This is a genomic window from Porphyromonas canoris, assembly GCF_000765975.1.
GTDB classification, from domain to species: Bacteria; Bacteroidota; Bacteroidia; order Bacteroidales; family Porphyromonadaceae; genus Porphyromonas_A; species Porphyromonas_A canoris.
Genome location: NZ_JQZX01000015.1, coordinates 115,344 through 162,589, shown reverse-complemented (window position 1 = coordinate 162,589; position 47,246 = coordinate 115,344). Strand labels below are relative to the sequence as shown.

Sequence of the window (47,246 nt, the reverse complement as noted above, 5' to 3'; positions counted from 1 at the left end):
AGGCCACAGGTGCAAGTGCAGTAATGTATTCAGCCGAGTGGTACTAATCTCCCGAACGCTTATATTGAGAAGATCTCTCAATTAAAGGGTGTTGTAGTTTTAGGACTATGTTCTTTTCTCCGTATATGTTAGACATACAGCGTGGAAGAAGTGTGGGAAGATATACTTCTGACACGAGAAAGAGATAGTGAAGAAGTCGGAAAAGGAAACGAACGAGACAAGGGAAACAAAGACGCCGACGGACTTGCGAAGCCAATAAAGGTGGCTATAGCATCGGGGATCCACCTCTAACCATTCCGAACAGAGCAGTTAAGCCCGATCACGCCCGCCACTTATATAGAGAAGGAGAGAGACATGAACGGTAACAGGACATGGCTCTCTCCTTTGTTTTTATAGGTTGGCCGGTTTGTTCTTCTCTTCTCTTCTCTTCTCTTTACCCCCTTTTTGTCTTTTCGCCATTCCGCATGAAAATACAGACGGAAACTTTTCACTGCTTTCTCTTTGATTTTTATTTTGTTCTTCCTTCGGATGAAAATAGATATGGCTTTACTGTTGTCTTCTTTTCAATCCTTTTTCTCTTTCCATGCTTCTAAGGAATATGCAAATAGAAGGGTAGGTAGCCGCCACTTGAAGAGAAGGAGAGAGACATGAACCGTAACAGGAACGTGGCTCTCTCCTTTGTTTTTGGAGGTTTACAGATTTTGCTTCTTCTTTCTTTTCTCCTCTTCAATCGTTTTTTTCTTTTTCTCCACTCCGTATGAAAATACCAATGGAACTCTTTGCTATCTTCTCTTTAATTCTTTTCACTCCGTTCCTCCTCTGTATTAAGACACATACGAGCTTCCTTCTTTCTCCTCTTTAATCCTCTTTCTTCTTATCCTTCCCTGTATGAAAATAGAGATGGAATAGCTACTTTTCCTCTNTTAATCCTCTTTCTTCTTATCCTTCCCTGTATGAAAATAGAGATGGAATAGCTACTTTTCCTCTTCCTCAATCCTTTTTCTCTTTCCATATAGGTTGTTCTTGAGTATGGGGCGTATATTCTCCATTCTCTTTAATCCCTTTTTCTTTTTCCATACTTCTGGAATACACAAATAGGAGAAGTAGGTAGTCGCCACTTAGCTAGAAGGAGAGAGGTATGAACCGTATGACGGGGATTGTTTCTCTCCTTTGTTTTTATAGGTTTGCTGTTTCAGTTTCTATCTTCTTCGGTGTGCTTCAACTGTAAGAAAGAATCTTTTTGGCTTAGCTCTATCAGTATTGAATAAATTTGTTTCCTTCCTAATTGAAATAATTACTTCACTTAACATGTCGTCCTTATGATACGAGAAAGAGGGATTTATCATTAAAGAAAAAATTGTTTTTGCGATAATAAACCCTTTGTTGTACTTTTAGAGGATTGATTGTGACGATTATGGTGACGAGTCGAGGAGCTAATAGTAGAAAAATTGATACTATTTTGAATAGAATAGTAGAGATAGAACACGGCTTCAAACATGTGAATGAAGGAGCAGAAGAAATCATATTGCTGTATGGAGATGAGCATTGTTTCGATATAGCTCTTGATCTATTTAAGAAAGATAGCTATCAAGTTCGAATGTTGGCTACTGTTATCTTAGGGCATTTAGCTGTGAGTAATCAGGCAGCTCTTTTGTATCTGAAAGACATAGTCAGTATGGATACGAACTGGCGAGTCCAAGAGATGCTTGCAAAAGCTTTTGATGAGATATGTAGAAAAAGAGGTTATGAAGCATCTCTACCCCTTATTGAAGAGTGGATGAATGCAGAAAATCCTAACATTATCCGAGCTGTAACAGAGGGATTGAGAATATGGACAAGCCGCCCTTTCTTCAAGGATAGACCATTATTAGCTATCGAACTTATCAGCAAACATAAGGCTCATCCAAGCAAATACCTGAGAAAATCTGTAGGAAATGCTTTGAGAGATATAGGAAAAAAGCATCAAGATTTACTACTTGAAGAATTAAAGAGTTGGGACTTATCCGATCCATTGGTTTTATTTACCTATAAGCTTGTGACAAAGAAAAGGTGATAATGCCTTTAGTATGAAAGTTTTGGACAGAGACCCTTGATAGTTAATTTGAATACTAAGAATATATCTCTATCTGAGATAAAGAAGAAAAATCCACAACTGATACTTATTATCGTAAGCAATACAGAGGCAGTAGAACGATTAAGTGCAAATCAAATACCTCTGAACAAAGCTCCATTCTTTAACGAACGAGTGAGATATGAGAGGTCTGGTTTTAAGATCCAGATGGGTATGGAATAGTGTTGTTGGGGTTATCGGAACATCCAATTGTGGAGTTGAGCCAAAGATAATACCTAACTAAATAAGTTAAATGAGGAAGTAAAAGCAAATAGCCGATACTTCCCTGTTCAATGTCCTTGAAAAGGTAGATTTTGTAGCCTTTACTGCATCTCCGTCAGATACTTCCAGTATCGTTTCGGCATATTTTGGCGTTGAAGTTTGAGATTGATGCGCTCTTTTACCGTGATGCTTTGGAAGTATTCTTTCCACATTTTTTGGAATAAAATCTCCTCGTCAGACAGCTTCTCCTCTTCTATTATGCCGCTTTTGAGAGCAGTAAAATCTTTCTCGGAGAATGAGATATAGCGTGTTGTTGCTTTGTCGTAGTAGATGCCGGAGTTTCTGTTCGTGTCATATATGATCCACTGCTGGTCTGCATATCTTGCCTCAAAGTGAGAAACGATAAGAGAGAGTATATTGAAACGGGGAGCTATGGGGGCAAAATAGATGTTGTCTGCCGTTCGTTGAAATCGGACGAACTGGATGAATTTTCTCGATTCTCCTGCAACCTTTCTTGTAATCTCTTTTACCCGTATTACGTCTTCGTCTCCGAAGTTCATTTCATAGCCTTTAGGGGCATCTATCACCTTACAGATGTATCTGAATAGAAGCATTTCCACTTCAGGCAGCTCCGACAGCCACACCAAGAGAAGCATGTTTTGAGCAATCTTAGAGATCTTCTTTTCCAAGCCGGACCATACACGTCCGGCTTTTTTTGTGTCTGCGCTTATGGTGTATACCTCGTCCATGAGAAAAGACCTTTGTGCGTCTTGCGAAAGGATGGCTTCCGGTACAATCTTCTGCTCATAGGAGAAAAAGATGCAGGAGAGCAACCCGTCGAGTGTTTTGTCGTAAAGAAATATCGCCATCCTTCTTCTGTCTGTTTTCAGGCTGTTATCACTCTCCGAAGTTTATAGGAATCTGCATTGCTGCAGCCAATGCCTGCTTCTCTTTTTTCTCTGCGACCTGCTTGCGAACGTATTCGGGAGAAAGTTCGTTGATGGTGCGCATCGGGAGATCTCGGCAAATGATAAAGTATTGTGCTCTTTTCATCACCACTCCCATTCGTTTCAGCTGAAAAGAGTAGAGTGTCCCGAATCTTCTTGAAGCGATAATCAGCTTTGCGGACTTCACTCCTATTCCCGGTATCCTCAGTATCAATTCATAAGGAGCCGTACTCAAATCCACCGGAAAATACTCCGGATGCCGAAGTGCCCAGCTCATCTTCGGATCTATATCCAAGTCCAAGTCCGGATGCCGGTCGTTCACAATCTCATCCGCACTGAAGTTATAGAACCTCATCAACCAGTCTGCCTGATAGAGTCTGTTCTCTCGTACCAGTGGCGGAGAGAGCAGAGCCGGAAGACGGCTGTCATTCGTATTGACCGGGATATAGCCGGAGTAATAAACCCGTTTGAATGAAGGACGTTTGTAGAGGGCGGATGCGAGGGTCAGTATCTGCTTGTCGCTGTCCGGAGTGGCACCTATAATCATCTGTGTACTCTGCCCGGCAGGAACAAACTTCGGTGCAGAGCGAAACTTCTTTCTCTCTTCGACGCTTTCCAACATCCCTTGTTGGATAAAACGCATAGGTCCGAACACCCCGGCATAATCCTTTTCCGGGGCGAGGATTTTCAGGTTCTCTTCGGACGGAATCTCCAGATTTACACTCATCCGATCCACATACGTTCCTGCTTTGGCTACCAATTCCCGGCTCGCTCCCGGTATGCTCTTCATGTGAATGTAGCCGTTGAATCCGTACACCTCTCTTAGTAGCTTCACTGTTCGCAGCATCTGCTCCATCGTATAGTCCGGATTGCGTATCACTCCGGAGCTTAGGAAGAGCCCTTCGATATAGTTTCTGCGGTAAAACTCAATAGTCAGCTCTGCCAGCTCTTCGGGCGTGAACATGGCTCGCTGCACGTCATTGCTTCTTCTGTTGGAGCAGTAGGCACAGTCGTATATGCAGTGATTGGTCAGCAATACTTTGAATAGAGAGATGCAACGTCCGTCCGGAGTGAAGCTGTGACAAATACCCCACCCCGAAGCGTTACCTATTCCGCCCTTTGTATTCTTGCGAGAAGAACCGCTGGATGCACAGGATACATCATACTTTGCAGCTTCTGCAAGCGTTTTCAGCTTCTCTATCGTGCTTTCATTCATTAGGAAAAGTGTCTTTGCTCGGTATTGTGAGAGGAAGTTTTACCTCTTTCTACGACACCTAAAGATAGTCTAATTTACGATATGAACTCTTATAAACGAAGCCGAATTGCACCTGTTTTTTCCGAATATAAACTCTTAAAAGTGGTTGTAAACAGGATAAAGAGTTGTACTAAAGCGGTATAAATCTACAAACCGAATCTCGATTTGCAGCCGTCAAGCCACGATTGGTGCAAATCATGCTTTGATTTGCAGAAGTCAAGCCTTGATTTTCGGCTCTGAACGTGTTAAGTCTTGGTTGTAAACAGGTTTGGAGTAAGTTGTGAGTATATCTAAAAGAAGAAAGAAGGGGGACTCTGTTTTCTCCCTTTCAGACTCATTCTCTTCCTTTTGTGTGCAGAAAATTTTTCGTTCCGGTATCGGATGTATTACCATTAGGGCGATTAAGGTTATCTTTGTGGTACAAGTTTAATGTTTTTCAAAGGATCCATAGATGAAGAGTGTCTATAAAGTGGTGTTGCTGCCCCTTTCGGGTGTTGCGATGGTGGCTCCGGCAAAGCTGTTTGCCGAGGGAAAGAGAGAATCGAATAAGCCTCTGAACATTGTGTATATCATGACCGATGATCATACCAGACAGATGATGAGCTGTTATGACGGGCGTCATATCAGTACGCCCAATCTGGATCGGATAGCGGAGCAGGGGGTCTTATTTTCCAATGCTTACGTGGCAAACTCTATTTCCGGACCGAGTCGAGCATGTCTTCTTACCGGGAAGCACAGCCATAAGAATGGTAAGAAGGATAACCATACCACTTTTGACGGCAATCAGCAGACGGTTCAGGAACTTTTGCAAAAGGCAGGATACCAGACGGCGATGATCGGTAAGTGGCACTTGGATAGCCAGCCTCGTCACTTCGACCACTGGGAGATATTGCCGGGACAAGGAGACTATTACAATCCGGACTTCATCACTGCTGCCGGAAAGACGAAGTATGAAGGATATGTAACCACCGTTACCACAGACTTGGGGCTGGAGTGGCTGGACAGCAAACGAGACAAAGACAAACCGTTCTGCCTCTTCCTGCATCACAAAGCCGTGCATCGAAACTGGATGGCAGATACTGCGGATCTTGCGCTGTACGAGGATAAGGTGTTTGAATTGCCTGCCAACTTCTACGATAACTACGAGGGTCGCCCCGCCGCAGCCAAGCAGGAGATGAGCATAGCCAGCGACAGGGATATGGACTTGGCTTATGACCTTAAAATATACCGGGAAGGGAAACGATCCAGACTCAGCGGATGGTATCCGGGAATGATGGAAAGAATGACTCCGAAGCAGAGAGCAGCATGGGATAAGCATTACAATCCGATCATTGAGCAGTTTGTCTCCGTCGGACTTCAAGGGCAAGAGCTTGCCGAGTGGAAGTACCAACGCTACATGAGAGACTATGCCAAGACGGTGAAGTCCCTGGACGACAACGTGGGTAGAGTGCTGGACTATCTGGAGCAGAGCGGACTGCTTGAAAATACGGTCGTGATCTACACATCGGATCAAGGGTTCTACATGGGTGAGCATGGCTGGTTCGATAAACGATTCATGTACGAAGAGTCTTTCTCTACCCCTCTATTGGTAAGACTTCCGAAGGGATATGGTAAGAGAGGAGAGATATCTGAGTTGGTACAGAACATAGACTTTGCCCCAACGATGCTGGATATTGCCGGAGTGGAGATACCTGAAGATATACAGGGAGTATCGCTGATGCCGTTGCTTTCAAGCAAGAAAGCCCCCAAAGATTGGCGAAAGTCGCTCTACTATCACTTCTATGAATTTCCGGGAGAGCACGCCGTGCGTCGCCACTTCGGCGTTCGTACCGAGCGGTACAAGCTGATCCGATTCTACAAGGATATAGATGCCTGGGAGCTGTATGACCTAAAGACCGATCCTTCCGAAATGAACAACCTCTATGGTGATCCCGGCTACGAAGCGGTAACACAAGAGCTTAAGCAGGAGCTTAAACGCCTGCAAGAGTTGTACGATGATCCTATTCGGACAAGTGTAAGTATAGAATAATGACTACCTTTAGAGGTAAATAATAGAGTCTTAGTCCATGAAAACAAGAACTAAAGCAGCCATAACTCTTGCCGTCGGAGCATTGGGCTATATGGCATACAGGGAGTGGGGTAGAGTAAAACCGGCAAGAGCATATCCGATAGACTCTTTTGAGCCGGAAAAGTTTGTCGGCTCATGGCTTGTGGTGGCAGGTACACCCCAGTGGGTTTCTTCTTGTAGAGAGAATTTGAGCTACGACTTTTCCATTCTTCCGGATGGCTCCATGCAAGTCTTGAAGAGCTACTGCGAGGCGAGCAAGGAGCGTTGGCATCGCTCGGTAGGGCATGTGCTGTTTCGCGGTTCTTCCTCTCGCGGTGCACTCAGAGTATCTTTTTGTGGACCGTTTTATCGTGGATACAATGTTGTTGCGGTAGATGAAGCTTACAGCGTGGCTCTTATAATAGGACGCACCGCAGCGGAAGCGATGATCCTTTCGCGTACTCCGGATGTGCCGGCAGAGATAATGGAGAAGTACATATCCCTCGCCAAATATATCGGCGTCAAGATGGGGGCTTTTGTTTGTCTGGCTTAGAGGAGGATTTCTGTGATTTTATACAACTGTTGTCAAACTATCGGAACGATAGCCTGCTTAATAGAAATAGATAGATGGAGATAGAAGAAAGAGAACAATTCAGGATGATGGCGAAGACCTTGCACGGTCTGGAAGAAGTACTCTGCAAAGAGTTGCAGGAACTTGGAGCCGAAGAGATAGAAAAAGGTAGACGCGTGGTCTATTTTAAGGGAGATAAAAGGCTGCTGTACAAAGCCAATATTCATCTTCGTACAGCATTGAGAGTCCTTGTCCCGATTGCCACATTCGAGGCGACAAATGCAGATGAGGTTTATGACTATCTCAATGAGCATATCGCTTGGGACAACTATCTGGATCCCAAATCTACCTTCGCGGTGGACAGCGTGGTCTATTCGGATCACTTTACACACAGTAAGTTTGTTGCTTACAGAACGAAAGATGCCATTGCCGACTACTTCTCGGATCTGCAGGGACGCAGACCCAATGTTTCGGTGAGTAACCCTGATATTTTATTCCATCTCCATATCTCGCATACAACCGTAACACTCGCTCTCGATTCCAGCGGTGAAAGCCTTCATATCCGAGGGTATAGGAAAGTTCAGACAGATGCTCCCATATCGGAGGTTTTGGCTGCCGGGATGCTGCTTCTTGCCGGTTGGGAAGGCAAGAGTGCCTTTGTGGATCCGATGTGCGGTAGCGGTACCATCCTTATAGAAGCACTTCTTATGGCGAAGGGGATACCTCCCGGTATCTTCCGTCCCTGTTTTGCTTTCGAGAGATGGAAAGATTTCGACCAAGAGTTGCTGAGCTCCATTCTGGATGAATGGGAGGAGAAACCATTCAATCATCCCGTTGTGGGGATGGATATATCCCCAAAGGCGATAGTTGCAGCCAAGAAAAATGCCGAATATGCAGGTGTTTTGAAGGATATTTCTTTTGTTGTGTCCGATATATCGGACGTCTTGCCGGAACAAGTCCCGGCTTTATCTTCGGGAGAAGAGCCGCCGATGCTTATGACAAACCCTCCGTATGGAGAGCGGCTTCGTCCGGAAGATTTGGAAAAGACATATAGTGTGCTTGGATCTAAACTCAAGCATACCTTTACGGGGTATCGTGCGTGGGTTATCTCTTCATCCAAGGAGGGGTTGTGGAAGATCGGTCTTAAGCCATTTTTCAAAGAGGTGCTTTTCAACGGTTCTTTGGAGTGCGAGCTGAGAGGCTATGAGACATTTTCGGGAAAGAGAAGCGAGTTTTTGGAAAAGTCTCCCGAAAAACCATCTCGAAAATCTTCTAAGGAGTCGGAGTTCAAAACCAGAGGTTACTCCGTTTCAAAAGGACAATCTTCCGGAGATGGTGAGAAAAGCGGAAGAAGAAAAGGCGATTTCAAGAAGCAGGAAGAGGGAGAGAAGAGAGCATTTAAGCCCCGCACTTTTGGAGCCAAAACAGATAAGAAGCGGGAGGAACCCGAACTGTCTCGCTCCGAAAGAGAGATAGAAGAGTTTCGCAGAGAGTTCAGACCTCGTAGGATAGCTCATTTCGATGACGAGAGACGCAGAGCACCCAAGAGAGAGAACGAAGTGCGCTTCCGTCCTCGCCGAAAACATATACAGGAAGAGAAAGAATAACAGACAAGTCATATATCCAAACATTTTAAGAGAAGATGAAAAAGACCCTGAGCGTATCTCTACTTTTGATACTGCTTTTAGGCGGAAAAGCCACAGCACAGATGAAAACGTTTACGTTGGATCAACTTATTCCGGGAGGAAAAGAGTCTCACACGATAGTGCCGGAAAGCACAGCACGTCCTCTGCTTACCAATACTCATTTTATCTATAAGAGAGATAATATCTGGGTAGCTGCTCCACTTTCCGATGTGAGCAAACATCGACCATTCCTGACCCCCGACAGCTGGAAATCTTTGACTGGGGAAGAGGAGATGCCGTATGCCATCTCCCCAGGGGCAAAAGGCTCTTATCTCATAGCATATCACCCCTCTTTCGTTTATCATATCTCCAATGACGGGAAACAGATACTGGCAAAGTACAAGAGTGTGCCGGGAGGGGATAAGCTCTATCACTCGACGGAGAAGGGCGCAATATCTCAGAGTGCCAACCATAAAGTATATATCATCTATCCCGATGCCGAACCACAAGAGATCACTCCGGATGGATCGCGAGAAGTGGTCTATGGTGAGGTGCCTCATCGTAACGAGTTCGGAATAAATGATGGTATGTTCTGGTCTCACGACGGACGTCTTCTTGCTTTTTACAGAATGGATCAGAGTATGGTTACAGACTATCCGTTGGTAAATACGGCAGCAAGAATATCGGAACATACTCCCATAAAGTATCCCATGGCAGGGATGGCGAGCCATCATGTTACGGTAGGAATATATGATCTTGAAAGCCAAAAGACCATCTACTTAAAGACCGGTGCACCGGAGGACAGATATTTTACCAATCTTGCCTGGAGCCCGGACGACAGATACCTTTATATAGATGAAGTGAACAGGGAGCAAAATCGCTGTTCTTTGGTGGTGTATGATGTCCGTACGGGAGAAAAGGTAAGAGAAATCCTTCAGGAGACTCACCCAAAGTATATAGAGCCCTCGGACCCTATTATCCCTCTGAACAGCAAGAAGCAGGACAGCTTTCTTAGACTTTCCCGAAACAACGGATTTAAGCATCTTATCCTGTTTACCAAGAATGGAGCTAAGAGCAAACAACTTACTAAAGGAGAGTGGGAGATTACCGATTTTCACGGATTGTCCGCAGATCATAAGTATGCCTACTTTACCTGCAATATCAATAATCCGACGGAAAGACAAGTTGCTCGTGTAGCCATCCCGAGTGGAAAGATGGAGCTGATCACTTCCGTTCCTGCATATCATACTGCTCTATTCAATCCGGGACTTACGGCAATCTTTGACCGATTCTCGTCTCAAACTATTCCCGGTCAGGAAGATATTTATACACTCAAAGGTAACAAGTGGAAAAAAGAGACATTCTTCAAGAGTGAGAACCCTATCGCAGATTTTCGCTTGCCCAATGTAGAAAGAGGTATCATAAAAGATGCTTCGGGGAAGTATGACCTTCACTATAAGATCACTTATCCTAAAGACATCAAACCGGGAGAGAAACTGCCTACAATTGTTTATGTATATGGAGGTCCTCATGCCCAGCTTGTGACAAATTCATGGAATAGCCTGAATCGTGGATGGGATATATTCATGGCACAAAATGGATATGTTGTATTTACGGTGGATAGTAGAGGTTCAGCCAATAGAGGATTGGAGTTTGAAAACGTTACGTTCAGACGACTTGGAGAAGTAGAGATGGCAGATCAGATGAAAGGTGTGGAGTATCTTCTTTCTCTTCCTTTCGTCGATCCGGATAGGATTGGAGTACACGGCTGGAGTTATGGAGGGTTTATGACTACAAACCTTATGCTGACACACTCGGATATCTTTAAGGTGGGTGTTGCCGGTGGACCGGTCATGGATTGGTCTATGTACGAAGTGATGTATGGGGAGCGTTATATGGATACACCTCAAAGCAATCCGGAAGGATACAATACCAACAATCTTCTTAAAAGAGCAGGCGATCTTAAAGGCAGGCTACTCCTTATACATGGAGACCTTGATCCTACCGTGGTTTGGCAACACAGCATACAATTTGTACGAGCAGCAGTAGATGCCGGAACATATCCGGACTACATGGTCTATCCGGGACATGAACACAATGTTCGAGGTTCTCAAAGAGTACACTTGTACTTTACGATCTCCAGATATTTTGACGATCATCTTAAAAATATACGGAAATGAGTCAGGCAAAAACAAAGCATAACATACTTGTTCTCGGTAGTGGAGGAAGAGAAGATGCTCTTGCATGGAAGCTAAGGCAAAGCTCTTTGGCAGATCATCTCTACCTTGCTCCCGGAAATGGAACGGAAAGAAACGGTATAGAGAAGTTGGGCATAAAGCTTTCCGACTTTAATGCCATCTGCTCTGCTATACAAGAGAAGGATATTGATGTTGTGGTCATAGGTCCGGAGCAACCTCTTGTGGATGGTCTGGTTGACTTTCTCAAGGAGAAAAAAGAGCTTGAAAGGCTTCATATCGTGGGACCATCCGCTAAAGGTGCAATGCTTGAAGGGAGTAAAGATTTTGCAAAAGAGTTCATGCAGAAATATGGAATCCCAACGGCAAAGTATCTTACCGTAACTTCTGAAAACATAGCGCAGGGAGAAGCATTTTTAGCCTCTCTTTCCGCTCCTTATGTACTAAAAGCAGATGGACTGGCTGCCGGTAAAGGTGTGTTGATTTTGTCTTCTTTGGAAGAAGCTCTTAAAGAACTTCGGGAGATGCTTACCGGAAAGTTTGGCAATGCCGGCAATAAGGTTGTGATAGAGCAGTATCTTTCCGGTATAGAGTGTTCTTGCTTTGTCTTGACCGATGGCAAAGGCTATATGTTGCTGCCTTATGCCAAAGATTACAAGCGTATCGGCGATGGAGATAAAGGCCTCAATACCGGAGGGATGGGTGCTGTGTCTCCCGTTCCATTCCTCTCTTCGGAACTCAAAAAGCGTATAGAGGAACAGGTGGTATGCCCTACCATAGAGGGACTCAACCGAGAGGGGTTGGACTATAAGGGCTTTGTTTTTATCGGCTTGATGATCTGTGAGGGGAAAGACCCTTATGTGATAGAGTACAACTGCAGAATGGGAGATCCCGAAACGGAAGTGGTAATGCCGAGAATTGGAGAAGATCTTCTGCCACATCTTATCAAACTGAAAGACCAAACGTTGTCTTCCGGATCATTGGAAGAGATTGCGGAGTATGCCACCACTGTTGTCATGACCAGCGGGGGGTATCCGGAAGAATATAAAACAGGATACGAGATTGCCGGAATAGAGTCGGCAGAAAATGGAGACGGAGTGGTTGTCTTCCATGCCGGTACTAAAGGAGCAGACGGTAAACTTCTATCTTCAGGAGGACGAGTGTTGGCATGTACCGGCATAGCCCCTACGCTTCAGAAGGCATTGGATAAGAGCTATCGAGCCACATCGTTAATCTCTTTTACAGACAAGTATAATAGATCCGATATAGGAAAAGATTTGATACCTTGGACATAACAAACATCGCTTTACCGGCACAAAAAGCTTTAGAACAGATTCGTTTTTGCTTTTCTACTTACGAGTTTCTTACTCCGTGGGTGCTTGGTATTGTGTTTGTTTTGACCCTGTTTTTTGTGCGCCGGCACGGACTGATATACTACGGAGGACGCTCTCAGGCATTTGTCGTTCCTCTGTTGTTTACACTCCTTGCCGGTGCTGTTTTTAGGGATATTTCGGTCTGGACTCTCTCTTTATTGAGTACATATCTTCTACTCTTCTTTGTAGAGATAGGTCTGAATAGTTATGGCCGCAAGCAGAGAGTAGTTGCGATGTTTGACACGGGAATCTTCATTGCCCTGCTTGCTCATATCCATCCGGTCTTCTTTATCCTGCTTCCTATTATTTTTAGGGTACTTAGGCGATTGGAACTTCTGCATAAAAAACAGATAGGGGCACTTATTTTGGGGATCTTCTCCATATTTTGGTGTTCTGCTCTGATTATATATATCTTCTCCGGTATAGAGGTTCTAAAGGATAGTGTAGTTCATTACCTTCTTTTACCGGGCGATTTAGTGAAGAATCTCCAATCCTACCGGATATTTTCTCAACAGTTTCTCTTGAGGGAGCTTCCTCTGATTGCGCTTATCATTATGATAGTGGTGCAAACAACCGGAATGCTGCCAAGATCTTTGGAGAGACAGCGGTTTACCATTGATATACACATTCGTTTGGTTATCCTTCTCTATATCGCTCATCTCCTTTATGAGCCTGAGGGGGCATCTCTATACCTTTGCTGTGCCTTCTATATCTCTATACTTTCGGGATATTGTCTGACCCAAGCGAAGGGTGTGATCTTACGCAGTTTGATACTGCTGCCATATCTCTTTTTGCTTTATTCGAGCGTACAAAATTTATTGAATACAACATGGACTTTCTCATAGAATACGGATACTTGGGAGTATTCATTGCCGCATTTCTTGCAGCTACCATCCTACCCTTTTCGAGCGAAGTGGTACTCTCCGGAGTATTGCTTGCCGGTTCGGACTATTGGATGTGCATTGTTGCTGCAACCCTGGGTAATTGGCTTGGAGGTATGAGTTGCTATTGGCTTGGAGCGCAAGGGAAGAAGGAGTGGATTATTAAGTATCTCCGAGTAAATCCGCAACGTCTGGAGAAGATAACTACATGGCTTCAAGGTCGAGGCAGTTGGATGGGCTTTTGGGCATTTCTACCCGGAGTGGGAGACTTTTTTGCAATAGCTCTTGGTCTTCTTCGTGCCAATGTTTGGAGCGTTGCGCTGTTTATGCTTGCCGGAAAACTTGTGCGTTATCTGGTTTGGCAGCAGATTGTAGACTTTTTTGTTGCCCTGTTCTAAACAAGGCATTAACACATACTTATACTTTAACAATAACACTCTTATGAAAAGAAAGATTGCATTATCTCTACTCGCCGGTTTAGGCTTGAGTGCTTTTGCTTCTGCTCAAGAGGCTCCGATGTGGGTGCGTCAAACGGCACTTTCGCCCGATGGTCGGACCATTGCATTTACTTACAAGGGGGATATTTTCACTGTCCCTGTTTCCGGAGGACGCGCCACACAGATTACCTCCAATCCCTCTTACGATACAGCTCCGGTATGGTCTCCGGACAGCAAGAACCTTGCATTTGCTTCGGATCGTGAGGGTGCGATGAATGTCTATCTTACTACTTCGCAAGGAGGACAGGCCAAACGCCTTACGTTTAACTCTTCTTCGGAAATTCCTGTTGCTTTTGACGGCAATCATAACGTTATTTATCGTGCCAATATCCGTCCTGCAAAAGAGGTCGGACTGTTCCCAACGGGAGTCTTCTCTCAGCTTTATACTATTCCTATTACAGGAGGTAGAGCCAAGATGTTCAGTGCCATTACCATGGAAGAACCATCTATCAGAGATGGGAAAATCCTCTATACAGATAGAAAAGGGTATGAAGATCCATTCCGCAAGCATCACACCTCATCTGTAACGAGAGATATTTGGCTTTACAGCAAAGACGGAGGGTATAAGAAGATCACTTCTTTTGTCGGCGAAGACCGTAATGCACAGTGGGTGGCAAATGAAGATGCTTTCTACTATACATCCGAGCAGGATGGAACACTCAATATCTACAAGCGTGCACTCGCCGGAGGAAAGGATGTTCAGCTTACCACGTTTAAGCATCATCCTGTGCGCTATATGTCTGCAGACCGCTTGGGCAATCTCTCTTTCTCCTGGAATGGCGAACTCTATTATATGCCTGTGGGTGGGCAGCCTCGAAAGGTTGATATTGAGATTGTAGCGGACTATACAACTCCGGAAGTGCAGCATTTTAATCTCTCATCCGGTCTCAGCAGTATGGCACTTTCTCCGGATAATAAAGAGATTGCAATGGTTGTTCGTGGAGAGGTTTACGTAACATCTGTAGACTACAAAACCACAAAGCGTATCACCAATACTCCTCAACAAGAAAGAAACATTACATTCAGTCCCGATGGCAGAAAGATTGTTTATGCTTCGGAGCGCAACGGCAAGTGGGATCTTTTCATGACAGAACTGGTCCGTAAAGATGACAAGAGCTTTACTTATGCCAGGGAGTTGAAAGAGACTCAGTTGACAGATAGTCCGTATCCCTCTTTTGATCCAAAGTTCAGTCCGGATGGAAAAGAGATTGCGTTTTTGAGAGATCGTTCTGCTATTGTGGTGCTTAATCTTGCCACAAATAAAGAGCGATTGATAAAGGACAAAGTGTTCGACTATTCCTATTCGGACGGTGATCAGTGGTTTGAGTGGAGTCCGGATTCCAAGTGGATTATAACGAACTATATCGGCGTTGGAGGATGGAACAATAAAGACGTTGCTATTTTCAAAGCAGATGGTAGTGGAACGGTACACAACCTTACTGAGAGTGGTTACTCTGATATCAGAGGACGATTTGTACTTGGAGGTAAAGCGGTTCTTTTCTCTTCGGACAGATCCGGTTATAGAAGCCATGGTAGCTGGGGAGCAGAGCGAGACATCTATTTGATGTTCTTGGATAGAGAAGCGTACGATCAGTTTATCCGTTCTAAAGAAGAGCGCGAATTGGCAAAGACAGAGATTTCTGATGTCGATAAGAAGAAAGAAGACGAAAAGAGTGCGGATAAGAACAAAAAGTCCAAAGCCAAGAAAGACGATAAAGAGAAGAAGACCGAAAAGCCTTTGGTATTCCAGCTTGAAGACAGAGATTATCTCACTGTTCGTCTTACCAGAACGTCCGGAATGCAGACAGATTATGTTATAGAGCCAAAGGGAGAAATCCTTTACTATATTGGTCTTGTAGACAATGCGTTCAATCTGTACGAAATCAATCTTGTCGAAGGTTCTACCAAAGTACTTATCCCCAACATCGGATCCGGTTCTCTGTTCATGGGTAAGAATGGTACCACTCTCTTTGTAGCTACTTCTTCCGGTATCAAGAAGATTGACGGAACCAAGCAGACTCCTGTAACATTCTCTGCGCCATACGAACTTCGTAAGACACAGGAGCGTGAGTATATTTACCGCCACATGGTACAGCAGGTACAGGATAAGTTCTACGACGTCAATCTTCATGGCGTGGATTGGGCAATGTACTCTGCGAACTATGGAAAGTTCTTGCCTTACATCAACAACAACTACGACTTTGCCGAGCTGATGTCCGAAATTCTTGGCGAGCTCAATGCTTCTCACACCGGTGCAAGATACGGAGCTCCCGTCTCTGCACAGATTACGGCAAGTCTTGGTCTGTTCTATGACGAATCTTATACAGGCGACGGGCTCAAGATTGCAGAGGTAATGCCGGGCAGTCCTCTCAAGAATGCAGCGAGCAATGCCAAGCCCGGAGCTATCATCGAAAGCATAGATGGCGAAAAGATCTTACGCAATATGCCCATAGAGCAATACTTCAACGGCAAGGTTGGAAAGCGAGTGCTTCTTACCATCAAGGATGCAAAGAGCGGAAAGGTAACGGAAGAGTACGTCCGCCTCATCTCACAATCGGCAGAGAACGGACTTCTATACAGACGCTGGGTAGAGAAGCGTACCGAAATGGTCAATAAATGGTCGAACGGACGCATCGCTTACATCCATATTCAGGGGATGAACAGCCCGTCGTTCCGCAAGATGTACAAGGAGCTTTTGGGTAAATATCGTCATTGCGATGCCGTTATCGTGGACACCCGCTTCAATGGTGGCGGCTGGCTGCATGAAGATTTGGCTATCCTTTTGAGCGGAAAGGTTTATTCCCGATTCACGCCTCGTGGCACATATATCGGCTCCGATCCTTTCGCTCAGTGGACCAAGCCGTCTGCCGTACTCATGAGCGAGGGCAACTACTCCAACGCTCACGGCTTCCCTTATGTCTATAAGACGCTCGGATTGGGTAAGCTGATCGGTGCGCCCGTACCGGGAACCATGACTGCCGTATGGTGGGAAAGCCAGATAGATCCTACTTTGGTCTTCGGTATTCCGCAGGTAACATGCTCCGATTTGGATGGCAAACCGCTGGAAAACGTACAGCTCGAACCGGATGTTTTGGTTTATAATACACCGGAACAATACCTTGTCGATGACGATCAACAGCTGCGTGCAGCAGTGAAGACTCTCCAAGAGCAATTGAATAAGAAGTAATACTTTCGGTCATTACTTATCTGAAAAAGCACCTAAGCTTTCAAACGAAAGCTTAGGTGCTTTTTATCGTTCTTCGGAATGGTAATTACCGTTCTCCAATTTAGTAATTACCATTTCTCGGTTTAGTAATTACCGTTCTCCAATTTAGTAATTACCATTTCTCGGTTTAGTAATTACCGTTCTCGGTTTAGTAATTATCGTTTTTCAGGTTGATAATTATCTCCAAAATAAATGCTACATTGCTTCCGTTTATAAACATTATATCGTTACCCCAATTTTTCATCATGAAATCTCGTATTACTCTCCTTGTTCCCGCAGTTTTGCTATGGCTCTTCTTGGCAAAATGGCACACCGTATCCGCACAAGTATTGCATCAAAGCTCCCCGAATGCCTACGAATGGCGGGGCTGCATGATAGACGTTTCGCGTCATTTCTTCGGTGTGGATGTGCTGAAAAAGCAGATAGACATCCTCTCCTCCTACGGCATCAATCGCCTGCATCTGCATCTGACCGATGCCGGAGGCTGGCGTTTTGTATTGTCCGGATATCCTCGTCTGACCGAGCTGTCGGCATGGCGTACCGAGAGCGACTGGGACAAGTGGTGGGGAGAAGGGGATCGCCGATACCTCCCGGAAGGAACACCCGGCGCCTATGGCGGATATTACACCGAGACCGAACTGAAAGCCCTCATCGCTTATGCCAATGAACGAGGCATCATGATCGTTCCCGAAGTGGAGATACCGGGGCATAGCGAAGAGGTGATGGCGGCTTATCCGGAGCTGAAGTGCGTTGGGAACGATGGGGCGCAGGCAGACTTCTGTGCCTCCAATCCTGCCTGTTACAAGTTCATAGACCATCTCATAGACGAGGTCGTGAGGATCTTTCCTTCGGATTATATCCACATCGGAGGCGATGAAGCGGGCAAGACACACTGGCGCACTTGCTCCCGTTGCCGGGAGATGGCTTCACGGCTGGGGCTGAAAAGCACCGACGAACTCCAAGACCATATCGTAAGCTATGCCATGCGTCGTGTCACGGCTCACGGTCGTAAGCCTGTCTGCTGGGACGATGCCCTGTGCGACTCTCTCCCCGAAGGCAGCATCGTCATGGTTTGGCGCGATGTCAAGCAGGTGCAGCGTGCATTGGAAAAAGGTTATGACGTTATTTTCTCCCCGTCGCAATATTGTTATCTGGACTATGCACAAGATGCACCACAGTCTCAACCCCGATCTTTCGGAGGCTATCTCCCCTTGAAACGTGTCTGGGAAATGGAGCTGCCGAAAGGGATACTCGGCGTGCAGGGAAACCTTTGGACGGAATACGTAGCTACACCTCAGCATCTGGAGTATATGCTCTACCCTCGTATGCTCGCGATTGCAGAGGTCGGACGTCTGGGAGATAAGCGTCCGCCGTATGAGGTGTTCAGAGCTTGGGCGTTGGAACAAACAGAGCATCTGCGCCGAAACAACGTGAATACATTCGACCTGAAACATGAGCAAGGCGATCGTCCGGAGACTCTTCAGCCTGTCGTCCACAAGGCCTCGGGGGCGAAGGTCATCTATCACAAACCTTTCTATCCTTCCTATAATGCCGGCGGTGAACAGGCTTTGGTAGACGGACTTCGCGGTAACTGGCAGCACGGCGATGGACGTTGGCAGGGTTTCCTGGGAGAGAATTGCCTCGACCTTACTCTTGATCTTGGTAAAACATCTACACTACAATCCATCGGAATGGACTTCCTCCAAGCGGATGTCGCAGGGATCTATCTGCCAAAAGAACTCTGTATCATGGCTTCGACAGATGGGAAAAACTTTGTGGAAATCTTCCGAAAAGAGCATCCGAAAGAGCCTCGAACAATCTCTTTCATAGAGCATTGGAAGTGGGAGGGAAAGATTAAGGCGCGTTACCTGCGTATTATTGGCAAGGCAGGAAGCAGGGGTGAGTGGATCTTTACGGACGAAATCGTCGTGCGCTGATTGGCTCGGCGATATTTGCTCACAAGATTTGCACCATTTTTCTTATGGAAAAGCGGGTACAGAGGCTCGGCTGAAAAGAGCTTCTGATGGGATGGAATATATAAAAATGACCTCCTCCAAAGCTCCTAAAAATCTCTTCTTTTTTCTCTCTTTTCATTATGGAAGAAAAGCCGTAATGTCGTAAGATCTTTTATCCCAAAGTGATACAGATTTTCTCGAATTTGGAAAAAATTTTTTCTCAGTCCGTTTGATGGGGCTTTTTCGCGTTAATAGGTGTAAATTTTAACGCCTTTGTCTGTGAACGTTTCCTAATAAAGAAATTTGCCTTTTCAGAGGCATTTTAGGGTAAAAACAGGTAATCTGCTGATATTTAGTGTCTTGATTATTTTGGCTAAACACTTTAATCGAATCTGGTAAACATATTAAATGAAATCGGTAAATACGTTTACCGACTTCGTTAAATACTTTAAGCCGACAAAATATACTGCTTTAGCGTTTTGAGTAAACCTGCATCAAAAATCGTGTTAATAAAACAGCCCGAATTTAACAGTNTACTGCTTTAGCGTTTTGAGTAAACCTGCATCAAAAATCGTGTTAATAAAACAGCCCGAATTTAACAGTTCGGTCATGCTCTGAAAACACTCCCTCCGATCAAAATAGAGAGCGAAAAAAAAGTGAGTATTTTTCGGGATGGAATATATAAAAATGAAGGGTGGTTTCGGGGGCTGAAAACTATCTCGGAAGATCGGATTGCTCTTCGCACGTTTTTTTCTTCTCCACTCTTTTGCGAGTGTATCTGCCTATGAGATCCGATGCGACAATCATAATGAAAACGATAACTCCTGAAGTGCGGGAGAGCCAACCCATTTCGATGATAAACCTTATTATTACAGCTATCAGTATTGTTACCATCAGGTAGGCGATTACGTACTTTGTTTTTTGTGTCATGATCTGTGTGGTCTTGTTGATCTTGGTGCAAATATACCCCAAATAGCCGTAAGAAGATCTTTGCACAGCAGCTTATCTGCTTCAAAGGTCTCTTTATGGTGTGCGTTAATCTGTATTTCGGACGGAGGATTTCCGGGCTGACGGCTCAAAAGAAACTGCACCCCGAAAGTTTTGTTCCTAACTTTCGGGGTGCAGTTTGGTTATCGGAGTCCGGTATTGTTATCTGTGGCGGGAGAAGATTATGCTTCTGCCGGTTCAAACATTTTCTTGAACTCTTCTGCCGTAACGTTCTTTTCTTCAAGTGTTACCTGGTCTTTCATCCAAGCGGCAAACTTGCTTCTCTCGATCTGATCGTTGATCTGGTTGCGGCTTTCAGGCTTTTCTATAAGCGTCTTGGCGTAGTTGGCAAGCACATCTTCTGGGATGTTGTTCATGCCATACTGTGCAAACTGCATCGCTGCCATCTGTTTTGCAGAGTTGAGAGTGTCTTCCTCTGTGGCTACGATATTATTTGCCGTAAGGATTGCATCTCTGTAAATGTAGCTCTTGATGTCTTCAAAGAAGCGAGGCATAGACTTTTCAAACTCTTCGTCCGTCATCTTTGCTCCCTGCTCGGTAGTCTTGTACCACTTCTTGAGGAGTTCTTCATCCAGTGCGATGGCGTTTGCCTTATGTTCTTTGATGTAAGACTCTGTATCGAGTTGGAACTTATACATGGAGTCGTTCTCGTTCTGTCTGCCGTAGATCTCTCTCAGCTTTGCACGCATTTCGTCTTCGCTCTTTACCTCACCCTCTCCGAATAGAGCATCGAAGAAGTCTTGGTTGAGCTCTGCCGCTTCACTGCGAGTGATCTTTTGGATTTCAAAGCTGAACTGGGATTGGTTGCCTTCCACCTCTTCTTTCTTCAGACCGAGAAGTGATGCAAACTCCACTGTGCTACCGAAAGCAGTGGCAGGATCGAATACCACAACGCTGTTGAGAGATGAGCCGATGAAGAGCTTTTGCTGTTCTTCATTCTTGATCATGGAGACAAGAAGCATGGCGTTTTCTTCCTTGCGCAATCCGCCTTCGAGAGGCTTACCGTCTGCGTCAAGCTCGCATACTGTTCCGCGAATGATGTCGTTTACTTCCACCACTTCTGCATCTACGTAGCGAGGGTTGGACTTAAGTATCTCTTGGATGCGAGCATCTATATCTGCATCTGTAAGCTCTATGTTGTAGTATGGCAGCTTGTCTTCTTTTGTGGGAAGATTGGTTACTTCCGGACGAAGAGCCACTTCAAAGTCGAGTGCGAAAGTCTCTTGCTTCTCAAAGTCGATAGCAGGAGTGCTGTCCGTAACCATGGGTTGTCCGAGCACTTTAAGCTCGTTTTCTCTCAAGGCTTTATCTACTCCTTCGCTGATTTGACGTTGAACTTCTTCTACTTTGGCAGACATACCATAGAGCTTTTGTACCATTGCCATAGGCACTTTACCCTTGCGGAAACCTTGGAAGTTACCGTTGTTCTTGATCTGCTTAAGGGCTTTTTCTACTCCCGGTTTGTAGTCTTCCGGAGTGATAACCACTTCAAAGATGGCTTTGATACCGCTCTTCTCTTTTATTGTTATGTTCATACTCTTATATGATGTGTTTTAATATCCTACTTTATTGAAGCTTACAAAATTAGTGCTATTATTTCATCCGACCAAAAATGGCAGGACGGGATAAGTTATTTTTGAAATTCGACATCTATAATAACCAATTCGCTACGTGTGCCGACACGGAACGGCGATCCCGCCACTCCATATCCGGAAGAGACCACCACCGTGGTATTGCCGTACCGTGAAATGCCTTCGATCTGCTTGAAAGCAAGCTGTACAAGAAAGCGGAAAGGTATAAACTGTCCGCCATGAGTGTGTCCGAACATTGCAAGATCTATGCCCAAACTCTGAGCTTCGTCTATCTGACGGGGTTGATGATCGAGTAGCAGCAGAGGTTTATTGCGGTCTATGCGATAGCGCATTGCCAGCTCAGAGAAAGAGGCACGCCCGTCGGGGTTGTTGTGATCATCCCTTCCGAGCAGCTGTATATCCGTACCGGGAAGAGTGATGAGGGAGTCTATCAGAAGCATTCCTGCGTCTCGAAGCCAAGCCTTTTTGCCCTCGACATCGCCTCGGTACTCGTGATTTCCCATTACGATATAGGTGCCGTACTTGCTGTTGATGGATTTCAAGGTCTCTTTTACGCCCTCTTTCTCTCCATATCTCAGGTCATAATCGAAGATGTCTCCGCCGATGAGAAAAATATCGGGCTTCTCTGCTTCGACCATTTTAGCCAGACGTTCTATGCTGCTCAAGCCCATGATCTCTCCGATGTGAGGGTCCGTTACCAGAGCTATTCGGAGCTTCTCTTGTCCGGGAGAGGGCTTTGCAATCTTCACTTCATAGCGTGAGACGATCGGCTCCATCGTATTGCGATAGCCTTTATTGCACGCCAGTATGAGGAGCAGAAGAGACAGGAGCATCATGTAGCCGTACCACCGCTGTTTGTTTTCAGCGGAGACGTTCCACCTCTTGCGGAACAGCAGAAGCGCAATGCGCGTTCCCAAGCCTATCAGAGCAATGATAAAGCTGTATATGAGAATGATAACGTAGTAGTTGTTAAGGAAATACATGATCTGCCCGAAGCTCTCCCATGGTATGGATTTACGAGCAATATATACTCCGAGGAAGAAAAGATACATCAGGATAAGAAGTGCCATGATCACCTTTCCCCATTTTGTTTTTTTGAGAGAGGTCTGATTCACTTTGTAGAGCAGGTATAACATGATGAGAGTCTGCCCTACAATGGACATGAGGAATACTTTCATAAAGCCGGTTTGATGCGTTTGTTATAGTGGTACAAGTACACAAAAAAAGCTGTCATCGCTGCTAGTATATCGGATATGGGGAGTGAAAACCAGATTCCTTTGAGTCCCAAAATGGGAGGAAGCAGCAATAACAGCGGAATTAGATAGATAATCTGACGGGTAAGAGAGAGAAGCATGGAGACTTTTGCCCTGCCAATGCTCTGAAAGTACTGCGTTGTGGTGATTTGGAAACCGACAACGGCGAAGTGAAAAGTACATACCCGGACAGCATATATAGTGAGATCCATGAGTTTGGGATCAGATGTAAAGCCTCGTACGATGAGGCTCGGAGCGAGAACACCCAATAGTCCGCCAACGAGACCAATGCTCATATTCAAGCCGAAAGATCGCCACGAAGCCTCTTTTACTCTGTGGTAGAGTTCGGCTCCATAGTTATAACCGACAATCGGCTGCATACCTTGAGAAACACCCAAACACAACATCAGGATAAGCATAGCGAAGCTACTCAGTATGCCATACGCCCCCACCGCATAGTCTCCTCCGTACTGTGCCAAACTTTTATTGAGGATCACGGTGATGAGACTGCCGGTCAGCTGCATGGAGAAAGGCGCCATACCGATGGAGAGGATGGCGATGATGTGTCTCTTTTTGAGTTTGAAGTTTTTTATGCGAAGCTGTATGTTGCTGCTCTTACTCAGGAAGTGAGTAACGACGAAACACATACTGATGAACATGGATATGACGGTAGCCCATGCTGCTCCCGCTATTCCCATGTTGAAGACAAAGATAAAGATCGGATCCAGAATAATATTCGATATGGCTCCGATAAGCATTGTCGTCATGGCTTTGGAGGGATAGCCTGCCGCTCTCATTACCGCATTGTAGCTGAAAGCAATGTTTGCAAAGATATTGCCGGGCAGTGCTATTATGAGATATTCGCGAGCATACTTCAAGGTCTGATAGCTTGCGCCGAAAGCCAAAAGGAGATCGTCCAGATAGATGAGACAGAGCAGTGTGGCCGGAAGACTGATCAGGAGCGTGAGGAGAAAAGCATTGCCCAAAAGCTCTTCCGCTGTCTCTCTTTTTTTTGCTCCGAGCAAAATGGAGACCCTTGCAGATGCTCCCGAACCGATGAGCATTCCCATAGCCTGAAGGAATATGATGATGGGAAATGTTACAGCCAGTCCGGATATTGCCAAGCTGCCGACACCATTTCCGATAAACATTCTATCCACGACATTGTAAAGCGAGTTTACCATCGTTCCAACCACAGCCGGAACGGCAAACTGCCTTAGTAGTCGTCCTACCGGAAGATGCTCCAATGCTTCGCTTCTTTTGTCCATCACTTTTATCCTTTCTGTTCGGGAACGGCTCTTGATGCGTTGATTTAACCCTTTCGTGCTATCTCATCGATGCTTTTTTCGTTGAGTATTGTAATCTCCCGACCTTCCATTTTTATGAGACCTTCTTCTTCAAATGCATTGAGAGTACGTATCGCATTGCTGATGGTCATGTTGGAAAGTTCGCCCATATCCTTTCTGGTCGGATTGATATTCAAAGAACCGTTCGGCTTGAGTCCGTACATCTCTTTCAGTAACAGCAGTCCTTCTGCCATGCGTGCGCGGGATTGCTTGACCAGCAACCCTACCGATCTTCTGTCGCTTAAGAATATGTCCCGATAGCTTTCCAGCATCAGCCAGTAGCTTACTTTGGGATTTTCTCTTGCAATATCCTCCAAGACTGTCAAAGGAAATTTATAAACAAGGCTTGCACCCACAGCAGAGATGCGGACTGCACTCGGCTTTCCCATAAAGAAAGTGCGATACCCGAAAAGCTTCCCCGGACAGATAAGGTTGACGATATGCCTTCTCCCCCCGTAAGATTCCATTGTTACTTTTACCTGTCCTTGAATAAGGATATAGCAATACTCCGGTATCATCCCCTCTTCGAGTAGTATCTCTTTCGGGGCTACCTGTTCAAAAGCAGAGTAGATCTGAAAAAATTCTTTCTCATTCTGAGCCAATAATTCCCACAAGTGTGGAATCATGGTAGAGATATGCGGATGCTTTTCTTTTGGAATCATGTTGTGGAAGATATATGTAAGGAATCAAAAAAGAAGAGTCCAAAGTTACGAAAAAAGTCTATTGCTTTCTGATTCTGGCGCTTTCTCTCTTCATCTGGCAAGCGTTAGGTGCTTATAAAAACCAAAGAGAGGCAGAATTCTCCCGAATTCCACCTCTCTTGGTGATTCGCCTGGGGCTCGAACCCAGGACCCCATCCTTAAAAGGGATGTGCTCTACCTACTGAGCTAGCGAATCCCACCTGTCAATTATGAAAATCAAATGAAAAACTAGCGCATGAATCACTTCATTGCAGCGCAAAGGTAGAGAGAAATTTTTAATTCTCCAATACCTCTACTCAAAAATCTATTTCTTTCTCCTTGTTTTCTTTACTATTTTGCTCCAAAGCGGATCGGCTTTCTTCTGTTCAAGTTCAAGATTTTCCACCGGTTTGCCCACGATATATTTCATGTGGAAGGTGTACAGAATCATTGTTGCAGGGAGAGCGATCACCATTCCAAGCAGTCCGAACAGATACCCGAATATGGATAGAGAAATAAGGATAACGGCAGGCATCATTCCCATGGTCTTTCCCATGATGCGCGGAGTGAGGAACGTATCCTGGATAATCTGTACCAGAAGAAGTATGCCCAAAGATATTGCGAGGACTATGCCCAGATGCTGACCCGTCTCTGCGCTATGCAGCATTGAAAGAAAGACGATAGGAAGCAGTCCCAATATTTGCAGATATGGAACCAGATTCAGCAATCCGATCAGCATACCCAGTAAAATACCGAGAGGAAGCCCTTGTATAGAGTAGCCTATAGACAGTAGTACGCCCACGCAAAGGGCTATAAGAGACTGCCCTTTGAAGTAGTTGGTCAGGTAGTATTCTACATTGTGTCCCATTTCTATCACGAATGGCTTCAGATGATCCGGTATCAGCTTCATGAATCCGGCATTTAGCCTTTCGTAGTCCAGCATGATAAAGATGAGGTAAAGGAGGAATAGGAAAACCACTGTCGTACTCATGATGATGGAGAACGTGCTTGCAAGAATAGAGACAGACTTGCTTAAGAACTGTTGGAGTGTCTTGATCAGGTTCTCCATATTGAACTCATTCATCACCGAAGCCACATCGGGATACTGTTCCAGCTGCTCTACCACACTCGGTGGAAGGATGCTCTTTAAGGCTTCAAACGAAGCATACGTCTGGAGTAACTCCCATGCTTTATTCGCTTCTGCCGTTAAAGAGGGCCATATAGCTATGATTATTCCCGAAATTGTTCCCCCAACAAGGATCAGAACCGTAAGTACCGAGAGAGCCCGTGAGCGTATTTTGAGTTTCTTCTCGAAGAAGTAAACCAACGGCATAAGCAGATGTGCGATGACCCATGCCAGTATAAAAGGGATCAATATGCCCGATAACTTTTGGAACAGAAATATTCCCAACGCCGCAAACAGTACGGAAAAGAAGATTTTAGATAGTCTGTCTAAGGTAAATGGCCTGTCGAAAAAGTCTTTAATCATATATTTTTCGGTCTTGTGTCTGTGTAAAACTTGATGTTTACAAAGATAAAAAATTTAGAATGATACCTTTTGTGCTACTATTCTTTCAGCTGCGTTAAATTTTGTTGCCTTTTTTACTGAGCTGTCTTAACAAGATTCACGCTCGAAATATCGGGTCGCGAGCAAAAGATCGCTATCTTTGAAGAAATACGTAAAAAAGATTTAGACTTGTATGATTGGACTTCGACACCTCTTTACACTTATTCTTATCTCATTCGGATATGCTTCCGCTTACTCTCAGAGGATGCCTGCCTCATCTTCTGTTGCACCCCTAAAGAATGCTTTACTGGGTATAAGCGTCAGGGATGCCGATACCGGGAAAGAGATTTTATCTCAAAACAGCCATGTGCTGTTCACTGCCGCAAGTGTGATGAAAGTGATAACCACAGCTACCGCACTCGAAGTTTTGGGTGCGGATTATCGCTTTTCCACAGAGGTCAGATATACCGGCACCATAGAGAAAGGCGGTATCTTGAATGGCGATCTCTATATCATCGGGGGAGGAGATCCCTCTCTCGGCTCTCGTTTTCTCACCAATACACCTCAAGATACGCTTTTCTCTGCTGTGCTGAAAGAGCTTAAAGCACTCGGCATACGTCAGATTGTCGGACGAGTATTGGCTCCGGTATCCGAAGCAGACCTGTTCTCCATAAATCCGTACTGGCTTCACACCGATCTTGGCAACCATTATGCTCCTCACGTTTCCCGGCTCTGTCTCTACGATAATGCCTATTCCCTCACGATCTATCGGGATAAGCGGAATGTCAGAGTCTTTCCGAATGTCCCGGAACTGAATATCCGCCAAAGTTTTGAAGTGTCCGGCAGAAAGAGTACCGACAGTCTGCATATCACCGGAGCTTTGAACTCTTACGAAAGAACCGTTTACGGACTTTTCCCGGCAGATAAAGAGAGTGTAACCATACGTGGAAGCATCCCTTCTCCGGCACTTTTTGCTGCCCGAAGACTCACATCCGTTCTCCGGCAGAATGGTGTTTCCATTGCTCTTCCTGCAGATCAAACGATGGACTTCCCCTCGGAGGCAATACTCTTGTACAGGCACCTCTCCCCGACGCTTCTCGAAATAGCGAAGATCACCAATGTGCACAGCCACAATCTCTTTGCCGAACAGCTTCTGCTTGCAATAGCTTCTCCTCAAGGAAAACACCTTGCCGGGCAAAATATTTTCCAGAAAGCATTGGCAGATCTCGAAGCTTATTGGACGGGCAGAGGGTTATCGCTGAAAGAGGCAGACTTGATGGACGGCAGCGGACTATCGCCATACGGTAGACTGTCTCCGGCATTCCTCTCCGAACTGCTTGCCAAAGAGCATCGCTCTCCTCGCGGTGCGCTGTTTCGCAGTACGCTGCCATTCGTTGGGCAGGACGGGAGTGTAAAAAACTTTCTCAAGAATAGCTCTCTTGCAGGAAAGGCTCAACTGAAAAGCGGATCCATGAGGCAGGTGGTTACTTATGCCGGATATATCCCCTATAAAGGGAAGACTTATGCGGTCTGCATTATGGTCAATAACCACAACAGCACCTATCGCGCCACGAGAGATGTGGTAGGAAAGGTGCTGTTGAGTATGTTTCCGTGAGAGAGGATGGCTCCTACACGCTTTTAGTCTTAGTATAACTTTCTGCGATTGCCGAGGTCATCGATGCTGTAAAATACACCTCTCTCCACAAGAAGACCTTTGGTCTTGCCGGTCTGTTTCTTTTGGCCGTGTTTGAGGTCTATGTTGATTGCTTTGCCATTGAATGTCGGAACAATATCCTCAACGACAGAGTGTCCGAACACCACCCTGTCTGCTCCGTAGCGGTTCAGTATTTCATCCAGCCGGTGCTGCTCTATCTTGGTGTATCTGTCCTTGTATGCCGATACAAAGCCTCTATACCAGAACACACCTTTAGCTCCTAACAGAAAGTTGGCTTTCGGATCTTCTCCGGGGTGTCCGTAGAGATCTTTTGTCTGATTGGCTCTTGATATTCGGTTTATATCCTCTATCGAGAGGTTGTGGTCCAATATTTCGGGTGAAAGACCGGCGTGTACAAAGAGGGTCGAACCTATCTTCATGATGCCGTTTTTGGTTTGAAGCCATCTGCCCAGCTCTGTCTCGGAAAAGATGTACCGCACTGCCTTTTTCGGATCGTCGTATCTGCTTATCTTCCGGGCTACGGCAACATACCTTTCGCGATTGTACCGGAACTTCCCCTGCATATTCATCAGCTCATGGTTGCCCAGTATGAAGTGTACCGCTCCACCTGCTTGTGCTGCCTCCTGTTCCAGTTTGTAGATCAGCCAGAGTACCGCTGTTACATTGTCGCCTCTATCCACAAAGTCGCCTACGAGTACAAGATGCCCCTCCCCGAAGCTCCATCGGAACTCTCGGTCTATCACTCCATTGCTTTGGAGGAAAGAGGCAAATCCGTCGAAGTTCCCTTCAACATCTGATATTGCAACCAGTTTATCCGGCATCGGTATAGTTCCGGGCGACACCTTGAAACCGGAACGAAGAAAGAGGGTGAAGTGGTCTCTGTCCTCATTTTTTACCTCTACCCGTATCGGTCTGCTTCTGTCCACTTTTTCTTTGAGCAGGTTGTCCTGTGTGTCTACCCTGTATAGCGTTTCTCCTACGATGTAAGGACCATCTACTCCATCGAGATCGTCATCATCTTTGTCGTCCTCATCGTCTCCATCTGAAAGAGTAGAGATAAGGACTGATGAGGTAGAGCGGATGTCTGCAAGGGCATTAGGGGCTTGGATGAGGCCGCACAAAGTGACGAGCAGTGCCATCCGGAAAATATTTCTAATGTTTTGTGTTGTTTTCATTGAAGTTTGTGTGTTAATAACATTCTAATTCATAAGGCTTTGTATTAACGTAAAGCCACCGGATACAAAGCTACGAAACTTATTTTTATTTTGATGCAAGTCGGTTTGTTATAAGTTGTGTCTTAATGTATAATACTTTTGCCTTTTCAAAAAACTTTTTGGGACCATCTGCCGAAGAGATTTTTATATATTCCATACCGAGTGAAATGCCCCGAAAATTCCTGCTTCTATTTTGATCGGAGGAAGTGTTTTCAGAGCATGATCGAACTGTTAAATTCGGGCTGTTTTATTAACACGATTTTTGATGCAGATTCACTCAAAACGATAAAGCAGTATATTTTGTCGGCTTAAAGTATTAACCGAAATCGGTAAACGTATTTACCGATTTCATTTAATACGTTTACCGGATTCAATTAACGTGTTTAGAATTTTTGCTTATGGCGTTGAAAGATAGTGGTTTATCTATTTTGCCCTCTTTTTTGCTGTTTTTGGAGGCAAAATCCTATTAAGGCTTATTTACAGAAGTGGATGTTGAAATTCACACGAATTAACGCAAAAAAGCTCCATCAAACGGACTGAGAAAAAATTTTTCCCAAATTCGCGATCTTTTGTATCTCGTTGTGTGTCATATTTTTGCGGATTTGTCTCTTGCCCGGAAGGGAAATGCGAGGAAGCCTCATGCCGCCTCTTCACCGGATTTTTTGCCATCCGTTTTTATATAAAAGCACCACACCGAGCAGGGAGAATATCATCAAGAAACACTCTGTTCTTGTTCTATTGCACCGAATAATGTAACTTTGTAATACTATGAAACGATGTTCTACTATGTATATCCTTATGGCGCTCATCATGGCTCTGCCTTTGCTGGGTAGTGTAGCCGTTGCGCAAGAATCAACCGACAAGAATCTGCCCGAATGGCAGGCGAATTTTAAGACCGGAGAAGGAGGTGTTAAACCTCATGCCGGACTGCTGCCATTTGCTACGGCAGAGCAGATAAAGAGATATGATCGAGAGGCTTCGCCCTCGTTCATGAGCCTGAATGGCAAGTGGCATTTCTCTTGGGTGCGTAACCCGGAGAAAGCACCGAGAGAATTTTATAAGGAGGATTATGATGTCTCCAAATGGGATCTTATCAATGTCCCGGGCAACTGGGAGAGACAGGGCTACGGGCTTCCCATTTATGTGAACGAGACATACGAGTTCGACTCTCCGCTCTTCTCATTCAAGAAGAATCCGCCCTATGTCCCGACTGAGGCAAACGAGGTGGGCTCTTATCGTCGCTCTTTTTCCGTTCCGTCTGCATGGAAAGGCCGGAGAGTACTGTTGAGGCTCGAAGGTGTATCCTCTTTCTACTACCTCTGGGTCAATGGAAAGAAGTTGGGATATGCGATGGACTCGAAGACTGCCACCGAATGGGATCTTACCGAGTATGTTCGCATTGGAGACGATAAGAGCAATACCATAGCGATAGAGGTGTACAGATGGAGCACCGGTTCTTATCTGGAGTGTCAGGATATGTGGCGTATCAGCGGGATAGAGCGTGATGTTTTTCTCTATTCCACGCCTAAAAGCTACATCAAAGACCTCTCTCTGAATGCTTCATTGGACAAAGAGCAGTACAAGAACGGTATCCTTGATGTGAGTGCCGAGCTGTTCAATAACAACAGAAGTGCTCTCGAACTCTCTTATATGCTTCTTGATGATAGTGGGGCTACGGTCGCTTCTTCTTCCGCGAGTATCAAGGGCAAAGGATCTAAGGCTGTACAGTTCCCGCAGGTCGTACTTCCGGATGTGAAAGCATGGAGTGCGGAGCATCCCAATCTCTATACACTCCGTTTAGAACTCAAGGATAAGAAAGGTACTCCGATCTATCAGACAGGAATGGAGATAGGTTTCCGTTCCGTAGAGGTTGCCGATGGGCTGTTAAAAGTAAACGGGAAACCGATACTTATAAAGGGGGTCAATCGTCATGAGCACTCGCAACGCGGTCGCACAATATCTCGTGAAGAGATGCTTCAGGATATACTCCTTATGAAAGAGCATAACATCAATACGGTAAGAAACTCGCACTATCCTACCGATCTTTACTGGTATCATCTTTGCAATCAGTACGGACTGTATGTGATAGATGAAGCGAACATCGAAAGCCATGGTATGGGCTACGGAAAAGAGTCGCTCGCTAAGGATGAACGCTGGATGGCTCACCACATGGCGCGGACCGAGAGAATGTATCACAGAACCAAGAATACTCCATCGGTTATCATCTGGTCGCTCGGTAATGAAGCAGGAAACGGGGTGAACTTTGAAGCAACATACAACTGGCTCAAGAAGCAAGATACTTCTCGTCCGGTACAGTACGAAAGATCCGAAGAGGCGTACAACACAGACATATACTGCCGAATGTATCGCTCACCGGAGCATATCGAGGAGTATGTAACAAGGGAAGACATCTACCGTCCATTCATTTTGTGTGAGTACGCTCACGCTATGGGTAACAGCTTGGGTGGCTTCAGAACTTACTGGGATGTCATTGAGAAATATCCGAAAGCACAAGGAGGTTGCGTGTGGGACTGGGTGGATCAGTCGTTCAGAGAGGTCGATCCGAAGAGCGGTAAGAGTTACTGGACATACGGTGGCGACTATGGCCCGAAGAATGTTCCCAGCTTCGGGAACTTCTGTACCAACGGATTGGTTGCCGCAGACCGTACTCCTCACCCTCATTTGGCAGAAGTACAGAAGGTGTATCAGAATATAAAGAGCAGCCTGCTCTCTGCTTCTCCGAAAGAAGTCCGCTTGGAGGTACGCAACTGGTACGCTTTCACCAATACGAATGCCTTCCACGCCGAGTGGAATGTGCTCGATAGCGAAGGAAATATGCTTGTTCATGGCAAAGAGAATCTGGATCTCGCTCCCGATTCAAAAGGCGAAATGCGTATCGCTTTCGATAAAGAACTCGAAGGTGTAGGTGAAAGATTTTTCTACATAGAGTGGTGTGCTCCGGACGGAAAGAGGGTTGCTTACGATCAGTTTGCACTTCCTATTGCTCCGGCAAAGCCCTCTGTTCGCACTTTTGGTAAGGAGAAAGTGGAGTATCGCATAGATAAAACAACCGGTGCAATCTCTTCCTTGACATTGGATGGAGAGGAAATGCTGACCTCACCGATAGCCATATCGCTCTGGAGACCGCCTACGGATAACGACATTAGAGATGCTCATGGCAACCGTGCATGGCAATCTTCCGGAATAGATAGCCTGCAACAAAAGGTGGTTTCCGTTATTGCACAGAAAGACGGATCTACCATAGTGAATCTGGAACTACTGGGCAGAAGCGGTCAGAAACTCGGTTTTGCAGAACAAAAGATCAGTAAGGGTGCTCAAGGAGAGGTGAAAATATCCATCGTTTGGAAGCCTAACCAAGAAGTGTTGAAGGCTGTGGCTCGTTTGGGACTCGCCTTTGCGATGTCCAAGGAGTTCCGCAACGTGAAATATTTGGGACGTGCTCCGTACGAAACATACGTGGATAGAGCAGATGCCGGCATCGTTCGGATAGATTCTCGAAGCGTCGATGAGATGTTCCACAACTATGTGCGTCCGCAAGCTACGGGTAACAGAACAGGTACTCGCTGGATGGAGATTACAGACGGAAGAGGTAAGGGGTTGTATGTAAAAGCACTCGGTGAGGAGCTGTTCCAGTTCAGTGCTTATCCGTACAGCGACAGCTCTATCCGTAAAGCCACTCACCAACATCATCTGCCCGATGGAGAGGATGTAACAGTACACTTGGATCATCGCCAAATGGGTATAGGTACTGCAACATGCGGACCCGGTGTGAGAAAAGAGTTCTTAGTGCCGGTGGAAGAGACCGCTTTCGGCTTCGTCATACGTCCGTATAGAAAATAACAGGAAAAGACTCTGTAATCTACTGTATATGGAAACATGGATCATACTTTCAGGTATAGCGGTGATTACGGCTGTTCTGGTAGGAATACTGCTCAGGAGTAAACCTCTATCCGAAGAGGAACGGCAACAGGAACAAAAGGAACGCCCGGAAGGCTGTTGCGGTATGCACCTGACGTGCATCAAGGATAGCCTTCACTCCGGAGTGAGTACCAAGATAGAGTATTACGATGATGAAGAGCTGGATAGATATGCCGGAATGGATCCGGCACTCTATACAGCGGAAGATGAAGATAGTTTCCGGGATGTCCTTTACACGCTCAAGCAAGAAGATGTTCCCGGATGGGCGAGGAGCATTCAGCTTAGAAACATTCCGCTTCCTGCTGTTATCAAGGACGAACTATTCTTGATCGTGAACGAAATGAGAGACTATTCCGCTCTAGAAAACAGCTATACCCATCCCTCTGCCTGAGCATAACCGATAGCGTATGACCGATATTCTGCTGCATACGATAGCTGTGGCACTGCTGATCTCCGTACTCACGGGGATTATCGGCTCCTTTATGGTGGTTCGTAGAATGGTATTTGTCGGCGGAGGTATCACGCATGCCTCTTTCGGCGGACTTGGTCTGGGCTTCTTTTTAGGCGTAAATCCGATATATACGGCTGCTCTTTTTGCATTGGGCAGTGGCTTTTTGGTGGAGGGCTTAAGCAGTAAAGGGAGAGTGAGAGAAGACTCTGCTATTGCTGCTGTCTGGTCTTTAGGTATGGCGGTGGGTATTCTTTTCAGTCATTTTACGCCCGGATATGCTCCCAACCTTTCCGCTTACCTTTTCGGAAATATCCTGTTGGTCTCAAAAGCCGATTTCTGGATGTTGATCGGCTTTCTTGCTATCCTGATACCTTTGGTGCTCTACTATTATAAGACGTTGCTCTTTATCATGTTCGACTCTGAGTACGCTTCCACACGTGCAAAAGGTGTTGGGGTTGTGCGCTTCTTTATGATAGGATTTCTTTCCATAGGAATTGTCCTTACGATAAGAACGATGGGAGTGATGATGTTGATGAGTATGCTTACCATTCCGCAGATGATTGCCTCTTTGTATGTTCATGATCTGAAGAAAATCATACTGCTCTCTATCTCCATCTCCATGCTGGCAGCGCTGGTCGGATTAGCCGGCAGTTATTTCTTGAATCTGCCTACGGGGGCTACCATTATAGTTCTTCTTTGTATCTCTTATGGCTTCGCTTGGCTGGCAAAATGGGCAACACAGAAGGTGCGTTAGGGTTCTTCTTTTCTTTATTCTGCTTCTAACTCTTTCCGGATGCCGTATTTGGAACAAAGGGAAGGAGTACAACGCAAGAGTGAAAAGCTCCGAAAGGTTTGAAGAACTGCTGCAAGAGCATGAGAGAAACCTGTTTTTGATCCCGTCTCATCAGTTGATTTACCCTCTTTCAGAAGAGATAGATAGAGAAGCACCCTCTTCAAAGCTGCGCCGGGAGTATGATTTGTACACCGGCAGAAGCTATTCGGCTCTCGTGGCCAACGCTCAAAATGCGTTGGATAGTGCGGATTACAACCGGGCTTCAATGCTTCTTCAACAACTTGTCAGAAGCGACTCTTTCCCCTCTCTAAAGTGGAGAGCCTCGCTCATAGGCTGGGATGTTGCCAACAGGACAGGCGATCGTACCACAGAAAAGTACTTCTTGAAAAAGCTCTCTTTCATTCCCTTTTCGTGGGAGATCAGAGCAATTGCCGGGTACCAACAGCATGGGAAAAAGAAGCGACTGTGTCCGCCTTATGTCTCAGACCGGTCAGAGGAGTCTCGTGCTTACTTTTATATCGAACAGTTAGCCAAATCGGAGAACGACTCAATTACTTTTTTGTCTCTTTGGAGAAAGGATTTTCGAGAGACGGAGCCGGCTCTTGCCGGAAAGAAGAGAGATCTATTTGGTGCTGTGTCTTTGTTTTCTCTATCTGCCGTAAGGGATCGGGAGAAAGAGATAGAGAAGTTCCGCTCCGTCTGGGGAGAGATCTTTGAAGAGGACAATTGGTTTAGACAGTACAAGCGATAGCTCCTATCACAGTGATAAAACAGAAGAAGCTCGATGACGATCGAGCTTCTTCTGTTTTATTGTTCTATGACACCATATTTTATGAACACCTCTTGGAGCTGGTCTAAAGCGAAATCCAGCTGCTCGTCGGTATGGGATGCCATGAGCGAGAAGCGTATTAACGTATCTCCCGATGCTACGGCAGGAGCAACAACCGGATTGACAAATAACCCTCTCTCAAACAGCTCTTTGGTAATCATGAATGTCTTTTCATTGTTTCTGACAAAGAGTGGAATGATAGGTGTAGAGGTTGCGCCGATCTCGAAATTGCGTTCCTTGAAACCTCTAAGCGCTTTGTGCGTAAGCCTCCAAAGGTTATCTATATAGTATGGTTCTGTCTTCATGATCTCCAGAGCAGCACGAGCAGCTGCGGTGGCAGCAGGTGTACAGCTTGCGCTGAAGATATAAGAACGGGCATGATGTTTAAGATAATTTATGGTGTCCTTGTCTCCGGCGATGAAGCCACCGAGGGATGCAAAAGACTTGGAGAATGTTCCCATGATGAGATCGACGTCATCGACCACTCCGAAATGATCGCATGTTCCTCGTCCCATATCGCCCATCACTCCGATGCCATGCGCTTCGTCCACCATGACGGCTGCGTTGTACTTCTTTGCCAACTGGGTTATTTCCGGTAGAGGAGCAAGGTCTCCTTCCATGCTGAATACGCCATCCACGACAATTAGCTTCACTCTGTCCGGTTCGCATTTCTGCAACATCTGTTCGAGCGAATCCATATCGTTGTGGCGGAACTTCAGCTTTGTCGAGAACGACAAACGGTGTCCCTCTATGATAGAGGCGTGGTCTCTCTCATCCCAGAGAATGTAATCTTCCCGACCGGTAACGCATGAGACCGCTCCGACATTTGCTTGGAATCCGGTAGAGTAGAGTTGTACGGCTTCTTTTCCAAGGAAGTCTGCCAACTCATCTTCCAGTTCGAGGTGTATATCGAGTGTACCATTCAAGAATCTTGATCCTGCACAGCCCGTACCATATTTCTTGGTTGCCTGTTCGGCTGCTTCTTTTACTTTGGGATGATTGGTGAGTCCGAGATAGGAGTTCGATCCGAACATCAGCACTTTCTTCCCGTTTATGATCACTTCATTACCCTGTTCACTCTGAATAGTTCGGAAGTATGGATATATACCGGCAGCTATTGCTTTCTTGTCGGCATCAAACTTTCTGAGTTTGTTTTGTAGGAGTTGCATTCTTATCTGCTTCGTTTTAGAGAGATCGGACTACCATTGTCTTGCAGTCGTAAACAGACCTCCAAGTATCTTTATTGGGCAAAGATATAAATAATTGAACAAAAAACAGGGAAGTGTGCAATGTGTAAATGCTGAAAAGATACTATCTCATTGAGACAGAAGAGCCGTTTGCATTTGCAGAAAAGGGTGTGAGGATTGCACTTTGAGAGATACTCTTGTTTTCCTCTCTTGTATAAAATTCTCCAAAATATCACTGTCGGCACAAAAGTTTTTCTCTAAATATGAGCTAACCGACTAAATATTTGTACCTTTGCTCCATCTTTGGATGTTCTTTCAGAGACTTTAAGACAAGAAGATTATCACAAACATTTATTTTTATTATGAAGAAGTTTATTTTCGGTGTTATGAGTGCAGCGCTGTTGCTCACTGCTTGTAACACTTCAAAAAACGAGGCACTTATTTCCGGTACCGTATCGGATGGTTCTCTTGACGGCAAGTATGCCTACATCTATTCGGAAGACGAAAAAGTGGTGGACTCAGTATTGGTGGAAGCAGGTAAGTTTACTTTTGCTCCTATTACAGCAGACACTATCGCTTATTTGGTGTTCAAGGTAGAAGACATTGCAGGTTCTTTTATCGCTGAGCCGGGTAACCTTACCGTTACAGTAAATCCGGTGGCAGAAGGTACTGCTCCTAAGGTAGACTTTGCCGGTACTCCTCTTGCAGACTCTTGGAGCTCTTTGATCAAGACACGCAGAGTTGCTATCAAGGATCTAAGGGAATACGGCAACACTTTGATGGCAGACTCTACTTTGCAAGAAGAGCAAAAAGATTCTCTCTATGGCGTTAAGGAAGAGGAAGTTATTGCAGGCTTGAAGAAAGAAGCCCTTGCCATCTACGAAGCCAACAAAGAAAACGTTCTTGGTCGTGTATCTTTCGAGTTCGCAAGACCATTCTTGGAAGATGCAGAGTTCGTACAAATGTATGAAGCAGCTTCCGATATGGTAAAGAAGAGCCCAAGACTTCTCAAGGGCTATGAGGCTGTAAAGAACTTTGAAGCCACAAAAGAAGGCGTTAATTACGTAGACTTCACAGCTGCTCAAGAGGATGGAACAGAAGTGTTGTTCTCTTCTTTCATGGACGGCAAGAGCTATCTTCTTGTAGACTTCTGGGCTTCTTGGTGCGGTCCTTGCAAGGCAGCCATGCCACATATCCGCAAAGCCTACGATGCTTATAAAGACAAAGGTCTTCGCGTACTTGGCGTTGCTACTTGGGACAAGTTTGAAGCAAACGAAAAGGCTAAAGAAGAGCACGGTATCGTGTGGGAAAACCTTTTCGATAAAGAGAGTGCAGGTGCTACTGCTTACGGCGTAAACGGTATTCCTCACCTTATGCTTATCAGCCCTGATGGCGTGATCCTAAAGCGCGGTATCAATCCAAGCGAACTCAGCACAGTTATCGCCGAATACATCAAGTAAGATCCCCAAAAGAGCCGTTCCCGATCTTCGGGAAGGTATAAAAGGATAAACAAGCTGCGCCTTGTCTGCCATTTTCGGAGCAGATAAGGCGCAGCTTCTTTTTTGTTCCAAAACGAGGTTGTTTTTATCACTTTTCAACTGCTTTGACGAGGGCAAAAAAGCAGCATTTTCAGGGAGCTTTTATATAAAAACGGAGCTGTTAATTTTCTCCTCTCAGGTACCTCTTCCGTCTCTCTCTTCTTGAAGATCAAATCAATCAATCGTTGTAATGGATTTTTAATCAGGGTTTTACTGAAAATCGCGAATTTGGAAAAAATTTTTTCTCAGTCCATTTCATGGGGCTTTTTCGCGTTAATAGGTGTAAATTTCAACGCCCTTTTCTGTAAATGTTTCCTAATAAAGAAATCTGCTTTTTCAGGTATATTTGGGGACGAAAATACGTAGATGGCTGATTGTTAGCATTTTATTGGTTTTGGCTAAACACGTTTATCGAATCCGGTAAACGTGTTTAATGAAATCACTAAACGTGTTCGTTGAAAAATTAAACACGTTAAGCCGACAAAATATGCTTGTTTACTGTTTTTGATGAACAGGTATCGGAATTTATGTTAATAAAACAGGGCAAATTTAACAGTTCGGTCGCGCTCTGAAAATGACCCCTCCGATCAAAATAGAGAGCGCGAAAAAAGTGAGCATTTTTCGGGATGGAATATATAAAAATAGTGCTTCGGAAAAGCTCCTTATGAGGGCTTCAAAAGCACCCGATAGGTTCAATAATAAACCTGTCCGTAGAAACATCATATTGACGCTACTAATAGTATAAAAGTAAATATAGTGGGAGGGTTCGATAAACAGTTGTTTGGCAGACGGGCAAACTTTCCCGGCAGCATTGATCCGAATAATCTCCTCCAAATGAACATAGAGTATTTCAATTTTAGAGAACTTGCATAGAGGGAAGAAGATTATCCTTTGAGAAAAGATAGCGGACAAGCCGCAAAAACACCGAATGAAATGCCACAAAAACACCGAATGAAATGCCACAAAAACACCGAATGGATTTGCTTTAGAAAAACTCTTTTCGTACATTTGTCTTTATAATATTCAGTATATGGAATACTTTCAAAGAACGGCCGATGCAATGCTTCAAGATCTTCTCGATGCCTTTGGTGCAGTGCTGATAGAAGGTCCGAAATGGTGCGGTAAAACAACTACGGCAGCACAGTTTGCCAAAAGTATTATCAAAATGCAGGATACTGATATGAGAGAAGAGTATCTTGCTACTGCGACTTCCAAGCCCTCATTATTGCTCAAAGGAGATGTGCCTCGGCTTATAGACGAATGGCAGGATGCTCCGGTTTTATGGGATGCGGTTCGTACTCAAGTCGATGAGCGTGGATTGCCCGGTCAGTTTATCCTCACCGGGTCTAATGCGATAGAAAAAAGCAAAATCCTACACTCCGGCACAGGACGAATAGCTCGTATGAAGATGCTTCCAATGAGTTTATGGGAGTCCGGGGACTCAGCAGGGGAAGTCTCCCTGCGAAATCTATTCAATGATCCGAACTACGATATCGATGGTAAAACATCAAAAATGAGTATAGAAGATCTTATATTCGCCGCTTCTCGGGGAGGTTGGCCTGCCTCTCTTTTTGCCCGCTCACATAAGGCACAGCTGCTTATTGCGAAAAATTATGTACGCACGGTTTGCAGTGAGGATATTTCACGCATAGATGGACGGCAGAGAGATACAAAGACCGCAGATTTCCTATTGCGTTCGTATGCTCGTAATATATCCACTCTCGCAAAGAAAACTACACTTTTGTCTGATATTACGGCTTCCGGAGAAGTCTGTTTGTCCATGGATACGTTCAATGATTATGAAAGAGCCTTGGAGAACCTTTTTGTCATACAGAATATAGACGCATGGAGCCCGGCGATCCGGAGTAAAACCGCTATTAGAAGCTCTCCCAAACGAAGTTTTTGCGATCCGTCAATTGCTGTCGCACTGCTCGGGATGTCTCCGGAGGCGTTGTCGGTTCAGCTAAAAACATTCGGCTTCATATTTGAACAGATGTGCGTACGAGATCTCAGGGCTTACACCATGGATGTAAACAGTCATGTCTCATACTATAATGATCGTTATGGGCTTGAAGCCGATATAGTACTTCATCTTGAGGATGGTAGATATGCGCTTATAGAATGTAAGCTTGGAAGCAAAGAAATAGATATGGGAGCTGAGCATCTGCTGGAACTTAAACGACTCATCCGAGAACACAACAAACAAGAGCGGCAGATGCCTATACGAGAACCCGATTTATTGATAATTCTGACCGGAGGACAAATGGCATATACTCGCACAGATGGTGTCAAAGTAATTCCTCTTGGCTGCTTGAGAGATTAGTGGTACACAAGAGTGAAAAATATTCAAACCATACAAGTTCCTCTTTTGTATTGGAGTTAAGGACATCCTCACTTACAATAATTGCCCATCCGACCAATTTATGTATATTTGTTCTTTGAGATCCTTGTACGAAAACAACGTGATGTCTCCTCTGTTACTGCCTCTTATACCCTTATTTCGGAAGAGTTGTACGGCAACCGAGGGCAAGAGATCTCCGGGTAAAGACTCCTGAAAACAGATGGGAGGAATGGTCGTGAAGAATTAAACTAAATATCTACATATATGAAATTTAAGGTCTCAAACACAAAGCTTCATGCGCAACTTCAGATACTCAGTCGCCTTATTGCATCAAGGAATAGTGTGCCAATCTTAGAAAGCGTTCTGTTTGAAGTGCGTGCCGGAAAGCTCTTTTTGGCTTCTTCCGATGGGGAAAACAGACTTGAAACATGGATGGATCTGGATGAACAAGAGGGGGATGACTTCTCTTTTGCAGTCAAGAGTGCTTTCTTGCTGGAGCCTTTAAGAGAGATACCGGAGCAGATTATCACTTTTGATATCAACGAAGCCGATCTTAATACTGTGGTTTCTTACCTTAACGGACAGTTCGTTTACAGGGCAGAGGCGGCAGATCAATATCCTGTGATGGACCCTTTAAGGGAAGATGCTCCGAGCTATGCCGTACCGGCAAAAGTGTTGGACGAGGGAATTGCTTATACGTTATTTGCCACAAGTCAGGACAAAGCACGCCCTATCACAACCGGTATCTGTGTGGATGCCAGAGAAGACAGGCTCTCTTTTGTAGGAACGGACGGATTTCTTCTTGCGCTTTACTCCAACAGCGATGTGAAGGTTGCTGCTCCGGTGGAGTTTATTCTCTCGCGAAAGCCGTCGTTGCTTATTCGTCTTCTGTTACAGAAGCTGGACCCGGAAAGCCTTATCAATATTCATGTGGGAGACAAACATACGATCATGAGCTGCGATGAGTTTACTTTGCGTTGCAGTCTGATAGCCGGGAAGTATCCCAACTACCGCAGTGTCTTTCCGAAAGAACAGGCTAACGTGTTGGAAGTGGATCGTCAAAAGACCGTGGCAGCCCTGAGACGTGTGTCGATGTTTTCGGATAAAACATTGGGAATGGTAGAGCTGGATCTCAAGGCAAATGCACTTAGAATGTGCTGTCGAGACATAGACTACTCCACCTCTGCGGATGAGTATATGGATGTATCCTATTCGGGAGAGGATATGATCATAAGCTTCAAGATCAATCATCTTCTTGACATATTCTCTACATTCGACCTTTCCGATACTCTTCAGTTCAAACTCGGAGACAAGACCGCTCCCGGTCTGGTAATGCCTGCCTCTCTTCCGGAAAATGTAGAGCTGAAAGCAATGGTTATGCCTCTGATGAGGTAATGAACAGAACAATAGAAGCAGATGCGGAGCGCTCTTTCGGGACTGTTCCGTATCTGCTTTTTGATATACTTATACAGACTGAGAAATGAAGCTTCAACTTCAAAGGCCGTTAGTTTTTTTCGATCTTGAAACTACCGGTACGGATATTACCAAAGACCGAATAGTGGAGATCTCTCTCCACAAAGTCTATCCAAATGGAGATACAGAGACGAAAACCCGACGGATCAACCCCGAAATACCCATTCCGGTAGAAGCGACAGCGGTACACGGCATATCGGATGAGGATGTCAAAGATGAACCCCCATTCAAAAGCATAGCAAAGGATCTGGCTCGCATCTTAGAGAATTGCGACTTTGGCGGATACAACTGCAACAGATTCGATTTACCCATGCTTGTGGAGGAGTTTCTAAGGGCAGAAATTCCCGTGGACTTCTCCGACAGAAAAGTGATAGATGTTCAGGTGATATTCCATAAGAAAGAACAGCGTACTCTTGCTGCGGCTTATGAGTTTTACTGCAATAAAGAGCTGGTGGACGCACACTCTGCAGAGGCAGATACGATAGCTACGTATGAGGTCCTTTTAGGGCAGCTCGACAGATATGATGACCTGCAAGGAGATGTGGATTTCTTGGATGAGTACACCAAGCAGCGCCGCGTGGTGGACTACGCAGGGCGTTTGCAGTGGAACGATAAGGATGAAAAGGTGATCGCCTTTGGCAAGTATCGCAATCAGGTTGCTGCCGAAGTGTTGAAAAGAGATCCCGGGTATTACGACTGGATATTGTCTTCGGACTTTCCTCGTAACACAAAGTTGGAGTTCATGAAAGTGTATGCCGAAATACACGCACCAAAGAAATAAATAAAAATGATGCAGGATAAACATATCGTCATAGGGATAACAGGAAGTATAGCAGCCTATAAAGCCGCTACTCTTGTAAGGCTGTTTGTGAAAGCCGGAGCAGAAGTGCGGGTAATTATGACGCCTGCAGCAAAGGAGTTTATCTCTCCGCTTACGCTTGCCACGCTGTCTCAAGCACCGGTTATATCCGAGTTTTTCGACAAGGCAGACGGTCAGTGGCACAGCCATGTGGACTTGGGATTGTGGGCGGATGCTTTTATCATAGCTCCTGCCTCGGCTTCTACCATTGCAAAGTGCTCTTACGGTGTGGCAGACAATATGCTCATCACCTCCTATCTCTCCACCAGGGCAAAGGTCTATATCGCTCCGGCAATGGACTTAGATATGTTTGCACACCCTACTACTCAAGAAAATCTCCAAAGACTTCAAGAGAGAGGCTGCATCATTATCTCTCCTCAAGAGGGTTTTCTTGCCTCCAAACTTATCGGTAAAGGGCGTATGGAGGAGCCGGAAGAGATCTTCCGCAGGGTATCGGAATCTCTTTCCAGAGAGAAAAGACTTTTAGGGAAAAGAGTGATAGTAACGTCCGGACCTACTCATGAAAAGATAGACCCGGTGCGATTTGTCGGTAACTACTCCAGCGGGAAAATGGGAACGGCTCTGGCTCAAGCGTTGCACGAGGAGGGCGCAGAAGTGATATTCATCACCGGTCCTGCATCTGTGATGCCGTCCGATAAAGAGGTGAGTCAACTGATTAAAGTAACCTCTGCTTTGGAAATGGGGGCTGCGGTGCGTTCTTGTTTCGATGCAGAGACGGATGCTACCATATTCTGTGCAGCAGTTGCAGATTATAGAGTGGCTTCTCCGGAAGGGGATAAGGTCAAAAGAGAGAAGAAAGAGGTGTGGAACTTGGAACTCATTGCCAATCCGGATATTGCGGCAGGAATCGGAGCCATAAAGCAACCGCATCAAAAGATGATCGGCTTTGCTTTGGAGACAGAAGAGGGGACATCATACGCTTTGGATAAGATGAAGCGTAAAAATCTTGATGCCATCATCCTCAACTCTATGGCTCACGAAGGTGCCGGGTTCGGCGTGGATACCAATAAAGTATCGGTCTTGGAAGCAGACGGAAAGCGACACGATCTTCCTCTTATGTCTAAAGCCGATGTGGCAAAAGAAATAGTGCGAATCTTGTTCTGATGAGACTCTTAAGGCTCTTGCTCTTTTTCTCTTTGCTTGTCTCTTTTTCCATCAAAGAGATAGAGGCACAAAGTTCGGCACAGTTCTTTTCTGTGCGTATCGATGCCTCCGCTTTGCCGTCTCACCAAAGGCAGGCGATGAACAGCTTGGAAAGAGAGAGCCTTTCTTATCTTAATGCCGGGGAGAGGCAGATAGAGGTACCGATCCCTATGGCTTTGCTGACAATCTATCCCAGGCAAGTTGCTTCTTCTCGTATCGTGGCAGATATAACCATAGACGTGAGGCGTCCGGTGTATCACTCTTCCGCGTACAGCACTCTTTTCAAGTGGTACGATAAAGAGGTCGTTTTTGATTATCAGTCTTCTCGAACACTTATAGCTTATCAGCAAGAACCTACATCCCAACTTGAAGCACTCCTGTCTTTTTACAGAGGGGTCGCTTTGGGACTTTGGCTCTCAAGTTTTGAAGAGAACGGAGGAGTGTCTTACTTAAGACAAGCTACCACTCTTGCCAAGAGTGCTGCCTCTCGTGGAGAGTGGAGCGGATGGGGTGCCAATGCTCTTTCCAAAAGTAGATTTACGTTGGTTGCAGATCTTTCGGAACAGCTATTGACTGTCTGGTATCTTTATCATCGTAAGGGATTGGATCGTCTTATGGAGCATTCGGAGCAGGCAAAAGATGAGATAAGAAAAAGTTTGGAGACTTTTGAGACTTTTCCCGAAAAGGGATCGTGGCTTTGGATATGGGAAGATGCTAAAGTGGATGAGGTGATCCGACTTATGGGTAAAGAGCCTAAAGTTGTGGCTCTCATAAAGAGATTGTTCCCGACAAAAACGCTACATTTGTAGACAAGTATTATGATAACGTCTCTCTACATTAAGAACTTTATTCTCATTAAGGAAACAAGGATTGATTTTACTTCCGGAATGACCTCTATCACAGGGGAAACCGGAGCCGGAAAATCTGTTCTTTTAGGTGCTGTCGCCTTGATACTTGGAGGTCGTGCAGATATTAAGACTATTCGAGCAGGAGAGACAAAAAGTGTTGTCGAAGCAACGTTCGATATTTCATCCCTTTCCGATATTAAGGAGATATTGAATAAGGAAGATTTGGATGCAGAGGACGATACCTGCACTTTCCGTCGAGAGATCTTGGCTTCCGGTAAGAGCAGGGCTTTCATAAATGATACCCCGGTAACCGCTCAACAGATGAGAACTCTCGGAGAGCGATTGATAGATATCCATTCTCAGCACAACAATATGCTGATAGGAGAGTCTTCCTTTCAGATCTCCGTGCTTGATGTTGTCGGGCAAAACAGAGAGATACTTTCTCGTTACAGGGAACAGCTCCAACTCTACAAATCTCTAAAAAAAGCTTTGGAGAGAAGAACGGAAGAGTTGCAAAGGCAAAGTAGCGAACGTGAGTACATAGAGTATCAGTATCGCCAACTTGCCGAGGCTTCCCTTAAACCGCTGGAAGAGGAGCAGATTCAGAGCATACTGTCGCAGGCGCAGCACTCACAGGAAATAACAGAAGCAATAGGAAAGGTTGCATACCTGTCCGATGCAGATGATGTTCCTTCTGCTCTTTCTCAGATAGAGGATGCTGCCAAAGCTATGCAGGGTGTCCTCTCTTATTGGACAGATGCAGAGGGTTACGCCGAGCGATTGGAGAGTGTCAAGATAGAATTAAAGGAGTTGTCCAGAGAGTGTGTCCAAAAGATAGATGCTTTTGGCGCAAATCCTGCTCAGGTTGAAGAGCTGACTCAAAGAATGGATCTCATACAGACACTCCTTCACAAGCATAAGAAAGAGAATACAAAAGAGTTGCTTGAGCTGCAAGAGAGTTACAGGAAGTCTCTTAGTGCGATAGGAAACGGCTCAAGTGAACTTGAAGATATGGCTCAGGCTATGAATGTAGCTTATGCCGAGGTATTGGCTACTGCAAGAGAGCTTCATCTGTCCAGAGTCGAGGCGGCAAAAAGTCTCTCAGAACCTCTTGAAAGAGAACTTAAACAACTTGGTGTTGCAGGAGCATTATTCCGGATAGAGGTGGATTGGGAAGAGGGTAGTCTCTCTGAAAATGGGATGGACAAGGTTCGCTTTCTATTTTCTGCCAATAATCGTTCCGAGCTTCGTCCGATCAATGAAATAGCTTCCGGCGGAGAGATTTCTCGCTTTATGCTTGCTCTGAAAGCCATAATAGCACTACACTCCACTCTTCCTACAATCATATTCGATGAGATTGATACCGGAGTCAGTGGGCAGATCGCGGAAAGAATGGGTTTGATGATGAAGGACCTGGGGCATCGAGTACAGGTCGTTACCATAACGCACTTACCCCAGATTGCGGCATTGGCACAAGAGCAGCTTCGAGTATTTAAGAGGCAGAATGAACAAGGAGAGTATAATACTCATATAGATCATCTCTCCTACGAAGAGAGAGAAAAAGAGATCGCTTCAATGCTTAGTGGAAGTGTCCTGACGGACGAAGCTATCCATAATGCAAAGGTGCTTCTCAAACAGTATAAATGATAAAACAGATTCGTATGGCAGTAAAAGATAGCGAAATGATATTTGGACTTCGTGCCGTGATAGAGGCTCTTGAAGCCGGGCAGGAGTTGGATAAGATATTTGTACGTAGAGAGAGTAGAAGTGATCTGATGCAAACTCTTCTTACAGCAGTCGGTGAGCGCAGTATTCCTATACGGAAAGTGCCGGTTGAGAAGCTCGATCGTCTTACTCGTAAAAATCACCAAGGGGTTATAGCATTTAAGGCCTCTACAACATATTATCGTTTGCACGAAGTGATTCCGGTCCTTTATGAAGAGGGATTGGATCCTTTTATTGTAGTTTTGGACGGAATAACGGATGTTCGGAACTTTGGTGCAATTGCCCGGACTTGCGAGTGTGCTGCGGTAGATGCTATTGTGATAGCGGAGCAGAATACCGTCTCTGTAAATGGAGATGCCATAAAGACTTCTGCCGGAGCTCTTAGTCGTATAGCCGTTTGTCGAGAACGAACCATGGGAGATATTCTTCACTATTTGAAAGATAGTGGTGTGCGCATCATTGGAGCCACCGAGAAGAGTGATCTTACCTATACAAAGGGTAACTACACCGGTCCTCTTGCTTTGGTTTTGGGAGCAGAAGATACAGGGCTTTCTCCTTTGACGATGGAATTGGCAGATGAATTGGTTTCCATTCCTCTATTAGGAGAGATCGGTTCTCTCAATGTTTCCGTTGCGGGCGGTATTATAATGTATGAGGCAGTGAAGCAGCGATAAAAACAAGACAATATTTATAATCTAACCTAATACATAACAGAATTAAGATGAAAAAAGTAATCAACACCACTAATGCTCCTGCAGCTATTGGTCCTTATAGCCAAGGTATTCAGGCCGGACAGATATTTTATTTTTCGGGTCAGCTTGGCCTTGATCCGGCTGCAGGAGCTTTCGTTTCAGAGACAGATGTTACAGCTCAGTGTGAACAGATATTCAAGAATATTCAGGCTCTTTTGACAGAAGTGG

At 45.3% G+C, this 47,246-nt stretch carries 34 protein-coding genes, 1 tRNA gene and 1 other annotated feature (1 of these 36 only partly in view); of the genes, 24 read left to right on the top strand and 11 right to left on the bottom strand.

What is annotated here, in order from left to right; genetic code table 11:
* Nucleotides 1-257: 257 nt before the first annotated feature.
* Nucleotides 258-337 (top strand) — a sequence feature (5S ribosomal RNA rRNA prediction is too short).
* Nucleotides 338-1,414: 1,077 nt separating this feature from the next.
* Nucleotides 1,415-2,053, top strand: coding sequence for a DNA alkylation repair protein (locus HQ29_RS09260; RefSeq protein WP_036869401.1), 639 nt, complete (start codon nucleotides 1,415-1,417; stop codon nucleotides 2,051-2,053).
* 380 nt (nucleotides 2,054-2,433) lie between these two features.
* On the opposite strand, the gene HQ29_RS09250 is transcribed toward HQ29_RS09260, so the two are convergent.
* Nucleotides 2,434-3,201 (bottom strand): TIGR03915 family putative DNA repair protein, encoded by a 768-nt coding sequence (locus tag HQ29_RS09250; RefSeq protein ID WP_036847727.1) that lies wholly within the window; start codon nucleotides 3,199-3,201, stop codon nucleotides 2,434-2,436.
* A 28-nt stretch (nucleotides 3,202-3,229) separates the two neighbouring features.
* Nucleotides 3,230-4,495, bottom strand: a complete 1,266-nt coding sequence (locus tag HQ29_RS09245; protein WP_036869397.1) for a putative DNA modification/repair radical SAM protein — start codon at nucleotides 4,493-4,495, stop codon at nucleotides 3,230-3,232.
* A gap of 490 nt (nucleotides 4,496-4,985) precedes the next feature.
* Between HQ29_RS09245 and HQ29_RS09240 the strand changes: the two genes are divergently transcribed.
* The 9 genes from HQ29_RS09240 to HQ29_RS09200 all read left to right on the top strand — a co-directional run bounded on the left by HQ29_RS09240 (nucleotide 4,986) and on the right by HQ29_RS09200 (nucleotide 18,886).
* Complete coding sequence (locus tag HQ29_RS09240) at nucleotides 4,986-6,563, top strand: sulfatase family protein (RefSeq protein ID WP_036869395.1); 1,578 nt, start codon at nucleotides 4,986-4,988, stop codon at nucleotides 6,561-6,563.
* Between the two features lie 37 nt (nucleotides 6,564-6,600).
* Nucleotides 6,601-7,134, top strand: a complete 534-nt coding sequence (locus HQ29_RS10010) for a lipocalin family protein (RefSeq protein ID WP_052090053.1) — start codon at nucleotides 6,601-6,603, stop codon at nucleotides 7,132-7,134.
* A gap of 74 nt (nucleotides 7,135-7,208) precedes the next feature.
* Nucleotides 7,209-8,759 (top strand): THUMP domain-containing class I SAM-dependent RNA methyltransferase, encoded by a 1,551-nt coding sequence (locus tag HQ29_RS09230; protein ID WP_036869392.1) that lies wholly within the window; start codon nucleotides 7,209-7,211, stop codon nucleotides 8,757-8,759.
* Nucleotides 8,760-8,794: 35 nt separating this feature from the next.
* Nucleotides 8,795-10,957, top strand: coding sequence for a S9 family peptidase (locus tag HQ29_RS09225; RefSeq protein ID WP_036869390.1), 2,163 nt, complete (start codon nucleotides 8,795-8,797; stop codon nucleotides 10,955-10,957).
* Nucleotides 10,954-12,267 (top strand): phosphoribosylamine--glycine ligase, encoded by a 1,314-nt coding sequence (purD, locus tag HQ29_RS09220; protein WP_036869388.1) that lies wholly within the window; start codon nucleotides 10,954-10,956, stop codon nucleotides 12,265-12,267. The genes HQ29_RS09225 and purD overlap by 4 nt, the downstream gene beginning before the upstream one ends.
* Complete coding sequence (locus HQ29_RS09215; protein WP_036865264.1) at nucleotides 12,258-13,190, top strand: hypothetical protein; 933 nt, start codon at nucleotides 12,258-12,260, stop codon at nucleotides 13,188-13,190. Before purD ends, HQ29_RS09215 begins: the two co-directional genes overlap by 10 nt.
* Nucleotides 13,175-13,624: a YqaA family protein gene (locus HQ29_RS09210; protein ID WP_036788366.1), complete on the top strand. Its 450-nt coding sequence runs from the start codon at nucleotides 13,175-13,177 to the stop codon at nucleotides 13,622-13,624. The genes HQ29_RS09215 and HQ29_RS09210 overlap by 16 nt, the downstream gene beginning before the upstream one ends.
* 43 nt (nucleotides 13,625-13,667) lie before the next feature.
* Complete coding sequence (locus HQ29_RS09205) at nucleotides 13,668-16,910, top strand: S41 family peptidase (protein ID WP_036869387.1); 3,243 nt, start codon at nucleotides 13,668-13,670, stop codon at nucleotides 16,908-16,910.
* Nucleotides 16,911-17,194: 284 nt separating this feature from the next.
* Nucleotides 17,195-18,886, top strand: a complete 1,692-nt coding sequence (locus tag HQ29_RS09200) for a family 20 glycosylhydrolase (protein ID WP_036869385.1) — start codon at nucleotides 17,195-17,197, stop codon at nucleotides 18,884-18,886.
* Between the two features lie 732 nt (nucleotides 18,887-19,618).
* Here HQ29_RS09200 and HQ29_RS09195 read toward each other — a convergent pair.
* The 7 genes from HQ29_RS09195 to HQ29_RS09165 all read right to left on the bottom strand — a co-directional run bounded on the left by HQ29_RS09195 (nucleotide 19,619) and on the right by HQ29_RS09165 (nucleotide 26,272).
* Complete coding sequence (locus HQ29_RS09195) at nucleotides 19,619-19,834, bottom strand: hypothetical protein (RefSeq protein ID WP_152565542.1); 216 nt, start codon at nucleotides 19,832-19,834, stop codon at nucleotides 19,619-19,621.
* A gap of 239 nt (nucleotides 19,835-20,073) precedes the next feature.
* Nucleotides 20,074-21,447, bottom strand: a complete 1,374-nt coding sequence (gene tig / locus HQ29_RS09190) for a trigger factor (RefSeq protein ID WP_036869383.1) — start codon at nucleotides 21,445-21,447, stop codon at nucleotides 20,074-20,076.
* A 95-nt stretch (nucleotides 21,448-21,542) separates the two neighbouring features.
* Complete coding sequence (locus tag HQ29_RS09185) at nucleotides 21,543-22,682, bottom strand: metallophosphoesterase (protein ID WP_036869380.1); 1,140 nt, start codon at nucleotides 22,680-22,682, stop codon at nucleotides 21,543-21,545.
* The gene (locus HQ29_RS09180) at nucleotides 22,679-24,025 is read right to left on the bottom strand and encodes an MATE family efflux transporter (RefSeq protein WP_394332372.1); all 1,347 of its coding nucleotides are present in this window, start codon (nucleotides 24,023-24,025) and stop codon (nucleotides 22,679-22,681) included. Before HQ29_RS09180 ends, HQ29_RS09185 begins: the two co-directional genes overlap by 4 nt.
* A 44-nt stretch (nucleotides 24,026-24,069) precedes the next feature.
* Nucleotides 24,070-24,765 (bottom strand): Crp/Fnr family transcriptional regulator, encoded by a 696-nt coding sequence (locus HQ29_RS09175; RefSeq protein ID WP_052110400.1) that lies wholly within the window; start codon nucleotides 24,763-24,765, stop codon nucleotides 24,070-24,072.
* Between the two features lie 159 nt (nucleotides 24,766-24,924).
* A tRNA-Lys gene (locus HQ29_RS09170) sits at nucleotides 24,925-25,000 on the bottom strand.
* A 108-nt stretch (nucleotides 25,001-25,108) separates the two neighbouring features.
* Nucleotides 25,109-26,272 carry an AI-2E family transporter gene (locus HQ29_RS09165; RefSeq protein WP_036869378.1) on the bottom strand — a complete coding sequence of 388 codons (1,164 nt, stop codon included), beginning with the start codon at nucleotides 26,270-26,272 and terminating at the stop codon, nucleotides 25,109-25,111.
* A 211-nt stretch (nucleotides 26,273-26,483) separates the two neighbouring features.
* On the opposite strand from HQ29_RS09165, the gene dacB reads away from it, so the two are divergent.
* Nucleotides 26,484-27,905 (top strand): D-alanyl-D-alanine carboxypeptidase/D-alanyl-D-alanine endopeptidase, encoded by a 1,422-nt coding sequence (gene dacB / locus HQ29_RS09160; protein ID WP_036869376.1) that lies wholly within the window; start codon nucleotides 26,484-26,486, stop codon nucleotides 27,903-27,905.
* A 29-nt stretch (nucleotides 27,906-27,934) separates the two neighbouring features.
* Here the strand turns inward: dacB and HQ29_RS09155 are convergent, their stop codons facing one another.
* Nucleotides 27,935-29,140 (bottom strand): metallophosphoesterase, encoded by a 1,206-nt coding sequence (locus HQ29_RS09155; protein WP_036869374.1) that lies wholly within the window; start codon nucleotides 29,138-29,140, stop codon nucleotides 27,935-27,937.
* 807 nt (nucleotides 29,141-29,947) lie between these two features.
* Between HQ29_RS09155 and HQ29_RS09150 the strand changes: the two genes are divergently transcribed.
* From HQ29_RS09150 to HQ29_RS09135, 4 genes are read left to right on the top strand one after another with little or no spacing between them, the layout of a single operon-like run.
* A complete protein-coding gene (locus tag HQ29_RS09150; RefSeq protein ID WP_036869372.1) occupies nucleotides 29,948-33,040 on the top strand; it encodes a glycoside hydrolase family 2 TIM barrel-domain containing protein in 3,093 nt (1,030 codons plus the stop codon).
* 28 nt (nucleotides 33,041-33,068) lie between these two features.
* Nucleotides 33,069-33,509 (top strand): hypothetical protein, encoded by a 441-nt coding sequence (locus HQ29_RS09145; protein WP_052090052.1) that lies wholly within the window; start codon nucleotides 33,069-33,071, stop codon nucleotides 33,507-33,509.
* Between the two features lie 16 nt (nucleotides 33,510-33,525).
* Nucleotides 33,526-34,323, top strand: coding sequence for a metal ABC transporter permease (locus HQ29_RS09140; RefSeq protein ID WP_036869370.1), 798 nt, complete (start codon nucleotides 33,526-33,528; stop codon nucleotides 34,321-34,323).
* Entirely contained in the window at nucleotides 34,277-35,113 is an 837-nt protein-coding gene (locus HQ29_RS09135; RefSeq protein ID WP_152565543.1) for a hypothetical protein, read from the top strand. The genes HQ29_RS09140 and HQ29_RS09135 overlap by 47 nt, the downstream gene beginning before the upstream one ends.
* Before the next feature lie 56 nt (nucleotides 35,114-35,169).
* Here the strand turns inward: HQ29_RS09135 and spt are convergent, their stop codons facing one another.
* On the bottom strand, nucleotides 35,170-36,360 hold the full coding sequence (gene spt, locus HQ29_RS09130) for a serine palmitoyltransferase (protein ID WP_036788325.1): 1,191 nt from the start codon (nucleotides 36,358-36,360) through the stop codon (nucleotides 35,170-35,172).
* Nucleotides 36,361-36,740: 380 nt separating this feature from the next.
* On the opposite strand from spt, the gene HQ29_RS09125 reads away from it, so the two are divergent.
* The 9 genes from HQ29_RS09125 to HQ29_RS09080 all read left to right on the top strand — a co-directional run.
* Complete coding sequence (locus HQ29_RS09125; protein WP_036865282.1) at nucleotides 36,741-37,838, top strand: TlpA disulfide reductase family protein; 1,098 nt, start codon at nucleotides 36,741-36,743, stop codon at nucleotides 37,836-37,838.
* Nucleotides 37,839-38,946: 1,108 nt separating this feature from the next.
* Nucleotides 38,947-40,239, top strand: a complete 1,293-nt coding sequence (locus tag HQ29_RS09115) for an ATP-binding protein (protein WP_036865285.1) — start codon at nucleotides 38,947-38,949, stop codon at nucleotides 40,237-40,239.
* A 282-nt stretch (nucleotides 40,240-40,521) separates the two neighbouring features.
* A complete protein-coding gene (gene dnaN / locus HQ29_RS09110) occupies nucleotides 40,522-41,652 on the top strand; it encodes a DNA polymerase III subunit beta (RefSeq protein ID WP_036788311.1) in 1,131 nt (376 codons plus the stop codon).
* Between the two features lie 85 nt (nucleotides 41,653-41,737).
* On the top strand, nucleotides 41,738-42,511 hold the full coding sequence (locus HQ29_RS09105) for a 3'-5' exonuclease (protein ID WP_036869366.1): 774 nt from the start codon (nucleotides 41,738-41,740) through the stop codon (nucleotides 42,509-42,511).
* 6 nt (nucleotides 42,512-42,517) lie between these two features.
* A complete protein-coding gene (coaBC, locus tag HQ29_RS09100; RefSeq protein ID WP_036869364.1) occupies nucleotides 42,518-43,714 on the top strand; it encodes a bifunctional phosphopantothenoylcysteine decarboxylase/phosphopantothenate--cysteine ligase CoaBC in 1,197 nt (398 codons plus the stop codon).
* A complete protein-coding gene (locus tag HQ29_RS09095) occupies nucleotides 43,714-44,562 on the top strand; it encodes a type IX secretion component PorD family protein (protein ID WP_036869362.1) in 849 nt (282 codons plus the stop codon). The genes coaBC and HQ29_RS09095 overlap by 1 nt, the downstream gene beginning before the upstream one ends.
* Before the next feature lie 9 nt (nucleotides 44,563-44,571).
* The gene (recN, locus tag HQ29_RS09090) at nucleotides 44,572-46,248 is read left to right on the top strand and encodes a DNA repair protein RecN (RefSeq protein ID WP_036869361.1); all 1,677 of its coding nucleotides are present in this window, start codon (nucleotides 44,572-44,574) and stop codon (nucleotides 46,246-46,248) included.
* Nucleotides 46,245-47,000, top strand: a complete 756-nt coding sequence (gene rlmB, locus HQ29_RS09085) for a 23S rRNA (guanosine(2251)-2'-O)-methyltransferase RlmB (RefSeq protein ID WP_235318048.1) — start codon at nucleotides 46,245-46,247, stop codon at nucleotides 46,998-47,000. The genes recN and rlmB overlap by 4 nt, the downstream gene beginning before the upstream one ends.
* A gap of 47 nt (nucleotides 47,001-47,047) precedes the next feature.
* Nucleotides 47,048-47,246, top strand: the 5' portion of a protein-coding gene (locus HQ29_RS09080; RefSeq protein ID WP_036869359.1) for a RidA family protein. Its footprint extends 185 nt past the window's final position; only the first 199 of its 384 coding nucleotides appear in the window; the start codon lies at nucleotides 47,048-47,050; its stop codon lies off the right edge, out of view.

Excerpts from the sequence above, each read along its gene's own strand:
- HQ29_RS09140 (WP_036869370.1), top strand. The coding sequence starts at position 33,526 with ATGACCGATATTCTGCTGCATACGATAGCTGTGGCACTGCTGATCTCC.
- HQ29_RS09180 (WP_394332372.1), bottom strand. The coding sequence starts at position 24,025 with ATGGACAAAAGAAGCGAAGCATTGGAGCATCTTCCGGTAGGACGACTA.
- HQ29_RS09195 (WP_152565542.1), bottom strand. The coding sequence starts at position 19,834 with ATGACACAAAAAACAAAGTACGTAATCGCCTACCTGATGGTAACAATA.
- HQ29_RS09210 (WP_036788366.1), top strand. The coding sequence starts at position 13,175 with ATGGACTTTCTCATAGAATACGGATACTTGGGAGTATTCATTGCCGCA.
- dnaN (WP_036788311.1), top strand. The coding sequence starts at position 40,522 with ATGAAATTTAAGGTCTCAAACACAAAGCTTCATGCGCAACTTCAGATA.
- HQ29_RS09245 (WP_036869397.1), bottom strand. The coding sequence starts at position 4,495 with ATGAATGAAAGCACGATAGAGAAGCTGAAAACGCTTGCAGAAGCTGCA.
- HQ29_RS09200 (WP_036869385.1), top strand. The coding sequence starts at position 17,195 with ATGAAATCTCGTATTACTCTCCTTGTTCCCGCAGTTTTGCTATGGCTC.
- HQ29_RS09175 (WP_052110400.1), bottom strand. The coding sequence starts at position 24,765 with ATGATTCCAAAAGAAAAGCATCCGCATATCTCTACCATGATTCCACAC.
- dacB (WP_036869376.1), top strand. The coding sequence starts at position 26,484 with ATGATTGGACTTCGACACCTCTTTACACTTATTCTTATCTCATTCGGA.
- recN (WP_036869361.1), top strand. The coding sequence starts at position 44,572 with ATGATAACGTCTCTCTACATTAAGAACTTTATTCTCATTAAGGAAACA.
- HQ29_RS09185 (WP_036869380.1), bottom strand. The coding sequence starts at position 22,682 with ATGAAAGTATTCCTCATGTCCATTGTAGGGCAGACTCTCATCATGTTA.
- HQ29_RS09115 (WP_036865285.1), top strand. The coding sequence starts at position 38,947 with ATGGAATACTTTCAAAGAACGGCCGATGCAATGCTTCAAGATCTTCTC.
- HQ29_RS09135 (WP_152565543.1), top strand. The coding sequence starts at position 34,277 with ATGGCTTCGCTTGGCTGGCAAAATGGGCAACACAGAAGGTGCGTTAGG.
- HQ29_RS09155 (WP_036869374.1), bottom strand. The coding sequence starts at position 29,140 with ATGAAAACAACACAAAACATTAGAAATATTTTCCGGATGGCACTGCTC.
- HQ29_RS10010 (WP_052090053.1), top strand. The coding sequence starts at position 6,601 with ATGAAAACAAGAACTAAAGCAGCCATAACTCTTGCCGTCGGAGCATTG.
- HQ29_RS09105 (WP_036869366.1), top strand. The coding sequence starts at position 41,738 with ATGAAGCTTCAACTTCAAAGGCCGTTAGTTTTTTTCGATCTTGAAACT.
- tig (WP_036869383.1), bottom strand. The coding sequence starts at position 21,447 with ATGAACATAACAATAAAAGAGAAGAGCGGTATCAAAGCCATCTTTGAA.
- HQ29_RS09205 (WP_036869387.1), top strand. The coding sequence starts at position 13,668 with ATGAAAAGAAAGATTGCATTATCTCTACTCGCCGGTTTAGGCTTGAGT.
- HQ29_RS09165 (WP_036869378.1), bottom strand. The coding sequence starts at position 26,272 with ATGATTAAAGACTTTTTCGACAGGCCATTTACCTTAGACAGACTATCT.
- HQ29_RS09145 (WP_052090052.1), top strand. The coding sequence starts at position 33,069 with ATGGAAACATGGATCATACTTTCAGGTATAGCGGTGATTACGGCTGTT.
- rlmB (WP_235318048.1), top strand. The coding sequence starts at position 46,245 with ATGATAAAACAGATTCGTATGGCAGTAAAAGATAGCGAAATGATATTT.
- HQ29_RS09095 (WP_036869362.1), top strand. The coding sequence starts at position 43,714 with ATGAGACTCTTAAGGCTCTTGCTCTTTTTCTCTTTGCTTGTCTCTTTT.
- purD (WP_036869388.1), top strand. The coding sequence starts at position 10,954 with ATGAGTCAGGCAAAAACAAAGCATAACATACTTGTTCTCGGTAGTGGA.
- HQ29_RS09250 (WP_036847727.1), bottom strand. The coding sequence starts at position 3,201 with ATGGCGATATTTCTTTACGACAAAACACTCGACGGGTTGCTCTCCTGC.
- HQ29_RS09230 (WP_036869392.1), top strand. The coding sequence starts at position 7,209 with ATGGAGATAGAAGAAAGAGAACAATTCAGGATGATGGCGAAGACCTTG.
- coaBC (WP_036869364.1), top strand. The coding sequence starts at position 42,518 with ATGATGCAGGATAAACATATCGTCATAGGGATAACAGGAAGTATAGCA.
- HQ29_RS09150 (WP_036869372.1), top strand. The coding sequence starts at position 29,948 with ATGAAACGATGTTCTACTATGTATATCCTTATGGCGCTCATCATGGCT.
- spt (WP_036788325.1), bottom strand. The coding sequence starts at position 36,360 with ATGCAACTCCTACAAAACAAACTCAGAAAGTTTGATGCCGACAAGAAA.
- HQ29_RS09225 (WP_036869390.1), top strand. The coding sequence starts at position 8,795 with ATGAAAAAGACCCTGAGCGTATCTCTACTTTTGATACTGCTTTTAGGC.
- HQ29_RS09125 (WP_036865282.1), top strand. The coding sequence starts at position 36,741 with ATGAAGAAGTTTATTTTCGGTGTTATGAGTGCAGCGCTGTTGCTCACT.
- HQ29_RS09260 (WP_036869401.1), top strand. The coding sequence starts at position 1,415 with ATGGTGACGAGTCGAGGAGCTAATAGTAGAAAAATTGATACTATTTTG.
- HQ29_RS09240 (WP_036869395.1), top strand. The coding sequence starts at position 4,986 with ATGAAGAGTGTCTATAAAGTGGTGTTGCTGCCCCTTTCGGGTGTTGCG.